This window comes from Petrotoga sp. 9PW.55.5.1 (assembly GCF_003265365.1).
In the GTDB taxonomy this organism is placed as follows: Bacteria; Thermotogota; Thermotogae; order Petrotogales; family Petrotogaceae; genus Petrotoga.
On record NZ_AUPM01000043.1, the window covers coordinates 1 to 57,671 of the forward strand.

The 57,671-nt window shown below is 32.7% G+C and carries 54 protein-coding genes and 1 tRNA gene (1 of these 55 running past the window's edge); 36 read left to right on the top strand and 19 right to left on the bottom strand.

Going from position 1 to position 57,671, the window contains the following annotated elements:
• Positions 1 to 205 precede the first annotated feature (205 nt).
• The 8 genes from PW5551_RS06395 to PW5551_RS06430 all read left to right on the top strand — a co-directional run bounded on the left by PW5551_RS06395 (position 206) and on the right by PW5551_RS06430 (position 5,964).
• A tRNA-Ala gene (locus PW5551_RS06395) sits at positions 206 to 281 on the top strand.
• A 69-nt stretch (positions 282 to 350) separates the two neighbouring features.
• Positions 351 to 1,802 carry an IMP dehydrogenase gene (gene guaB, locus PW5551_RS06400; RefSeq protein ID WP_113074960.1) on the top strand — a complete coding sequence of 484 codons (1,452 nt, stop codon included), beginning with the start codon at positions 351 to 353 and terminating at the stop codon, positions 1,800 to 1,802.
• A gap of 52 nt (positions 1,803 to 1,854) precedes the next feature.
• On the top strand, positions 1,855 to 2,892 hold the full coding sequence (rlmN, locus tag PW5551_RS06405; RefSeq protein ID WP_370445927.1) for a 23S rRNA (adenine(2503)-C(2))-methyltransferase RlmN: 1,038 nt from the start codon (positions 1,855 to 1,857) through the stop codon (positions 2,890 to 2,892).
• Between the two features lie 5 nt (positions 2,893 to 2,897).
• Complete coding sequence (locus tag PW5551_RS06410; protein WP_113074962.1) at positions 2,898 to 3,401, top strand: PASTA domain-containing protein; 504 nt, start codon at positions 2,898 to 2,900, stop codon at positions 3,399 to 3,401.
• Positions 3,398 to 4,288, top strand: coding sequence for a ribosome small subunit-dependent GTPase A (rsgA, locus tag PW5551_RS06415; RefSeq protein WP_113074963.1), 891 nt, complete (start codon positions 3,398 to 3,400; stop codon positions 4,286 to 4,288). Before PW5551_RS06410 ends, rsgA begins: the two co-directional genes overlap by 4 nt.
• A 7-nt stretch (positions 4,289 to 4,295) precedes the next feature.
• Positions 4,296 to 4,961: a ribulose-phosphate 3-epimerase gene (rpe, locus tag PW5551_RS06420; RefSeq protein WP_370445923.1), complete on the top strand. Its 666-nt coding sequence runs from the start codon at positions 4,296 to 4,298 to the stop codon at positions 4,959 to 4,961.
• Positions 4,945 to 5,565: an RdgB/HAM1 family non-canonical purine NTP pyrophosphatase gene (rdgB, locus tag PW5551_RS06425; protein ID WP_370445928.1), complete on the top strand. Its 621-nt coding sequence runs from the start codon at positions 4,945 to 4,947 to the stop codon at positions 5,563 to 5,565. Before rpe ends, rdgB begins: the two co-directional genes overlap by 17 nt.
• 126 nt (positions 5,566 to 5,691) lie before the next feature.
• Positions 5,692 to 5,964, top strand: coding sequence for an HU family DNA-binding protein (locus tag PW5551_RS06430; protein WP_113074966.1), 273 nt, complete (start codon positions 5,692 to 5,694; stop codon positions 5,962 to 5,964).
• Positions 5,965 to 6,279: 315 nt separating this feature from the next.
• Here the strand turns inward: PW5551_RS06430 and PW5551_RS06435 are convergent, their stop codons facing one another.
• From PW5551_RS06435 to PW5551_RS06450, 4 genes are read right to left on the bottom strand one after another with little or no spacing between them, the layout of a single operon-like run.
• Positions 6,280 to 6,927, bottom strand: coding sequence for a protein-L-isoaspartate(D-aspartate) O-methyltransferase (locus PW5551_RS06435; protein WP_113074967.1), 648 nt, complete (start codon positions 6,925 to 6,927; stop codon positions 6,280 to 6,282).
• On the bottom strand, positions 6,927 to 9,170 hold the full coding sequence (locus PW5551_RS06440) for a bifunctional dihydroorotate dehydrogenase B NAD binding subunit/NADPH-dependent glutamate synthase (RefSeq protein ID WP_113074968.1): 2,244 nt from the start codon (positions 9,168 to 9,170) through the stop codon (positions 6,927 to 6,929). The genes PW5551_RS06435 and PW5551_RS06440 overlap by 1 nt, the downstream gene beginning before the upstream one ends.
• Before the next feature lie 46 nt (positions 9,171 to 9,216).
• Positions 9,217 to 9,792, bottom strand: coding sequence for a nitroreductase family protein (locus PW5551_RS06445; RefSeq protein ID WP_113074969.1), 576 nt, complete (start codon positions 9,790 to 9,792; stop codon positions 9,217 to 9,219).
• A gap of 47 nt (positions 9,793 to 9,839) precedes the next feature.
• Positions 9,840 to 10,373: a hypothetical protein gene (locus PW5551_RS06450; RefSeq protein WP_113074970.1), complete on the bottom strand. Its 534-nt coding sequence runs from the start codon at positions 10,371 to 10,373 to the stop codon at positions 9,840 to 9,842.
• Between the two features lie 230 nt (positions 10,374 to 10,603).
• Between PW5551_RS06450 and surE the strand changes: the two genes are divergently transcribed.
• Genes surE through fmt form a run of 3 tightly spaced genes read left to right on the top strand, consistent with a single transcriptional unit; the run spans position 10,604 to position 12,854 of the window.
• Complete coding sequence (gene surE, locus PW5551_RS06455; protein WP_113074971.1) at positions 10,604 to 11,362, top strand: 5'/3'-nucleotidase SurE; 759 nt, start codon at positions 10,604 to 10,606, stop codon at positions 11,360 to 11,362.
• A gap of 8 nt (positions 11,363 to 11,370) precedes the next feature.
• On the top strand, positions 11,371 to 11,901 hold the full coding sequence (gene def, locus PW5551_RS06460) for a peptide deformylase (RefSeq protein WP_113074972.1): 531 nt from the start codon (positions 11,371 to 11,373) through the stop codon (positions 11,899 to 11,901).
• Positions 11,898 to 12,854 (top strand): methionyl-tRNA formyltransferase, encoded by a 957-nt coding sequence (gene fmt, locus PW5551_RS06465; protein WP_113074973.1) that lies wholly within the window; start codon positions 11,898 to 11,900, stop codon positions 12,852 to 12,854. Before def ends, fmt begins: the two co-directional genes overlap by 4 nt.
• Here fmt and PW5551_RS06470 read toward each other — a convergent pair.
• Both PW5551_RS06470 and PW5551_RS06475 read right to left on the bottom strand, forming a co-directional pair.
• Entirely contained in the window at positions 12,844 to 13,611 is a 768-nt protein-coding gene (locus tag PW5551_RS06470) for a TatD family hydrolase (protein ID WP_113074974.1), read from the bottom strand. The two genes, fmt and PW5551_RS06470, sit on opposite strands and share 11 nt — an antisense overlap.
• A 27-nt stretch (positions 13,612 to 13,638) precedes the next feature.
• The gene (locus PW5551_RS06475) at positions 13,639 to 14,064 is read right to left on the bottom strand and encodes a PPC domain-containing DNA-binding protein (RefSeq protein WP_113074975.1); all 426 of its coding nucleotides are present in this window, start codon (positions 14,062 to 14,064) and stop codon (positions 13,639 to 13,641) included.
• A gap of 179 nt (positions 14,065 to 14,243) precedes the next feature.
• On the opposite strand from PW5551_RS06475, the gene PW5551_RS06480 reads away from it, so the two are divergent.
• Genes PW5551_RS06480 through murA form a run of 3 tightly spaced genes read left to right on the top strand, consistent with a single transcriptional unit; the run spans position 14,244 to position 17,166 of the window.
• A complete protein-coding gene (locus PW5551_RS06480; protein WP_113074976.1) occupies positions 14,244 to 15,077 on the top strand; it encodes a Cof-type HAD-IIB family hydrolase in 834 nt (277 codons plus the stop codon).
• Positions 15,028 to 15,840, top strand: coding sequence for a hypothetical protein (locus tag PW5551_RS06485; RefSeq protein ID WP_113074977.1), 813 nt, complete (start codon positions 15,028 to 15,030; stop codon positions 15,838 to 15,840). The genes PW5551_RS06480 and PW5551_RS06485 overlap by 50 nt, the downstream gene beginning before the upstream one ends.
• 33 nt (positions 15,841 to 15,873) lie before the next feature.
• Positions 15,874 to 17,166 carry a UDP-N-acetylglucosamine 1-carboxyvinyltransferase gene (gene murA, locus PW5551_RS06490; RefSeq protein WP_113074978.1) on the top strand — a complete coding sequence of 431 codons (1,293 nt, stop codon included), beginning with the start codon at positions 15,874 to 15,876 and terminating at the stop codon, positions 17,164 to 17,166.
• A 131-nt stretch (positions 17,167 to 17,297) separates the two neighbouring features.
• On the opposite strand, the gene PW5551_RS06495 is transcribed toward murA, so the two are convergent.
• The 4 genes from PW5551_RS06495 to secG all read right to left on the bottom strand — a co-directional run bounded on the left by PW5551_RS06495 (position 17,298) and on the right by secG (position 21,235).
• Positions 17,298 to 18,578, bottom strand: coding sequence for a hypothetical protein (locus tag PW5551_RS06495; RefSeq protein WP_113074979.1), 1,281 nt, complete (start codon positions 18,576 to 18,578; stop codon positions 17,298 to 17,300).
• A 118-nt stretch (positions 18,579 to 18,696) separates the two neighbouring features.
• A complete protein-coding gene (locus PW5551_RS06500; RefSeq protein WP_113074980.1) occupies positions 18,697 to 19,680 on the bottom strand; it encodes an S-layer homology domain-containing protein in 984 nt (327 codons plus the stop codon).
• A 112-nt stretch (positions 19,681 to 19,792) separates the two neighbouring features.
• Entirely contained in the window at positions 19,793 to 20,983 is a 1,191-nt protein-coding gene (gene tyrS / locus PW5551_RS06505) for a tyrosine--tRNA ligase (RefSeq protein ID WP_113074981.1), read from the bottom strand.
• Between the two features lie 15 nt (positions 20,984 to 20,998).
• On the bottom strand, positions 20,999 to 21,235 hold the full coding sequence (gene secG, locus PW5551_RS06510; RefSeq protein WP_113074982.1) for a preprotein translocase subunit SecG: 237 nt from the start codon (positions 21,233 to 21,235) through the stop codon (positions 20,999 to 21,001).
• 352 nt (positions 21,236 to 21,587) lie between these two features.
• Here secG and PW5551_RS06515 point away from each other — a divergent pair, with 352 nt between their 5' ends.
• The 10 genes from PW5551_RS06515 to arcC all read left to right on the top strand — a co-directional run bounded on the left by PW5551_RS06515 (position 21,588) and on the right by arcC (position 32,031).
• On the top strand, positions 21,588 to 22,592 hold the full coding sequence (locus tag PW5551_RS06515) for a LacI family DNA-binding transcriptional regulator (protein WP_113074983.1): 1,005 nt from the start codon (positions 21,588 to 21,590) through the stop codon (positions 22,590 to 22,592).
• A gap of 77 nt (positions 22,593 to 22,669) precedes the next feature.
• A complete protein-coding gene (gene pulA, locus PW5551_RS06520; RefSeq protein WP_113074984.1) occupies positions 22,670 to 25,369 on the top strand; it encodes a type I pullulanase in 2,700 nt (899 codons plus the stop codon).
• A gap of 396 nt (positions 25,370 to 25,765) precedes the next feature.
• A complete protein-coding gene (locus PW5551_RS06525; RefSeq protein WP_113075010.1) occupies positions 25,766 to 26,644 on the top strand; it encodes an RnfABCDGE type electron transport complex subunit D in 879 nt (292 codons plus the stop codon).
• On the top strand, positions 26,641 to 27,252 hold the full coding sequence (locus tag PW5551_RS06530; RefSeq protein WP_113074985.1) for an FMN-binding protein: 612 nt from the start codon (positions 26,641 to 26,643) through the stop codon (positions 27,250 to 27,252). Before PW5551_RS06525 ends, PW5551_RS06530 begins: the two co-directional genes overlap by 4 nt.
• On the top strand, positions 27,252 to 27,863 hold the full coding sequence (locus tag PW5551_RS06535; RefSeq protein ID WP_199562241.1) for an Rnf-Nqr domain containing protein: 612 nt from the start codon (positions 27,252 to 27,254) through the stop codon (positions 27,861 to 27,863). Before PW5551_RS06530 ends, PW5551_RS06535 begins: the two co-directional genes overlap by 1 nt.
• Positions 27,863 to 28,456 carry an electron transport complex protein RnfA gene (locus PW5551_RS06540; RefSeq protein WP_113074986.1) on the top strand — a complete coding sequence of 198 codons (594 nt, stop codon included), beginning with the start codon at positions 27,863 to 27,865 and terminating at the stop codon, positions 28,454 to 28,456. Before PW5551_RS06535 ends, PW5551_RS06540 begins: the two co-directional genes overlap by 1 nt.
• Positions 28,457 to 28,467: 11 nt before the next feature.
• Positions 28,468 to 29,586: an NADH:ubiquinone reductase (Na(+)-transporting) subunit F gene (locus tag PW5551_RS06545; RefSeq protein WP_113074987.1), complete on the top strand. Its 1,119-nt coding sequence runs from the start codon at positions 28,468 to 28,470 to the stop codon at positions 29,584 to 29,586.
• Between the two features lie 27 nt (positions 29,587 to 29,613).
• Positions 29,614 to 30,066: a hypothetical protein gene (locus PW5551_RS06550; RefSeq protein WP_113074988.1), complete on the top strand. Its 453-nt coding sequence runs from the start codon at positions 29,614 to 29,616 to the stop codon at positions 30,064 to 30,066.
• A gap of 28 nt (positions 30,067 to 30,094) precedes the next feature.
• Positions 30,095 to 31,084, top strand: coding sequence for an ornithine carbamoyltransferase (argF, locus tag PW5551_RS06555; RefSeq protein ID WP_113074989.1), 990 nt, complete (start codon positions 30,095 to 30,097; stop codon positions 31,082 to 31,084).
• Between the two features lie 5 nt (positions 31,085 to 31,089).
• Positions 31,090 to 32,031, top strand: coding sequence for a carbamate kinase (arcC, locus tag PW5551_RS06560; protein WP_113074990.1), 942 nt, complete (start codon positions 31,090 to 31,092; stop codon positions 32,029 to 32,031).
• Positions 32,032 to 32,130: 99 nt separating this feature from the next.
• On the opposite strand, the gene PW5551_RS10845 is transcribed toward arcC, so the two are convergent.
• The 9 genes from PW5551_RS10845 to hflK form a co-directional block, all read right to left on the bottom strand.
• On the bottom strand, positions 32,131 to 32,343 hold the full coding sequence (locus PW5551_RS10845) for an IS3 family transposase (RefSeq protein ID WP_370445924.1): 213 nt from the start codon (positions 32,341 to 32,343) through the stop codon (positions 32,131 to 32,133).
• A 188-nt stretch (positions 32,344 to 32,531) separates the two neighbouring features.
• Complete coding sequence (locus tag PW5551_RS06565; protein WP_113074991.1) at positions 32,532 to 32,960, bottom strand: hypothetical protein; 429 nt, start codon at positions 32,958 to 32,960, stop codon at positions 32,532 to 32,534.
• A 162-nt stretch (positions 32,961 to 33,122) separates the two neighbouring features.
• Complete coding sequence (locus PW5551_RS06570) at positions 33,123 to 34,133, bottom strand: mannose-1-phosphate guanylyltransferase (protein WP_113074992.1); 1,011 nt, start codon at positions 34,131 to 34,133, stop codon at positions 33,123 to 33,125.
• 23 nt (positions 34,134 to 34,156) lie between these two features.
• Positions 34,157 to 36,343 (bottom strand): 1,4-alpha-glucan branching protein GlgB, encoded by a 2,187-nt coding sequence (glgB, locus tag PW5551_RS06575; RefSeq protein ID WP_113074993.1) that lies wholly within the window; start codon positions 36,341 to 36,343, stop codon positions 34,157 to 34,159.
• A gap of 27 nt (positions 36,344 to 36,370) precedes the next feature.
• A complete protein-coding gene (dprA, locus tag PW5551_RS06580; protein WP_146738337.1) occupies positions 36,371 to 37,279 on the bottom strand; it encodes a DNA-processing protein DprA in 909 nt (302 codons plus the stop codon).
• Between the two features lie 134 nt (positions 37,280 to 37,413).
• Positions 37,414 to 38,097 carry a methyltransferase gene (locus PW5551_RS06585; RefSeq protein ID WP_233488461.1) on the bottom strand — a complete coding sequence of 228 codons (684 nt, stop codon included), beginning with the start codon at positions 38,095 to 38,097 and terminating at the stop codon, positions 37,414 to 37,416.
• The gene (locus PW5551_RS06590) at positions 38,087 to 39,883 is read right to left on the bottom strand and encodes a hypothetical protein (protein WP_113074996.1); all 1,797 of its coding nucleotides are present in this window, start codon (positions 39,881 to 39,883) and stop codon (positions 38,087 to 38,089) included. Before PW5551_RS06590 ends, PW5551_RS06585 begins: the two co-directional genes overlap by 11 nt.
• Positions 39,884 to 39,886: 3 nt before the next feature.
• A complete protein-coding gene (gene hflC / locus PW5551_RS06595) occupies positions 39,887 to 40,747 on the bottom strand; it encodes a protease modulator HflC (RefSeq protein ID WP_113074997.1) in 861 nt (286 codons plus the stop codon).
• The gene (hflK, locus tag PW5551_RS06600) at positions 40,744 to 41,742 is read right to left on the bottom strand and encodes an FtsH protease activity modulator HflK (RefSeq protein WP_113075012.1); all 999 of its coding nucleotides are present in this window, start codon (positions 41,740 to 41,742) and stop codon (positions 40,744 to 40,746) included. The genes hflC and hflK overlap by 4 nt, the downstream gene beginning before the upstream one ends.
• 510 nt (positions 41,743 to 42,252) lie before the next feature.
• Between hflK and PW5551_RS06605 the strand changes: the two genes are divergently transcribed.
• From PW5551_RS06605 to PW5551_RS06660, 12 genes are all read left to right on the top strand, one after another.
• Positions 42,253 to 44,757 (top strand): ABC transporter substrate-binding protein, encoded by a 2,505-nt coding sequence (locus PW5551_RS06605; RefSeq protein ID WP_113074998.1) that lies wholly within the window; start codon positions 42,253 to 42,255, stop codon positions 44,755 to 44,757.
• Positions 44,758 to 44,863: 106 nt separating this feature from the next.
• Positions 44,864 to 45,913 (top strand): ABC transporter permease, encoded by a 1,050-nt coding sequence (locus PW5551_RS06610; protein ID WP_113074999.1) that lies wholly within the window; start codon positions 44,864 to 44,866, stop codon positions 45,911 to 45,913.
• Positions 45,910 to 47,301: an ABC transporter permease gene (locus PW5551_RS06615; protein ID WP_113075000.1), complete on the top strand. Its 1,392-nt coding sequence runs from the start codon at positions 45,910 to 45,912 to the stop codon at positions 47,299 to 47,301. The genes PW5551_RS06610 and PW5551_RS06615 overlap by 4 nt, the downstream gene beginning before the upstream one ends.
• A 6-nt stretch (positions 47,302 to 47,307) precedes the next feature.
• Positions 47,308 to 48,282 (top strand): ABC transporter ATP-binding protein, encoded by a 975-nt coding sequence (locus PW5551_RS06620; protein ID WP_113075001.1) that lies wholly within the window; start codon positions 47,308 to 47,310, stop codon positions 48,280 to 48,282.
• Entirely contained in the window at positions 48,275 to 49,306 is a 1,032-nt protein-coding gene (locus PW5551_RS06625) for an ABC transporter ATP-binding protein (RefSeq protein WP_113075002.1), read from the top strand. The genes PW5551_RS06620 and PW5551_RS06625 overlap by 8 nt, the downstream gene beginning before the upstream one ends.
• 614 nt (positions 49,307 to 49,920) lie before the next feature.
• On the top strand, positions 49,921 to 50,862 hold the full coding sequence (locus PW5551_RS06630; RefSeq protein WP_113075003.1) for an NAD-dependent epimerase/dehydratase family protein: 942 nt from the start codon (positions 49,921 to 49,923) through the stop codon (positions 50,860 to 50,862).
• Positions 50,837 to 52,072 carry a replication-associated recombination protein A gene (locus PW5551_RS06635; protein WP_113075004.1) on the top strand — a complete coding sequence of 412 codons (1,236 nt, stop codon included), beginning with the start codon at positions 50,837 to 50,839 and terminating at the stop codon, positions 52,070 to 52,072. The genes PW5551_RS06630 and PW5551_RS06635 overlap by 26 nt, the downstream gene beginning before the upstream one ends.
• Positions 52,073 to 52,264: 192 nt before the next feature.
• Positions 52,265 to 53,323, top strand: a complete 1,059-nt coding sequence (locus tag PW5551_RS06640) for an ABC transporter ATP-binding protein (protein ID WP_370445929.1) — start codon at positions 52,265 to 52,267, stop codon at positions 53,321 to 53,323.
• On the top strand, positions 53,320 to 54,531 hold the full coding sequence (locus PW5551_RS06645; protein ID WP_370445926.1) for an ABC transporter ATP-binding protein: 1,212 nt from the start codon (positions 53,320 to 53,322) through the stop codon (positions 54,529 to 54,531). The genes PW5551_RS06640 and PW5551_RS06645 overlap by 4 nt, the downstream gene beginning before the upstream one ends.
• A gap of 22 nt (positions 54,532 to 54,553) precedes the next feature.
• Entirely contained in the window at positions 54,554 to 56,314 is a 1,761-nt protein-coding gene (locus PW5551_RS06650; RefSeq protein ID WP_113075007.1) for an ABC transporter substrate-binding protein, read from the top strand.
• A gap of 77 nt (positions 56,315 to 56,391) precedes the next feature.
• Entirely contained in the window at positions 56,392 to 57,366 is a 975-nt protein-coding gene (locus PW5551_RS06655; protein ID WP_113075008.1) for an ABC transporter permease, read from the top strand.
• A gap of 17 nt (positions 57,367 to 57,383) precedes the next feature.
• Positions 57,384 to 57,671, top strand: the start of a protein-coding gene (locus PW5551_RS06660; RefSeq protein ID WP_113075009.1) for an ABC transporter permease. The gene runs 1,389 nt beyond the window's last position; 288 of the gene's 1,677 nt are visible here — the first part of the coding sequence; the start codon lies at positions 57,384 to 57,386; its stop codon lies beyond the right edge, outside the window.

Consider the following 57,671-nt stretch of genomic DNA (forward strand, 5'->3'; position numbering starts at 1 on the left):
CCCGTCTGCAGCATAAAACGCTGCATCCACCCCTTCGTAGAAGGGGAATAGAACCGACTACCCCGTCTGCAGCACAAAACGCTGCATCCACCCCTTCACAGAAGGGGAATTAAACCGACATTTAATATGATCTAATGCAATTACTTGAAAAAAATAATCTATTATGTTATAATTTTATTGTCTTTCAAGAGTTCTTATACTTAATGGGGTCGTGGCGCAGCTGGGAGCGCGCTACCATGGCACGGTAGAGGTCGTGGGTTCAAGTCCCATCGACTCCACCAAGATGAGGGAAGTTTTCCCTCTTTTTTTATATATGGATGGATCAATGAAAACTTCGAGGAGGGGGAAAGATGGAAGAGTATCTCACGTTCGATGATGTTTTATTGTTACCTCAATATAGTGAAGTAACGCCTAGCAGAGTTGATACCACCTCTCGTTTATTGGAAGGTATAAGTTTAAGAATACCTTTTCTTTCAGCTGCCATGGATACAGTTACAGAATCCGAAATGGCAAAAGCCATGGCAAGAGAGGGAGCTGTAGGGGTTATTCATAAGAACATGTCTATAGAACAACAGGTTCATGAGGTTTCAAAGGTAAAAAAAACAGAAAATGGTATAATCTACGATCCCATAACAATATCTCCTAATACTACGATTAAAGAGGCAGAAGACCTGATGAAAGATTATAGAATAGGAGGATTACCGGTTGTTGATGAAGATAACCGTTTGGTAGGAATACTCACAAATAGAGATATTAGATTCGAAAAAAACATGAGCAAGAAAGCCAAAGAGCTTATGACTAGCTATAAAAATTTAATCGTGGCAGGAACAAATATAACTTTGGATGAAGCAAAAGAGATACTTCATCAAAATAAAATTGAAAAGTTACCAATAGTCGATAACGAAAGACGACTGAAAGGTTTAATTACTATAAAAGATATTACTTCCGTTATTGAAAATCCTAATGCAACAAGGGATGATAAAGGACGATTGGTGGTAGGAGCCGCAGTTGGAGTTTCTGATGCGATAACACGAACTGAAGAGTTAGTTAAGGCGGGAGTCGATTTTGTCGTTTTAGATTCTGCTCACGGTCATTCAAAAAATATTATAGAAAACTTGGCAAAGATAAAGGAGAAATTTCCATATCTACATGTAATAGCAGGAAATATAGCTACTGAAGAAGCGGCAAGAGTTTTAATAGAAAATGGCGCAGATGCTTTAAAAGTTGGTATTGGACCAGGTTCAATATGCACAACCAGAGTAATTTCTGGTGTCGGTGTCCCACAACTCACAGCTATTATGAAAGTTTGTAAGGAAGCTAATAAATATAATATTCCTGTAATAGCTGATGGCGGGATTAGATATTCAGGGGATATTGTTAAGGCTTTGGCAGCTGGTGCATCGTCTGTTATGATGGGAAGTATTTTTGCAGGAACTGAAGAAGCACCAGGAGAAACGATTATATATCAAGGTAGAAAGTTTAAAACTTACAGAGGTATGGGTTCTATTGCTGCTATGGAGAAAGGTAGTAAAGATAGATATTTTCAAGATGAGATCCCTAACGAGAAACTTGTTCCAGAGGGTGTGGAAGCAATGGTTGCTTACAAAGGTGAGGTAAAAGATGTTATAATACAATTAGTTGGTGGAGTTAAAGCAGGAATGGGATACTTGGGAGCAAAAGATATTAACTCTTTGCAGGAAAAGGCTAAGTTTATAAAAATCACCCAAGCAAGTATCACCGAAAGTCATCCACACGATGTTAAAATTACTAGAGAAGCACCGAATTATTTCTTTTCATCCTGAAATAATAGATTATATTTAGATTATTATATATAGAGAGGAATTAAACATGAAGTTGAAAAATATTTTAGATTTTGATTATTCGGGTTTACAAAGTTACTTAATTAATGAAATTGGTATAGAGAAATATCGAACCGATCAAATCTGTAATTGGATTTATAAAAAAAGGGTATTTGATTTTGAAGAAATGACTAATTTATCTAAGCAAGATAGGTCTTTTCTTAAAGATAATTTTGTAATATCCATCCCTCAAATAATTAAAAAACAAGTTTCAAAGATTGATGGTACAACGAAATATCTTTTTGGGTTGGATGATGGAAATACTATTGAATCTGTTATAATTTATTACCCTTCAAGAACGATAGCTTGCATTTCTACGCAAGTTGGGTGCCCTTTAAGGTGTGAGTTCTGCTCTACTGGTCAAAATGGTTTCGTTAGAAATTTAACCACAGGAGAGATTGCAGGTCAACTTTTAGCAATGGAAAAGGATATAAATATAGATGTTAAAAATATTGTTTACATGGGAATGGGAGAACCTCTTTTGAACTTTGAAAATGTTTTAAATAGTATCGAGATTTTGAATCATCCAAAGATGAAAAAAATTGGAGCAAGGCATATAACTATTTCTACTGCCGGAATTCCTCATAGAATTGAAGAATTGGGAGATGTGGATAAAGAGTTTAGACTTTCTGTTTCCCTTCACGCCCCTTCAAACGTTCAAAGAGATAAGATAATGCCTATTAATCATAAATACCCTGTAGAACAGGTTATGCAAGCTTGTCGTATTTACCAAGAAAAAACAAACAAGAGAGTTACTTTTGAATATATATTGATTAAAGGATTTAACGATACAAGAGAAGACGCCTTGAAATTGGTTGAGTTGTTTGGAGATATGAAAGTAATGGTGAATCTAATCCCAGTTAATTCTAACCCCGCTAATTTTGAAAAACCTTCAAAAAAATTCATCGATAGGTTTCTTGATACCTTGATTAACAAAGGAATAGATGCAGTTGTTAGAGCAGAAAAAGGAAGCGACATATTAGCCGCATGTGGTCAGTTGAAAGGAAAGGTTAAAGAAGAAAATCTAAGGTGAAATTGATGGAGAAGCTTAAAAAGACCATAAAAAATTTAATATTTTTTATTTTAGGTATAATTTCATCAGGAATATTTGCTTATTTTTTTATGACTGCCTTTGTTAACAGTTCTGATATAGTAGAGGTTCCTTATTTAATTGGAGAAGACAAAGAAGTCGCTATTTCTTCTTTAAAAGAGTTAAATTTGATTCCTACAGTAGTAGGAAATGGTGAAACGGTTTTGTATACTGATCCGCAACCGGGTATAAAAGTTAAAGAAGGTCATCACGTTATAGTTCAACTCAGAGATATGGATTCATTAAAGATACCAGATCTTTTAGGGGTTCCTTCTGGCGTTGCAGAACAATTCTTAAAGCAATATGGTATAAATTATGAAGTAAGAAATCAATTGACTAACAAACCAGAAGAAAACGATATTGTTTTAAGTATATCTCCAAAACCAGGAAGTACATACAGAGGTGAGAAAGTGTTAATTTTTATTGGAAAATACGAAGGAGTCAATAGATGAATTGGAAAAAGGCCATAGTACTTAGATTTCATTCGGATATGGTCACGGTACAAGATTTAAAGAGCAATCAAAAGATTAATTGTTATCTTCCTGGTAAATTTAAATTACAGAAAATAAGACCTATAGTGGGGGATTACGTAGAATATTCTGTAGATAAAAAGAGTGATTATGGAAGAATTGAAAATATTCTTAAAAGAAAGAACGAATTGTATAGGCCAAAAGTTGCTAATCTTGACCAATTAGTTTTGGTAACAACTATTAAAAATCCTCAAGTTGATTTGCTAATTGTCGATAAGATTCTTGCACTTGCTGAAAAAGAAAGGCTAGATGTTCTAATAGTTTTAAACAAGATAGATCTATTGAAAGACTATTTAGATAAAGAAAAAATGAAAAGATTTATAAACATATATAGTAAAATCTACCCAGTAGTAACAACATCTAAATTAACTAAAGAAAACATCGATACTTTAGAAAAGTACCTAAAAGATAAAGTTTCTACGTTTGCTGGACTTTCTGGAGTAGGGAAATCAAGTTTGTTGAACACCCTTGATCCTAATTTAAACCTTCGTGAGGGAGAAATTTCTGAAAAGTTAGGCAGAGGAAAACACACAACTACCTACGCTGAACTTTTATATTTTAATTTCGGTGGGTTTATAGTAGATACTCCAGGTTTTTCAAATTTAGAGTTAAAAGGAATTAAAAAAGATGAATTAAAGTTTTATTTTAAAGAGTTCCAAGAATATTATGGATTTTGTAACTATTCCAATTGTTCACATATAGTAGAACCCGGCTGTGCTGTTAAAGAAGCTTTAAAAAACAATTTAATTTCAGAAAGTCGATATGAGAATTATTGTAATATATACAGAGAGTTAGAAAAAGATAAATGATTGTGAGGTGGAACATTTGACAAAAATATATCCTTCGATATTAGCCGCAGATTTTTTAAACCTAGAAGAAGAGATAAATAAAGTTTCTAAAGAAGCCGATGGCATTCACCTTGATATTATGGATGGAATTTTTGTTCCAAACATAACGTTTGGAATTCCTATTATAGAATCAATTAGAAAAATATTTGATATCTATTTAGATGCTCACTTAATGATAGTTGAACCTGAAAAGTACTTAGAAATATTCTCTAAGTATGTAAATTCTATAACCGTTCATTATGAAACTGTTACTCATCTTCACAGAACTGTATCAAGGATTAAAGAATTGGGTTGTAAGGCAGGGGTCAGTTTGAATCCACACACGCCAGTTTTTTTGCTTGAAGAGATATTACCATATCTTGATAAGGTCTTAATAATGTCTGTTAATCCCGGATTTACTGGGCAGAAATTTATTGAAAGTACATATAGCAAAGTTGAAAAATTAAAGAAAATGGCCCAAGAAAAAGAGGTAGATATAGATATTATGGTTGATGGAGGAGTTAATATTAATAACATAAATCTTCTTCATAAAAGTGGAGTAAATACATTTGTAGTTGGTGCCAGTGTATTTTATTCAAATAACCCTTCCCAAGAAATCATAGATTTAAAAAAGATGGCTGAAAAAAATGGATGAGATTTATCTAGCTTCTTCCAATAAGAATAAAGTAAGAGAGATTAACGAAATTCTTGAAAATATTGAGATTAACGGAAGTATAAACCTTAAATATATATTTGATGAAATTGAAGTTGGAGATTTTGATGTAGATGAATGTGGAGAAACATTCGTTGAAAATTCTATAATTAAAGCTTTAGCTTATGGAAAATTAATAAATAAACCAGTAATTTCTGATGATTCTGGTTTGTCAATAGTTGCCTTAGATGGGTTCCCTGGAATTAATTCTGCTCGGTTTATGAAAGGAGAAAGTTATACAAAAAAGATGGAAAGCATACTCTCCTTGTTGAAGAATAAAGAAGATAGATCAGCATTTTTTGCATGTGCAGCTACATACTATGACCCAGAAAAAAACATTTTATTGAGTTGCCAAGCAGAAGTTTATGGTAAAATAGCATATGAAGTGAGAGGAAACAATGGATTTGGATATGATCCTTTTTTTATCCCTTCAGGATACAATAAAACATTTGGAGAACTACCTAAAGAATCAAAAAACTTAATAAGTCATCGCGCAAAAGCTATAAAAAAGTTGCTTATTTTATTAAAAAGTGCTAAAATACTATAAAATATGATATTATTCTAATAAACATTGCAGTTTGTGTAGATATATCTATTTTTTATGGTATAATAGCTTTGAAGTTTTAGAAAATATGGGAATACAGGATTTTCATCTTTGAAAGGGGGAATGTTTGTGAATAAGAAAGAGTTAGTTGATGCTTTCGCAAAAAAAGCTGGGGTAACAAAGAAAGATGCTGAAACCTACATTGATTCATTCGTTGATGTAGTGTCAGAGGCTTTAGGTCAAGGGGAAGAGGTTAAGTTAGTTGGATTTGGAACTTTCAAAGTTCAGAAGAGAGCTGCCAGAAAAGGAGTCAATCCACAAACTGGTAAACCTATAAAAATTCCTGAAAAGATGGTTCCAAAATTTGTTCCAGGTAAAGAATTAAAAGATATGGTAAAGTAATTTAGCAAAATGGGCAGATAATCTGCCCATTTTTTATTAACTCTCAGAAAAGACAATTTACTTGCTTTCTAATTCTCCTCTTTGAGGATGATGTTAGCTTCAATTCCGTTTGCAGGTGCAATCATGTATATTATGCTAAAGTATTGCCTGATCAAAAAGCTGAAAAAGTGAAAGAATAAATATAATACTATTGAAATGGTAGGTGACGGAATAAACGATGCTCCAACTTTAGTTACATCTGACATTGGTATAGCAATTGGGGCAAGAACGAATATAGCTATTGAAATCGCATATATAATTATAAGGATTTGATTTTTACATTTGCCAACCGTATTTTCCTAGTAATGGTACAAACATACATCCATCGGAATATTCAACTTTTATACTGCCATCCTTATTTTTTGTTATAATATTCAAATGTTGGAAAGTTCTAGATCCAATGGGTATTACCATCTTTCCTTCTTCTTTTAGCTGTTTTAATAATGGATCAGGTACAGATGGGGCACTTGCAGAAACAATTATTTTATCAAATTTAATTTCCTCATCTGGCCATCCCATAGTTCCATCCCCTACTACAATCTTAATATTTTTATATCCCAGCTTTTCTAACTTTTTCTTAGCATTTTTTGCCAAACTTTCATTTCTTTCTATAGAATAAACGTAGGGAGCAATTTCAGCTAACAACGCGGTTTGATACCCAGAGCCTGTACCTATTTCTAAAACGATATCGTCTTTATCTATTTCCAAAATTTGAAGCATAAAAGCAATAATATACGGTTGAGAAATAGTTTGCCCCTCACCAATCGGCAAAGGGCAATCATCATAGGCATACTTTTCGAGACTTTTTGGAACAAAAAGATGTCTTTTAACTTTTAAAAAGGCGTTTAAAACTTTTTCATCGTGTATTCCTCTATTTTTTAGCTGATATTTCACCATATTTCTGTTTTCTTCTTCAAGGTTCATTAAACTTTTCCTACCCTCGATGAAATATAGTCATCTATAGCCTTCGCAGCTTTTTTACCTGCTCCCATGGCTTCTATTACAGTAGCTGCACCTGTCACTATATCTCCTCCTGCATATACTCCTTCTATAGACGTAGCGAGTGTTTCTGGATCAGCTTCTATATAACCCCACTTATTTAATTTTAGTTCGGGAAAGGCATTTAACAAAACTTTGTTTGATTCTTGCCCAATAGCAACAATGAATAGGTCTGCAGGAATTTCTACCAAACTGTTTTCTATGGGAATAGGTCTTCTTCTTCCTGATGAGTCAGGCTCACCTAACTTCATTTTTTGACAAATTACACTTGTTAAATTCCCAACTTCATCTCCAGAACATTCTATTGGGTTAGTTAGCCACATGAAATTAATTCCTTCTTCTACAGCATTTTCGTATTCTTCCCTTCTTGCAGGCATTTCTTGTTCGCTTCTTCTATAGACTACTGTTACATTTTCTGCTCCAAGTCTAAGTGCGGATCTTGATGCATCCATAGCTACGTTTCCACCACCTACAACCACAACATTTTTACCCTTCTTAACAGGTGTATCTACAAAGGGAAATTCATAAGCCTTCATCAAATTTACCCTTGTTAGAAATTCACTGGATGAGTAAACACCATTTAAATTTTCTCCAGGGATATTTAAAAACTTCGGAGTTCCTGCCCCTGTACCAATGAAAATAGCGTCGTATTCTTCTCTTAGTTCATCTACTGTAATTGTTTTACCTACTACAACATCAGTTTCAATCTCTACTCCCAAAGATTTAACATACTCTACTTCCTCAAAAACAATATCTTTTGGAAGTCTGAATTCTGGAATTCCATACGTAAGTACCCCACCTGGTTTATTCAATGCTTCAAATATTTTAACGTAGTAACCCATTTTTGCTAAATCAGCTGCCGTAGTTAATCCTGCGGGTCCAGATCCCACTACCGCAATCTTTCCTTTAGTATTATTCAAATTAAATGTGTCTTTATTATCTTCATTTTTTCTTTGAACTCTTTCCCAGTCAGCTACAAATCGTTCTAATCTTCCTATAGCAACAGGTTCAAATGCTCCAGTTTTACCTAAGGTACATAAACCTTCACACTGATTCTCTTGAGGACAAACTCTACCACATATAGCCGGTAAATTATTATAGCTTTTTAAAATTTCAGCGGATTTTGAAAGATTTCCTTCCCTTATTTCTCTTATAAATCCTCTTATATCTATACCTACCGGACAGCCTTTTATACAGTTGTACGTTTGATCAGGACATTGCAAGCATCTTTCTGCTTCCATCATTGCTTCTTCTAAACAGTAACCGTATGCAACCTCTTGAAAATTATTCTTTCTGACTTCAGGTGGTTGTTTCTTTACAGGAACCTTATTTTTTAAAATCTTTTTAGGTTTTCTTCGCTTTTTTTCTTCCAAAGAGCTTTTTTCTTCAACCTTATACTGCCCTAATCTTTTTAAAAGTTCGTCCCATTCAACTAATTCACCATTGAACTCAGGTCCATCAACACAAGCAAACTTCACACTATCTCCTACTGTAACTCTGCATCCACCGCACATGCCAGTTCCGTCTACCATTATAGGATTCAAAGAAACTATTATAGGAAAACCTAATTCTTGAGCTGTTTTTGTTGCAAATTTCATCATAATTACTGGTCCTATCGCCCAAGCTTTATCTATCTTTTCTCCCTCTGCTACTATTTTTTTCATACCATTAGTAACAAGTCCTTTCATCCCCTTAGAACCATCATCTGTTGTGATAATTACTTTATCCGCTATTTGCCTGAACTCTTTTTCCATTATAACAAGATCAGCGTTTCTTGCTCCTAAAATGGATATAACTCTATTTCCTTTCTCTTTTAAGGCTTTCATAATAGGATAAATGGGAGCTACTCCTATCCCTCCACCAATTAACAAAACATTTCCGTAATAATCTATCTCTGAAGGCATCCCCAAAGGGCCAACGACATGTGCAAATGAATCTCCGTTTTCAATCTCTGACATCTTTTGAGTACTTTTCCCAACGACCTGAAAAATAAGTCTTATCTTGTCTTCTTTCTGATCTACAATCGTTAATGGGATTCTTTCGCCATCTTCTTCAGCTATTACTATGACAAATTGCCCAGGTTGTGCATGTTTGGCAATTTTTGGTGCTTCCACCCAGAGACTGAAAACTCCTTTTGTCAATTCTACTTTTTCAGAAATTACAAACATCCTCTCACTCCTTCAGTGTACATTTTCGAATAATAAACACTCTTTTTTAAAACCTATCAAAATGAATTACTTTTTCAAGAGGTCTTTTAGGAACGTGAAAGTCACCCTTCTCATCCATGTAATATTTCACAGTCTCATCGTTATCTACTACAGTAGAATCATGCCCTTTATACCCTAAAGCGACAATGGTATCTACCTCATAATCATCTGGGACATTTAAAATCTTTTTTACGTTATCTTTTTTAACTGAACCTATTATGCAACTTCCTATTCCTAATTCCCAACCAGCTAAAACAATATTTTCAAATGCTGCCCCAACATCGTGGCCTATCCATTTTGTGGCTCTTGACTTATTAACTAATATAACGATATAAGCTGTAGGCCTTTCTCCTTCTTTAGGTGTTCCCTTTGGGGCAATGTATCCTGCCCATCCGGTATTTTCAAAAATTTTATCGCATATTTCCTTTTCATCAACTACAATAAACTCTAATGGTTGCTTGTTTGAAGCACAAGGAGCTAACCTTGCACAGTCAACTAATTCTTTTAAAATTTCTTTGTCAATAGGCGTTTGTTTAAACTTTCTAATGGTTCTTCTTTGCTTGATAATATCACGAAAATTCATTATATTTTTACCCCTTTTCATTATGGAATTTAAATATTATAAACTTTCTAAAACAAGTTTAATCGAAGAAATTTTATATTTTCATCATCCTTTTCAAACACACCCGATCTTTCTTCTATTTCGTTCATATCCCAATCAAGTACCGATAAGTAACAAGCACCGTCTTTTTCTTCTGTAAAGACACATGGATTACCTTCGAAATCATCATCTATATCCTCTTGGTTACTTTCTTCTTCTAAGGATACTTCGTTAATAAAAGAATATGCAACTATATCTACAACATTTTTTAAACTTATCAAAAACTCAAAAAAAGGATCAACTTCTTCTATATCATTAAAAACTAATACAAAACTCAAAGGAACTATATCGTCCGTTTCTTTAAACTCTTTTAAACCATCTTTGTATTCTTGATACATCTCTTCATCAAACTTTTTTATTTCATTTAAAAGTTTTTGTTTTGAGTCCTCTGTAAATTTCACCCAATAAATTACTTGTGGTATAATTTTTCCGTCACTGGTAACCTCTTCTTCTTGCATAAAACCCAATACTGTATCGTGATAAATAGAAAAATCGATTTTCATCAACCCCTTTTATAATTAATAATATTTAGTTCTATTATATTTTAATATTATCACATTTTTCCTTCTACTATGGAAATGAATTTATTAACAATTTATAATTTTTCTATTTACCCCATATGGAAGTATGGAGCTTAATTAAATATGATTAATTTAATCATATATTTATTCTTTCATAAAAAAAATGTGTTAAAATTATTTAGAAAAAAATATAAAGAGGTGCGAATTTACATATGAATATACTACTTTCTAATGATGATGGAATTATGTCTCCAGGCATCATTACATTAAAAAAGTACTTAGAAGAAAAACACAAGGTTTATGTATCTGCTCCAGATATAGAAAGAAGTGCCACCGGACACGGGATTACTGTTAGAAATCCCCTTTGGGCAAAGAAAGTAAAATTTGGAGACACCTTTTTTGGACATGCAGTAAATGGTACTCCTGCTGATTGCGTTAAAATTGGATTGGAGGCAATATATAAAGATATAAAATTCGATATAGTGATTTCAGGCATTAATCGAGGCGCTAACTTAGGAACGGATATATTATATTCAGGCACTGTTTCAGCAGCACTTGAAGGAGCTGTCAACGGTTATCCTTCAATAGCTGTTTCTTGTGTGGATTTTTCTGAACCAAACTTTGAGGACGCAGCCAAGGTAGTTTTAGATATTTTAGAAAAGATGGAAATTAAATTTTGGCCTGAATTTACTACCTTGAATGTAAACGTGCCAAAGATACCGTATGATGAAATTAAAGGAATAAAGGTTACAAGGCAAAGTAAAAGAAGGTACGAAGACTATTTTGAAGAGAGAAAGGATCCTTTTGGAAATTCATATTACTGGATGTTAGGTAATATTATAGAAGACGATAAGGATCCAAATTCTGATTATCATGTAATACAAGAGGGATATGTATCCGTAACTCCATTGAGTGTTTTCCTTACCAAATACGATTTTATAAATGATTTAAAGTCAATATTGGAGGTGTAATTAAAATAATGGAATTGAGGCTCATAGGTGACCCTATACTCAGAAAAAGGGCAAAGAAAGTAAACAATTTCGATAATATTATAAAAGAGCTCACAGAAGAAATGTTCTCCACAATGTATTTATATGAAGGTGTTGGATTAGCCGCACCACAGATAGGAGTATCTTTGAGACTCTTTATAATGGATTCAAGAGAAGAAAACGGTAAAAAAGTTGTAATTAATCCTGAAATAATTGAGTTTTTAGGAGAAGAAGTTTCTGAAGAAGAAGGATGTCTAAGTATACCCGAAATATTTGAGGATGTTGTAAGGCCTGAAGGTGTAAAAGTAAAGTATCAAGATTTAGAAGGAAAATTAATTGAAGAGGAGTTGCACGGTTATCAAGCAAGAATCTTTCAACATGAAAATGACCATCTAGATGGCATCTTATTCACAGACAAGCTTTCATTGTTGAAAAAAACTAGAATTAAAAAAGAATTGAACAATTTGACACAAAAAGGTAAGAAAAGATCACAAGAATTGGGTAGTCAAGTAAGATCATGATGAAAAAAAATAATTTTAGGATTGTTTTCATGGGCACTCCGGAATTTGGAGCTGAAATATTAGAAGAACTTCTAAAAAATAAATATAACGTAGTTGGTGTTTTTTCTCAACCAGATAAGCCTAGGGGAAGAGGAAAAAAGTTACAACCAACTCCTGTTAAACATATAGCTGAAAAATATGATATTCCCGTATATCAACCAAAATCTGTCAGTAAAGGTGAAGGTTTTCAAATATTATCAGAGCTTAACCCTAACCTAATAATAACTGCTGCATTTGGAAAGATTTTAAGAAAGAATGTTTTAGAACTTCCAGAAAAAGGGTGTTGGAACGTTCATGCTTCCCTTTTACCAAAATATAGAGGAGCGGCTCCCATCCAAAGGGCGATAGAAAATGGCGAAAGAGAAAGCGGAATTACTGTATTTAAAATGGTTGAAGCTTTAGATGCAGGAGATATGGCCATTCAAAGGAAAGTTGCTATTGATATAAACGATAATTTTGAAACTGTCTATAATAAGTTGTTATCTGTTGCAAAAATAACGGTTATAGAATTTTTAGAAAGATTTGATGAACTTAAATTAACCCCTCAAAATGATCAAGAAGCTTGTTATGCCGAAAAACTAACAAAAGGTGACTTAATAATAGATTTTAATAAGTCGGCATTCGAAGTTCATAACAAAATTAGGGCTTACGATCCATATCCTGGTGCTAAAGCTCGATATGAAGGAGAAGAAGTTAAATTGTTCTCATCAGTGTGGTTTGATGAATTATCCTTCGAAAACGGTAATGAAGCTCCTGGAAGTATAATCAAAAAAAAAGAAACTGGAATATTAATAAAATGCAAACAAGGTGCTATAAAAATAAAAGAGATTCAATTCCCAGGTAGAAAAAGAATTTGTGTAATAGACGCTATAAACGGAAATAAATTGAAAATACCTGGTCATTTTAACAGTTGATAGAAAAAAGATCGCCTGCATTTTTCTTTAATATATCTTTCAGTTCTTCTTCTTCAATCCCTTTTATTTCTGAAATCTTTTCATAAACATATTTCACTAAGCTGGGATTGTTTCGTTTGCCTCTAAAAGGAACAGGAGGCAAAAAAGGAGAATCAGTTTCAGGTAGTATTCTATCTATGGGAGAGTTCTCAACAACTTTCCTTAATTCATTGTTTTTCGGATAGGTTATAGGACCATCAAATCCTAAATATAATCCTAAATCTAAAAACTTTTTAGCAATTTCCCAATCCCCTGAAAAACAGTGAATAACCCCCATTTTTTCGGGTAAGTTCTTTGATTTTAAAAAGTTATAAGCTTCTTCGTATGCTTCTCTAATGTGTAAAACAACAGGTAAATCTAATTCTACAGCGAGATTTATCTGTTCATCGAAACTTTTAAACTGATCTTTTCTATTGGTATCCCAATGAAAGTCTAAACCAATCTCGCCAATTGCTACAATTTTCTTGTTGTTTGTTAAATTTGCTAAATAATCTATATCTTCTTTCTTTATACCTTCACTTTCTGTTGGATGTATACCCACAACACCATATGCCTTTTCTTCTTTTTGAACAAAATTCAATACTTTTATTGATGACTCAATATTTATTCCTATTTCTATATAATAATCTAAATTCTCGTTAATTTGATCGATTACTGTATCTCTATCATCGTCGAATTGTTTCATCAGTAAATGACAATGAGTATCTATATAACTCAAAATCGTATCTCCCTTCTAATCCATAAATTATTTTTTAAAATCAAATAGATTCAGACCAATATTTGGATTATACGTTCTTTCAATAGAACCTTCAATCGTTTCTATGATGATTTCTGCTGTTCCACTAACTATCGCAGAATTCAAATGCCCCCCATAAGAATGTAGTTCTGAATCAGAAATGGTAACGTGAACATGAAGATAAATTTCTCCATCCATAGTAGAAATATTGCCGGTTAGATTTAATATTTCAAAATCACCTGTAAATTCTTTTGAAAAATACTCTTTTTTTGTCGTATCGAATAAACCAATTTTTATTGAATTTGTAGATCCTAAACCACTTATATTTCCTAATCTAATAGAATTATTTATACAAAAATCTTTTAATGAACTTATTATCTCTTCTCCCTTGTCCAGTCTTAATATATATTTATTTTCAAATTTTGAATATTCCATTTATTATTCCCTCCTATTCATTTGATTTCAATCATACCATTTTATTGTTATGTCATGTTTAAGCGTATGAAAATCATTTGAGGAACGCAATTAATTTCAAATTCATACAATTTATGATACAATAATAAAGTAAAGGTTATTAAAGTAAAGCCAAGAAAGTTTTTTTCGGGGAGGTAAATATGAAAAAAGCATTTATCTTTGATTTGGATGGAACTCTATTAAAATCAGATTTAACAATTTCTTGTAGAACTAAATCTGCTCTCCGTGAAATCAAAGAAAGAAATCATATTATTATCATATCAACTGGAAGAATGTACGCTTCAACGATGTATATAATTGAAAACTTTTTACCATTTCTAAAAGAATACGTTATAGTATCTGCATACAACGGGGGATATGTTGTTTCCCCAGAAGGTAGAATAATTTTTGAAAAAGGAATAGAAAAGGACTTAGCTATTAAATGCGTCGAATTTTTAAGAAAATTAGATATCCATCGACATATATACATAAACGATAAATTAATTTCAGAGCAAGATGATAAAGAAATCAAAGATTATGCCGTCCACTCATTCGTTGATTATTTTTTAGTCGATGACCTAATAAAAGAAATCAGAAATTCAAAACATCCTCCATTAAAATTGTTGGCTATTGGCGAACCACATAAAATTAACGAAGTGAAATTTCTCTCCGAGAAAGAATTTGATGGCAAATTTAATATTATGAAATCATGGGATATTTATTTGGATTTTATACCTTCTGACGTTTCTAAAGGAACAAGTTTAAAAATAATCTCTGATTTATATAACTTTGAGATTGAACATTGTTATGTCTTTGGAGATTCCGAAAATGATATAGAAATGCTAAAGCTAACCAAAAATAGTTATGCCATGGGAAACTCTACGGATGAAGTAAAAAATACGTCTAATAATATTTTACCTACCAACGATGAGGATGGTGTAGCTTATGCCATTGAAAAGATTTTGGCTGACGATTTTAATAACGTTAATAATTAGCTTTACTTTTAGCAGTATATACGATATAATAGCAAAAGATGGAAAAATATTAGGAAAATTTTTTCATTCCTTAGATCATTTAAAAAATGCGGAACTAGAAAAAAATCAATTAATAGGATATATGCTCAATTTAAGTGAAATAGATCCTGAGCTTTGTTATTTAGCTTTGGGAAGCGTCAGAAATTTTTCAATGATTCAACAATTCTCTAGAGAATTAGGGTACTATCTAAAAAGTTTAGGAATTGATTTTGTAGTTTTTGGGAACCTTAGAACTTTAGATCAGAATGTTGAAAATCCTTTAGATTTCATAGGAAATTCTCCTTATTTAGTTTCCGAATTACTTTATAGAATGATTCGAGGTTTTGAAACAAGTGGTGTTACACCCGTTATAGTTGTTGCATCAAACGACGATAGAATAACCACTCAATCCTTACTTCAAAAAGGTGGTTCGTTTTATTCATATTCGAATCATTTAAAAAATGTAGATATTTTTTTTGATGGAGATAAAGTATTCTTAAACAGTGAAAGTTTTTATACCCTTCCATGGATATACGGTGAGGGAAATATGGAATCTTTAATCCAAGAAATATATAATAACAGTATTATATTAACAGGTTGGCGAGTTGAAGGAGAAAATCTATTATACCGTGAAATAAATTATACGGATAAAAAATCTGTTACTTATTTTTCCAAATCAGTTGAAGAAAAAGCAAAAAAGGTTTACAGCGGTGAATTATTACCCACTGGTAATAAAAATTGGTGAACTTTCTTTTATAATTACTTAGGGGGGCTTAAATTGAAAAGTATTGGCTTAGATACATCAGGTAAAATGATCGTAAAAGGACCTCAGAAAGCAAGCGGGGTTTTAACTGTTTCCGGCTCAAAAAACGCAGTACTTCCAATTATGGGAGCTTCTTTATTGACTGATGAAGATGTAGAGTTAAAGAACGTTCCTGATTTAGCTGATGTTAGAACAATGATAGAAATCTTAGAAAGTTCTGGCAAAAAAATAGACAGAATAGAAGATAGACTGATTATAAAGAGTTCCGGTTACATTAATTCTGAAATACCTTATGAACCAGTAAGAAAAATGAGAGCTTCATTCAATGTCTACGGCCCTTTAACTTTAAGAAAAGGATTTGCAAAAGTTGCTCTACCAGGAGGTTGTTCTATTGGGGCTCGACCCGTAGATTTTCATTTAGATGGACTAAGAAGATTAGGAATAGAAAGCACAATAGAACATGGTTTTGTTACTAGTAAACTAACAGATATTATGGGTTCAATAAATATATCATTACCTTTCCCAAGTGTGGGTGCAACAGAGCATGTTTTAACAACTGCTTGTTTACTTGAAGGAGTTAAAACTACCATAACTAACTGTGCTATAGAACCAGAAGTTACTGATTTAGTCAACTTTTTAAATAGAATGGGTGCAAAGATATTTGGAGCGGGTTCTTCTATTTTAAAAATAGAAGGCGTTAAAAAGTTATCTGGAATAAGTTATAATATTATCCCTGATAGAATTGAAGCCGGTACATATATAATATTAGGCAAATTAGCAGGTGAAAATCTAACCATAAAAAATGTATCCGCAGATCATTTAAACAGTTTATTTTCCATTTTTGAAAATATTGGTAGCCCTATCTTATACGATGATATAAAAAGAGAAGTAACAGTTACTAAAGCTAACTTTGATATTTTAAAGAACATAAGCATGGAAACTTCACCTTTTCCTGGATTTCCAACTGACTTACAACCCCAAATAACAACCTTTTTATCTTTAGTTCCAGGAAGATCGACTATAACCGAAACAGTTTTCAAAAGTAGATTTTATCATATTGACGAACTAAATAGAATGGGTGCAAAAATAAGGGTGGAAGATAACACAGCTATAATAGAAGGTGTTAATAAACTTTCTGGAGCCCCAGTTGAAGCAACGGATCTAAGAGCTGCAGCAGCACTACTAATCGCAGGGCTTGTAGCAGAAGGCGAAACTGTAATAACTAATGTGGACCATATATTCCGAGGTTATGAGAATATACATGAAAAATTAGAAAATGTTGGTATAGACTTAGTCTACTTAAAATAAAAAATCAGGGAATTATTTCCCTGATTTTTTTATCGCTTCATAAACATAAATTAAAAATACTTTTTATCAAATATTATTAAAAAAAGCTGGCTTTTATAAGCCAGCTCATAATTTCATTTATCTTATCCTTCTTAGAATTCAAATTCTGTCTTAAAGAATAAGTACCAGTGCAAATCAGCTAACGTATCTGCACCAACTACGTTTCCATCAGCATCTAATTTTTCATTACCTGCATGGAAACCTGCTTTCATATAATCATTAACTGCATATGATAATGTTGTTAAGTATGCAATAGAATTTTCAGCTACTTCTCCATCTTCAAAGAAATAGTAGACGTCTCCATCAATAGTAACTGAATAATCTTCAAGTACATAAGTTATATATCCATGAGGTGTTATGGATAAAGTAGTTGCGGCATCTGTTAAATCTTTTATAGAAACAGGGACTGATACACCAACCAAGCTTGAATCAGCCAGAGCATATTCAACAGTTGGAGTTAAGCTTAAGGAATAAAGAATAGGATCTTCTAATAAATCAATTGTTAATGTATCTGTTAATTCAACGCTCAAAGGACCGGCAGCATATTCCACATCTGCACCAGCTGTAACTGACCGTGTATCAGCTACAGAAAAACCTGCAGCAACTTCAGCTGCGAAAACAACATCCAAGTTATCTTGCCATGTAAATCCTACGTGAGGAGTTACAGTTACAGGATCCATCTCCAAAGGATATTTATAAGATGCGTTTATTCTGTAAGCTGTGGTAGCATCAGGAGAAACACTCTCATCATTCAACATTCCGAATACCATACCAGCTGTTAATTCACCAGGAACAGGAACTTCAGTTAATTTTCCTTCAACGGAAAGCCTTGTATTGTTAGTTGCTTCAAACTTATATGCTCCTGCCACTAAACCTTTTACTCCACTTACATCAAGATCATAACTAGCACCTAAAATCCATCCTTCCGGGATAGCAAAATCACCAGTAGCATGAGGAGTAACATCACCTGCAACTAAATCTGCTAGAACTAAATTCACTCCAAAATCTTTTAATGATAACTTTAAGGCGCTAACCGCTGCAGTATAATCCGCATTTATTGTGTATGTACTTAAACCAATAACATCGGGTACAAATCTTACTAACCAAGCTTCTTCTTCGTATTCAATATTATTCAAAGTAACACCTGGTACTAACGGATTAAAGGTGAAGCTTGCTGTCAAACCTTCAAAAGGTTTTACTAAAAAATCAATAGTTATATAACTGTCATCAACTAATACCGATGATATATCCAATCCTTGTTCATCAATCATTAGTTCGAATCCAGCCGTCCCACTTACGTTATAAACTGGTTCAAGAGCAAAAATAGCCAGTGTTGCAAAAACTACTAAAAAAGATAATAAAGCTTTTTTCATACTAATAAACCCCCTCCTACTTTTAATTTGTTTTTTTGATAAATCCTTTTAATTATAACAAAATTTCTATAAACTGTCAATAAAAATTCTATTTTCACATATCTTTTTTTACTGATTACTATGGTAAGAAAATGCCTACTACTCCCAAAACTACTCCTAAACCTGCTACTAACCATAGCATAGTATTATCTTGTGCCTTAGCTATTTCTTCATTCTGGGCTTCTACTTGTTGACTCAGTTCTAATATTTTTGCTTCGTTTAAGTCTACCTGATTATTTAAAACATCAATTTTGTCGTATGTGTCATATTTTAAATTTAGATGTTGTTGAGCCATAGTAGTTCGAAACTTCTCTAATTCTGCAACTTTATTCTCAGTAGCGTTAACCTTTTTTTCTAAATTTGCAACTTTAGTTGACAAAGCAGGCAGAGCTTTTATGAACATGTTGTTTTCTTCAGCTAATTGTTTTGTTTGATTTAATGTGCTTTCCATTTTTTCTAAATCTGAAACTTTTCTTTCTATAGCTACAACTTTAGTTGACAAAGCAGGAAGAGCTTTTACGAACATGTTGTTTTCTTGTGCTAATTGTTTTGTTTGATTCAATGTGCTTTCCATGCTTGAAACCTTTGCATTCAAGCCAGAAACTTCTTGACTAAGAGCTAAAAGATCTTTTTCAAGTGAATCTCCTATGTTTTTTGCTCTATAAGCGGTCTTTTTAACATCGGAATATGTCGCTTGTAAGTCAGCAAGTAGATCGTTTTGATTTAACTCTTCGCTTAAAGCATTCAAATTGCTTTCAACGGTGTTGACCTTTTTTGAAGCGTTGTTAACTTTCTCTTCTAAATAATTAAGATCTCTCGTTTTAGCAATCTCAGGTGAATTTTCCAAGTAAGTTACCAACCTTGACATCCAAACTGCTGCATCTGATCTTGTTAATGGTTCATAACCTCTAAATGTGGGTTCATCAACCGGTATAACTCCTTTTTCTACTAATTTCATAACGTAGTCATAAGCCCAGTGATCTTCTCCGACATCGGTAAATCCTAATGAAAACGCTGATACTACTAAAACCATTATAGCGACAAACGCTAAAGTTTTTTTCATTCTTCCTTACCCCCTTTTTATGATTTTGTTTTATTAATAAACCTTCTGTAGAAAACTTATTTTTTAACTATAATAATATTATACTATATTTACAAAAACAATGCAAAGCTTATTAAACTTTTTTTATTTTAAAAAAATTCTTTTTTCCTACTTTCAATATAGATCCGTTCTCAAAATCAAATAAACCTTTAAAATCATTTATTTTTTCTTCATTGATTCTAATGGCTCCTTGATTTATGGCTCTTTTAATTTCACTGTTACTAGAAAAAACACCAGTTTTTGTAATTACATCCAAAATTGTTTCGCCATCTTTTACTTCTATCTCAGGAAGATCTTCAGGCATTTCTTTTTTTTGAAATATTTTTATAAAATTTTCTTTAGCTTTTTTTGATTCTTCTTTATTATACAACATTGAAACAATTTCTTCTGCCAAGATCATTTTTACATCCCTAGGATTGATTTTTGAGTTTTTGATTTTTTCTTCATACGATTTTATTTCTTCTTTGGGAATATCCGTAAGATACTTCATATATTTAATGATAAGATCATCTGGTATCGACATCATTTTACCATAAACATCTTTTGGTGAATCGTTGAAAGCGATATAATTATCATAACTTTTGCTCATTTTTAAATGTCCATCTGTTCCTTCAATTAAAGGCATGGTAATAACAACTTGCGGGGATTGATCAAACTCTTCTTGTAACTTTCTTCCAACCAAAAGATTAAAAAGTTGATCAGTTCCTCCTATTTCTACATCAGCTTCAATCATTACAGAATCATAAGCTTGGGCTAGTGGATACAAAAATTCGGAAATGCTTATAGGTTGGTTATCTTTCAATCTTTTATTAAAATCGTCTCTTTCCAACATTCTAGCAACTGTATATCTTGAAGTTAAATTAATTATATCAGCAAAAGATAATTTTGAAAGCCATTCACTATTATATTTTACAATTGTTTTCTTGGGATCAAGTATTTTAAAAGCTTGTTCTACATATGATTTTGAATTTTCTTTGACTTCATCTTCCGAAAGCAAAGGACGTGTTTTAGATCTTCCAGAAGGATCGCCAATTCTAGCGGTAAAATCCCCTATTATTAAATATACCATATGACCTAACTTTTGAAACTGTTTTAATTTTTTTAATACTACTGCATGCCCTAGATGCAGATCTGGCCTGGATGGATCGACACCTAATTTAACTTTTAATTCTTTTTTATTATTTATTTTTTCTATAAAATCTTTATTTGTAATAAAATCGACGGTATTGCTTTCTATTATTTTGAGTTGATCTATGGGATTCAAGTATTATGTCCTCCTCTAGACTATTATCCACGTCACCAAAAAACAGTTTATCATAAAAAGGATGCCAAATGTTAGAGCAATTTTTGATGTTTTATCTAATCCTTTCTCTCTTCCGAAATTAGTAGCAGATGCACCTGCACCGAATGCACCACCTATTTCACTATTTTTTTGCATTCTTTGTAAAGCAAAATATATAACTCCAAAAGCTAAGATAATGTGAATAATTATCAATAAAATAGATAAAAAACCCATACTGTTCCTCCTTTTGCTTATTCTACTTATTTTTTAAAGAAAATTATAACAACTTCTTTGTTATTATATCACACGAAATATCGTTATGCAAACCTTTTATGATTTCTTTTCTATTCAAAAATCCAAGAATTCGCTCTCTAATCGAAAATAATCCTTGTTAATCCTTCATAATTGGAAATAATAAGATTAGTATTTTTTTATGAAAAGAAGTAAAATATAAATTAGGGAAACGTTTTCTATCTATTAGAAAGGGATTCCTAACGATAGTATTTTTATATTTTTGTTAATTTAATCTTTTTTATGATATAATAACAAAAATTATCAGATAAGATTTTTTAAGAGGTGCTAACTAATGAAAGAGAAAAAAAGAAATCCAAATCCAACAATAAAAGACGTAGCCAGGCTTGCTAATGTCGGTATAGCTACTGTGTCAAGGGTTTTAAACAATTCTGATAAAGTTAGCGAAAAAACTAAAGAAAAAGTCATAGAAATTATCGAAGAATTGGGGTACACTCCAAATATTAGCGCTAGAACTCTTTCTTCAAAAAATATCAATTCACTCTCTTTTCTTACTCCAGATATAGGAAATGAATTCTATGGTATTATGTATTCTTTATTAGAAAAAAGAATATCGAACCATAATTATCGTTTAATTGTTTTCCCACTCATAGATCAAATTTCCTTAGAAAAAATAAAACAAAATACAGATCTTGTTTATCAGACTGATGGTGTTTTTATCTCTTCTTTTTCAGTATCAAGTATATTTCAAAATAGAATTCCTCCAAATAAAATAATATTAATAGACTCTTTTGATGAAAGGTTTGATTCTGTTTATGTTGATAACTATGATATTGGAAGAAAAGCTGCTGAGTATTTATTGAAGAATTCTCCCTATAAAAGTACTTTTTATTTGGTAACTTTTAAAGAATTATATAATGAATTTACCTCTTTTGTTTTTAAAAAAAGAGACGAGGGATTTTTAGAAGTTATGGATAAAAATAATAAGGAAGTAAAAATAATATACAGCGATTTAATGTGGGATGGTGGATACAAATCTTTCGAAAAAATAATTAAAAAGAAACCGAGAAACTATCTTTCAATTTTTGCTACTTGTGATATGTTAGGAGTCGGTATTAAAAAATTTTTAGAAGAAAAACGTATGATTCCAAAAAAACACTACTCTTTAATAGGTGTAGATAATCTTCCAATTAGCAGACTTTTCAAACTAACAACTATAAGGCAACCTATCAGCGAAATGGTTGAAATAGCTTATGAAATGTTCATATCTTATTTAAATGGAAGAAATAAGGTTGAACATTTTAAACTTGATGGGAAATTAATAGAAAGAGAAACCTAATCATATTTTTTTTATTTAAAGTGGAAACCTTTCCATTATATAATTTTTTCACAACATTTCTAAGGAGGTAGAAAAGTATGAAAAGAGTAGGATATCTTTTGATTTTGTTAATTCTTGTTTTTTCGTTGTTGGGTTGTTCTGCCGAAGCATCTCAAGATGATAAAACTCCTGTTTTACCGCAAGGTTTAGAACAATCAGTTGATAATGAATTTGAAAGTCTTGCGGAAGGAAAGACAGCTCAAGATTTTGAAGCTGAAACTGTTTTAATAGTACATTATCACAGGCCAGACGGAAATTATGATCCTTGGAACCTATGGATTTGGCCGAGTAAACCCACTTCAAAAGAAGGAGATAGATACTTATTTGAAGGAGAAGATAGCTTTGGTAAATATGCTATTATAGAATTTGATGAGAAACATTCAGAACTAGGTTTTATTGTAAGAACAGATAGTTGGGAAAAGGACGTTTCCGCTGATAGATTTGTGACTATTCCTGAGACTGCAGTTGCTGAGATATGGGTATTATCTGGGGTTGAAAATTTCTATACCGATCCAAAAACACTCGATTTAAGTCCAAGGGTGATTGCTGCTATTATGGATAAATTTGATGAAATTAAAATTGATCTTACAGTACCCTTTGACACTAAAGAATGGGAAGGCAAAGTTGATTTTTATACTTTAGATGGACAAGAGAAAACAAGTTATGAAATTGAAGATGTATATAAAACGGATCCAACAGATCTTTCTATAACCAATAAAATAACTATAAAACTCTCCACACCAATATCTCCAGAGGATATAGATAAGTTATATAAAGTGGAGATTGATGGTTACGTATCTGAAAATTATGTTATTATGAGAAATATATTAGACCAAGAAATTTTTCATTATTATGGAGATGATTTAGGAGTAAGTTATACTCCAAATAAAGCTACTTTTAAGGTTTGGTCTCCTGTTTCTTCAACTGCTTCTTTACTTCTTTTCAATGAATATAATGATGATGAACCTTATAAAACTATCCCTATGAGCAAAAACATAAATGGCGTTTGGGAAGTAACAGTCGATGAAGATCTTAAAGGAAAATATTATTTATATGAGTTTGAATCATATGGAGAGAAAAGAAGAACTATCGATATTTATTCTACTGCGGTTTCAGTAAACTCAAAAAAATCAGCAATAATAGATTTAAAAGACACTGATCCTTTTGGTTGGGAAAATGATGAGAGACCACCTTTAGAAAATATAGAAGATTCAATTATATATGAAATTCATGTCAAAGACTTCACTATTGATGAAAGTTCCGGAGTTCCAGAACAATATAGAGGAAAGTATTTAGGTTTGACAGTTGATAATACAACTGCTCCATCAGGAGTAAAAACTGGTCTTGCCCATTTAAAGGAATTAGGTGTAACGCACGTTCATATAATGCCTATTCAAGACGCAGGATCCTTAGATGAAACTAAATTCGAAGAACAATATGGGTGGGGATATGATCCTTTGGTATATAACGTTCCTGAAGGGATTTACTCTAGTGACCCTTACGATCCTTTAGTTAGAATCAATGAAGTAAAAAAAGTTGTTCAAACTTTTCATGATAACAATATCCGTGTGATTTTAGATGTTGTATATAACCACACCTATCAAGTTGGTAGAAATTCTCCATTTGATCAAACGGTACCTTATTTTTATTACAGGACTGATGATTCACTTAAATATACCAATGGTTCAGGAGTAGGTAATGAAATTGCTACAGAAAGATTTATGGTAAGAAAATACATAGTAGATAGCTTAAAATACTGGGTGGAAGAATATCATGTAGATGGTTTCAGGTTTGATTTGTTGGGATTATTTGACAAAGAAACTGTAGAGACAATTTCTGAAGAGTTACACATAATTCTTCCTGATATCCTTTTGTACGGTGAGCCATGGACAGGGGGAGGACCAATAACTTTTGGAAAAGGAGATCAAAAAGGTTTAGAAGTTGCAGTATTCAATGACGATGTTAGAAATGCCATTAGGGGAAGTGTTTTTGATGCACAAGTTAAAGGTTTTGGATTAGGAGCAGTAGGTCAGCAGTTGAAAATCCAAAGAGGAGTTGTTGGTTCTATAGAGTACAACAGCAGGATTAGATCTTGGGCTGATGACCCTCAAGAAACAATAAACTATGTTTCAAATCATGACAATCATACATTATGGGATAAAAACGCTTTGGCTCTTGGAGTAAGACCATGGGAAGAAGAAATTGATTCTGAAACTTTAGAAACATTAAAGCGTTCTCAAAAATTTTCAAACTCAATGATTTTAACTATGCAAGGAGTTCCTTTTTTGCATGGTGGAGTTGATTTTGCACGAACAAAGAATGGACATGACAATCCTTACAACGTTCTAGAACCAAATATCTATGACTGGAATAGAAAAAGTGAATTTTATGATGTATTTGAATATTATAAAGGAATGATAGAATTAAGAAAAACCCACCCTGCTTTTAGAATGACTAATAGTGAAGATATTATAGAAAAATTACAATTTTTGGAACTTCCAAAAGAATATAGAAAAACCGTTGCATATGTTCTAAAAGATCATGCCAATGGAGATTCTTGGCGAAATATATTAGTTATATACAATGGAGAACCCGAAGATTTTGTTAATATATCTCTACCTGCTGGTAGCTGGAATATAGTTGTAAATGAGAATAATGCCGGAACAACAATTTTAGATTCTGTTTCAGGTGAAGTCAGTGTTCCTCCATTATCGACTTACGTTTTATTTCAAAAATAAATTAAAAATTTTCAAAAATAGGGCAGATTGAACTGCCCCATATCAAGTAGAAACAAAAATTAATAAAAAACTATATACATTTGGATGCTTGGTTTCTGAACTCAGCAGGAGTCAAGCATCCAAGTTTTTTCTGGTGGTTTAATTCCCCTTCCTCGAAGGGGTAAATATAATAGAAATTCCCCTCTTGAGAGGGGAATTAAAGCTAATTCTGCTTCTATGAAGGTAAATCAAAAGCAACTACCCCGTCTGTGACAATAATCGTCACAAAAAATCGACCCATAGTTATTGATATATAAGTTCGATTATGTTAAAATATTAATGTGTTTATTAATATTAATTTTCAAATTTTAATGAGGGGGTGTTTCTGTGGCATCGGGTTTTTTTCAAAAACAAGTTATGATGAGAAAAGTTTTGTACTCGCTGATTCCTATTTACATATTTGCTTTTTACATGTACGGAGTTAGACTTTTATTTCTTTCAATTTTCGTCTATGGTTTTGGTATTTTAACTGAATATATTATGGAAAAATCTAAAAAAAGAAAAGTCAGCGAAGCAGTTTTAGTCACATGTACTTTATTTGTTCTATCTTTACCTCCTGCAACTCCTTGGTGGATTGCAAGTATAGGAATTGTATTTGGCGTTTTGTTTGCTAAAGAAGTATACGGAGGATTTGGTCGAAATATATTCAATCCCGCCATTGCTGGAAGGCTTTTTATTTACATTACCTTTCCAAATATAATGACTCAAGCTTGGCGTCAACCAGGTAATTTTGGAAGAATGATGTCTGATACTATGACTTCTGCTACACCTCTTCAAACGTTAGCTAATGGTGAAAGTATAGGTTTATTCAACGCTTTTTTTGGTCTTCATCCAGGTTCTATGGGAGAAGGGCCAATATTTCTAATTATTATTGCAGCGATATATTTAATATTTACAAAAACTGCAAGCTGGAAGATTATGTTATCAACTTTTTTAAGTGCTGGAATATTAACCGGATTTTTTTCTATTATAGGTATTCAGCAAACTATGCATCCTTTAGAATTTTTGATGTCAGGTAGTTTGATTTTTGTGACTGTATTTATGGCAACTGATCCTGTTACAGCACCAAAAAATGAAACTTCTAAATGGTTCTATGGAATAATTATAGGAGTTACTGCCGTATTAGTCAGATCTTTTTCTCTCTTTCCAGAAGGTACAAGTTTTGGTGTTTTAATGGGAAATACATTTGCTGCTTTACTTGACACTGCATTTGCTAAAAAGAAGGTGAAAGCATGAAAAGAGAAGGAAGAGTTTACACTATTATATTCACCTTTATAATTTCTTTTGTATTTGTTTTTGTTTTGGCGGTAGCCAATGAATTAACCAAAGATACCGTTGCTAAAAATCAAGAGTTATTTCAAATCAAAGCTATACTTTCTGCTATGGGAATAGACTATCAAAACGACGATGATGCCTTCCAAAAATACAATTCTTTGGTAGAAACAGAAACAATAGAAGATAAAATTATTTATAAAGCAAATATAAACGGAGAAGAAGTATATGCAACTATCTTTTCAGGAAGTGGATTATGGGGAACAATAACTGGAGTTTTAGCGGTGAATGATGATGCATCTAGAATAGTTGGAATCGATTTTATCTCTCAAAACGAAACGCCAGGTTTAGGTGGAAGAATTGAAGAAGAATGGTTCAAAGAACAATTTTCCGGATTAAAATTAGTCGATAATAAGATACAAGTTGTCAGAGGAGAAGGTAGCGGAGATTATAATTATGAAAACGGGAAAGTGGATGCCATAACTGGAGCAACAAGAACGTCAGAATCGATAGAAAAGATAGTAAACGATACTATTTCCGAATTAAAAGAAATATTGGGGGTGAATAGTTGATGGCCCAAAAAGATATGATTTCCATAGCTAAAGAAAATTTGTGGTACAATAACCCTGTTTTCATCCAAATTTTAGGAATTTGTTCAACTTTAGCTGTTACTAATACTCTTATAAACACTTCAATTATGACAATAGGGGTAGTTTTTGTTACCGGGTTATCTGCTTTAACTGTTTCACTTTTAAAATCTTTTATACCAAGAAAAGTTAGAATGATAGCACAAACTTTGATAATCTCTTTTTATGTTATAATAGTTGATATCGTATTAAGAGCTTATGTACCTGAAGTAAGTAGGGCGTTGGGTCCTTATGTTGGTCTTATAATTACTAACTGTATAATAATGGGAAGAACTGAGGCATTTGCTCAGTCAAATCCTCCTTTATTGTCTTTATGGGATGGAATAACTACAGGTGTTGGCTATATGTATATTCTTATGATGGTTGCATTTGTTAGAGAATTATTAGGCTTTGGCACACTCTTCGGTTTTCAAGTTTTACCTGATACATTTATAAATTGGACAATTATGGTTATGCCTCCAAGTGCATTTTTCATGTTAGCTATTTTCATATGGATATTGAAAGGTTATATGTTCAGAAAGGAGGTTAAAAAATAATGGCTCCTGATGTTGGACTAATCTCATTGTTCTTTGCTTCTATATTTACAAGTAATATACTTCTTTCAAATTTTTTGGGAATGTGTTCTTTTATTTCTGTATCGAAAGATTTTACCTCTTCAAATGGTTTGGGATTAGCCGTTACTTTTGTTATGACTATAACAACTGCTATTAACTGGCTGGTTTATAATTATTTATTACTTCCTTTTGGATTAGAATATTTAAGGTATATAGTTTTTATAATAGTTATTGCAGCTATCGTTCAAATTTCAGAAATGATTATAGAAAGAATGTCTACAAATTTATACATGAGTTTGGGAATCTTTCTTCCTTTAATAACAGTTAATTGTGCGATATTAGGTGTTGCTTTATTCATGCAAATAAGAAATTATAACTTCTTGCAATCAATTATATTTGGATTAGGTTCAGGTTTAGGTTGGTGGCTTGCGATAGTGTCATTAGCTTCTATCAGAAAGAAAGTTGATAACTCTCCTGTACCAGCTCCATTGAAAGGGCCAGGAATAACTTTAATAACTATAGGACTTATGGCAATGGCTTTTATGGGATTTTCCGGAATGCTAAACGTACAGTGAGGTGAAAATTCATGAATTCAATTTTAACTGCATCACTTTTAATAGGTGGACTTAGTGCTGTTTTATCAGCTTTAATAGTAATAGTTGATAGTATAGTAAATAATTATGGAGAAGTAACTATTGATATAAATAGTGGAAAGAAAAATTTGAAGGTTAATGGAGGGGCTTCACTTCTAACTACATTATCTGAACAAGGGATTTTTATCCCTTCTGCCTGCGGCGGGAGAGGAAGTTGCGGTGCTTGTAAAGTTAAAGTTTTATCGGATATTGGACCAATTTTACCAACAGAGGCACCTCTTTTAGAAAAAGAAGAGATGGAGAATAACGTTCGACTTTCCTGCCAAATAAAAGTTAAATCTGATATTTCTATCGAAATACCAGAAGAGCTTTTTTCTGCAAAAAGGTATAAAGCTAAGGTAACAAAAATTCAAGATATGACATACGACATTAAAGAAGCAAAAATAGATTTAATTGATCCTAATGAGATAGATTTCAAGGCTGGGCAATACATGCAGTTGGTTGTACCTCCTTATGAAAAGATTAAAGAATACACACAAAGAGCTTATTCCATATCTTCATCTCCTAGTCAGAAAAATTCTGTGGAGTTTTTTATAAGGCTTGTCCCAGGCGGTATCGCTACAACTTATGTTCATCAGTATTTAAAAGAAAACGATGAAATAGAATTGGTAGGGCCTTTTGGAGATTTTTATATGAGAGATACTGATGCAGATATGATTTGTGTGGCTGGTGGTTCAGGTCTTGCTCCTATTAAATCTATAGTATCTGATATGTTTGAAAGAGGTATAACCAACAGAAACGTTTGGTTATTCTTTGGAGCAAGAAGTTTAAGAGACCTTTATTATCTTGACTTTTTCCAAGAAAAGGAGAAAAAGTGGGAAAAGTTTCACTTTGTACCAGCTTTATCAGAACCACAACCTGATGATAATTGGAAAGGAGAAGTGGGACTAATAACGGATGTATTAGCAAAGTATTTCAAAGAAAAGATGGACCAAGATACTCAAAAAGAAGGATATTTATGTGGAAGTCCAGGTATGATAAATGCTTGCGTTAAAGTAATGACAGATAACGGCATCGAAGAAGAAAAAATTTATTACGATAAATTTGCATAAAAAGCGCCCATAGGAGGTGTTTTAAATATGAAGATGACTGAAGATTTAAAAAAAGCCGCGGAAAATATGAAACCAGGAATAATAACAGCGGAAGGATTTTTAGGCGATGATGATAGATCTCTTGTTGATATTATAGAAAGTGACGAAGAAAATATTCAGTCTTTAAAAATCAATCTATATGACGATATAAAAAGGATAAAATATCTATTTGAAAAGGGGAAAGAAGCTTTTGATGAACCAATTACCGTTGATAATAAATGGTTGGTAAAAACGGATGAAGCAAGAGGACATTTGCCTTGCCCATTTGAAGATGGAATCTTTAGAAAAGTTAATCTAAGGGTTAAGAATCTTAGAAACAATGAAGAACTTTTTATAACAGATTTATCTCTTCATTTAATAGAAAAACATCATTTCTTTCAGGGGAAAGGTTCGAAGTTCAGGGTAGAACCAGAACAATTAAAAAAAGTTATAGAGGGTTAAATATTTGTATGAGGAGGAGATTTAAGATATGCCAGTAAATTTAAGAGGAAGAAGTTTTTTAACACTGAAAGATTTTTCGCCAGAAGAAATAAAGTACCTTTTAAACCTTTCTCAAAATCTTAAAACAAAAAAAAGGATGGGTATAAAAGGAGATTTATTAAATGGTAAAAACATTGTACTTCTATTTGAAAAAACCTCAACTAGAACTAGATGTGCTTTTGAAGTCGCCGCTTTTGATGAAGGAGCACACGTTACTTTTTTAACCAACAGTCAAATGGGGAAAAAAGAATCTATTGAAGATACAGCAAGGGTTTTAGGGAGATTCTACGATGGAATAGAATTCAGGGGTTTCAAACAAGAAACCGTAGAAACATTGGCAAAATATTCAGGTGTCCCTGTATGGAACGGATTAACAGACGAAGATCATCCAACACAGGTTTTAGCTGACTTTTTAACGATTATGGAAAACTTTGAAAAACCATTATCAAAGATAAAATTTGTATATATAGGTGATGGAAGAAACAACATGGCCAATGCTTTAATGATAGGTGGTTCAAAAATGGGCATGGACTTTGTAATAATCTCTCCAAAAGAGCTCTTCCCTAACAAATCATTAGTTGATGAAATGGAAATAGTTGCAAAAGAAAACGGTGGAAAAATCACGATATCTGATAAACTTGATTCTGTTGTAAATGCAGATGTTATATACACAGACGTGTGGTTCTCCATGGGAGAAGAGGATAAGATACAGGAACGTTTAAACTTATTAACACCTTATCAAGTCAATATGGACTTAATTAAAAGAACAAACAATCCTGATGTAATATTTTTGCATTGTTTACCATCTTTTCACGATACAAAAACAGAGATGGGGAAGATGGTATATGAAAAATACGGTATTGAAGAGATGGAAGTTACCAATGAAGTATTCGAAAGTAGATATTCTAAAGTATTTGATGAAGCAGAAAACAGAATGCACACCATAAAAGCAGTCATGGTTGCTACACTGGTAGGTTGATATGAATGAGTGAAAAATTGGCAATAGTTGCTATTGGAGGGAACGCTCTAATTCAGCATAAAGAACCCCCCACAGCAGATAATATATTCAAAAATTTAGAATTTACATCCAAATGTTTATTAGGTCTTATAAAAAAAAGTTATAAAATTGTAGTTACACATGGCAATGGTCCCCAAGTAGGTAATATATTACTTCAGCAAGATATAGCTAAAGAGGTAATTCCTCCTTTTCCATTAGATGTAAATGGTGCAATGACACAAGGTTATATTGGTTACATGATATCTCAATCATTGAAGAATGTTCTTGAAAAAGAAAATATTGAAAAAGACGTTTCCTGTGTCGTAACTCAAGTTTTAGTTGATAAAAATGACTCCTCTTTTCAAAATCCTTCAAAACCCGTAGGGCCATTCTACACTAAAGAAGAAGCTGAAACTTTAATTAAAGAGAAAGGTTGGAGTATGGTTGAAGATGCGGGAAGAGGTTGGAGAAGAGTTGTTCCTTCACCTTATCCTCTTGATATAGTAGAAATCAAAGCTATAAAAAAACTTGTTAAAGATAATCATATTACTATTGCAGCTGGTGGTGGTGGAATACCGGTAATAAAAGAAGATGGCAGCCTAAAAGGTGTCGAAGGAGTTATAGACAAAGACAGAGCATCGGCTTTATTAGCAGTAGAACTTGATGCAGATGAATTTATTATCTTAACTGCTGTAGAAAAAGCATACATAAACTTCAAAAAACCAAACCAAGAAGCTTTATCAAAAATATCTGTTACAGAGGCAAAAAAATACATAATGGAAGGCCATTTTTCTAAAGGCAGTATGTTACCTAAAATTGAAGCATGCATTGACTTTGTAGAAAAGACTGGAAGAAGTGCGTTAATAACTGATTTAAAAAAGTTAGAAGAAGCTATGGATGGTAAAACAGGTACAATAATCACAAAATAACAATATCAGCTTAAATTCCCATTTTTGAAGGGTTAATATAATAGAATTCCCCTCTTGCTGAACTGCCCCATGTCAAGTAGACACAAAAATTAATAAAAACTATATACATTTGGATGCTTGGTTTCTGAACTCAACAGGAGCCAAGCATCCGAGTTTTTTCTGAAATCTATTTTCGTTATAAAAACAGTGAAATTCCCTTTTCTCGAAGGGGTGGATGCAGCGTTTTGTACTGCAGACGAGGTAGTCACTCTTTAATTTGCTTTTAGCAAATTGAAAATCCAATTCAAAAGCAACTACCCCGTCTGTGACCACACCCTGTCAGACTTTCAGTCTGACACCCCTCTCAAGAGGGGAATTCTATTATATTAACCCTTCAAAAAGGGGAATTAAACCTCAACAGCAGTTTTGTAATTTTTATTAATTACGTGTCTACTTTGGAGGTATCATATCAGTACAAGGGGAATTTAATTATCTTTTATTTAAGTATCTTTTTTAAAAAACTAAAATTTAAATATCATTCCTGCGCCCCCGCTAAGATTAAATTTAGGCTCAGGGATTACATTAAAACTTGGGGCAAATTCTAAAAAGAATTCAAGCGGAGATTGGGGTATAGCATAGTTAAGAGAAACAGGAAATCTTACTCCAAAATTCAATCCATCCCCAATACCTATATGAACTCCCCCTCCATATCCAAGGTCAATAGCACCAAATGTTCCTTTTGATATAGAGTTATAATCAAAGCCCAACCATAAGTAATCTTCTGTAAAAGACCAAGCAGCAGTTATCCCTATGAAAGTTGTTGAACTTGTGTAACTTCTAATATATAGCCCGGTTGGATCTCCAACTTTTGCTCCTAAACCTAATGGGGCAGTGAAAATCACCGACGATAATACCACTAATATTCCTAAAATGATTAATGCTTTTTTCATTCTTTTTCTCCTCCTAAAATTATTTTTAAGAACAAAATACAACCAAAACATAAATTATTTCTAAATACTTTTCTTAGTTAAAAACTATTATATAATAATTAACTAAAATTTTCATTAAATTTCCTAAAATGTTTCATTTATCAATAATTCAACGTATTTTTTCTAATATTCTCCTTTTTCTTTTAATTTTTGCGATATCTTTCTTACTTCTTGAGATTTCTCTTCTGTAGTTATTAGAATTCCGTCTTCTCCTTCAACTACGATTATGTTTGATAATCCTATTATTCCAACATGCTTGTTTGATTTTACATAAACATTTTCCCCATCTATGATTTCTACATTTTCGTTTTTATCAGAATATCCCAATAGTTCCCTCACGGATACCCAGCTTCCAACATCCGACCACTTAAAATCCGCTTTTACTACATAAACATTTTCTGATTTTTCTAAGAGAGCATAATCTATACTTATTTTTTTGACTTCGGGCATGATTTTTCGCAAAGTATCGGTGTCTTTTGGTGAGATACTTACTAATTTAGTATATATGTCAGTTGTATGTTTTTTCATTTCCTTTAAAAAAGTATTTTTATTCCATACAAACATTCCACTGTTCCAAAAGAAGTTTTCTTTTGATAAAAAATCTTTAGCAGTTTGGAGATTCGGTTTTTCTTTGAAAGATTTAACGTCATAAATATTTTTACTAATATATTTTCCTGCTTCTATATATCCGTATCCTGTTTCAGGTCTGTTTGGATTTATTCCTAAAGTAAATAGACCGTTATATTTTTTTGCTCCTTCAATTGCTAAATTTAATGTTTCCCAAAATTTTTCTTTTTCAGGGATATAATGATCTGCGGGAAGTATTGTGACTATTTCATCTTCTTCAGCTAGCAATGTCCCTAGCATACAAGCAGGGGCAGTGTTTCTTGGAATAGGTTCCAAGATTATATTTCCTTCGGGAATCTCTGGTATTTCTTTTGTTGTTAAATCTAAATACTTCTCTGAAGTTATTATGAAAATATCGTTTTTATTTAATTTATAATTCATTCTTTCAAATGTTTCTCTGATTAAAGATTTATCTGAAAAGAGTTTTAAAAACTGTTTTGGTTTTTTTGAAGTTGATAATGGCCAAAACCTTTCTCCTGATCCACCTGCTAATATTATTGCTTTCATATTTACCTCCTTTTTTGCTGAATTTATTTTTGAATATATTGGAAGTAAAGTCCAGCTAAAGGTGGTAAAGTAATTATAATTGACTGCTCTCTTCCGTGCATAGCAATATCTTGTGAGAAAACCTCTTTAGGATTATCTACGTTACTTCCGTAATAATCTGACCAATCTGTGTTTAGTATTTCTTGGTAGGCTCCTTTTTTTGGAACTCCTATTCGATAATTTTCTCGTGGTACAGGTGTAAAATTGAATATACATACCAACAATTCATCTTTATTCTTTGATTTTCTACAGAAAGATATTACACTATTATCTGAATCACTGAAATCGATCCATTCAAAGCCTTCATAGTTAAAATCTATTTCAAATAAAGAGTTATGTTGTTTGTATAATATATTTAAGTCTTTTAGGAATTTTTGTAATTTATTATGTGGTTCGTATTGTAATAAATGCCAATCTAAACTAAAATTACAGTCCCATTCTTTTCTTTGAGCTATATCTGATCCCATAAACAATAATTTTTTACCCGGATGAGCAAACATATATGAGTAAAAGAGTCTTAGGTTTGCAAATTTCTGCCAATCGTCTCCAGGCATTTTTTCAAGAAGTGACCTTTTACCATGGACCACTTCGTCGTGAGAAATAGATAAGATAAAGTTTTCAGAAAAAGCGTAAACCAGTGAAAATGTAAGATCATTTTGATGATACTTTCTGAATATAGGTTCTTTGCTAAAATACCTTAGGGTATCATTCATCCATCCCATGTTCCATTTGAATAGAAATCCTAATCCACCCTCATGTACAGGAGTTGTTACTCCTGGAAAAGCAGTTGACTCTTCTGCTATGGTCATTATACCAGGAAATTGCTGATAAGAAACCGTATTTAGATGTTTAATAAAATCTATTGCTTCTAAGTTTTCTCTACCACCGTATTTGTTTGGTATCCATTCTCCATCTTTTCTACTGTAATCTAAGTAAAGCATAGATGCAACAGCATCGAATCTTAATCCATCAATATGGTATTTATCTAGCCAAAATAAAGCATTTGCTAATAAGAAGTTTTTTACTTCATGCCTTCCATAGTTAAATATATAGGTTCCCCAGTCTTTGTGCTCACCTAATCTAGCATCATAATGTTCGTAAAGGGCTGTCCCATCGAACCTTCCTAAAGAATGTTCGTCTTTCGGGAAGTGTCCAGGTACCCAATCAACAATTACCCCTATATCGTTTTGATGCATTGTATCAACAAAGTACATAAAATCTTCAGGTTTACCAAATCTACTAGTTGGGGCGTAATACCCTGTTACCTGATATCCCCAGGATATATCTAAAGGATGTTCGCTAACTGGCAGTAATTCTATATGAGTAAAATTATGTTCTGTAACATATTTTGCAAGTTTATCGGCTAATTCGCGATAATTTAAGAATTCGCTCCCATCTTTTTTTGCCCAAGACCCAAGGTGTACCTCATAAACTGAGATAGGTTCTTCTAACCAATTCTTGCTTCTTCTTTCATTCATCCATTTGTCATCGTTCCATTTGTGTTTGTTGTTAATATCATAGACAATAGCAGCTGTTTTCGGTCTAACTTCGAAATATTTCCCATATGGATCTGTTTTTAATACCAGATTTCCGCTTTGTGTTTTAATTTCAAATTTGTATAGATCGCCTTCAACAACCCCAGGTATAAATATCTCCCATATGCCTGATTGTCCTAAAACTCTCATTTGATGAACCCTTCCATCCCAATTGTTAAAGTCCCCTACAACGCTTACTCTCCTAGCATTTGGAGCCCATGTAGAAAATAAAACACCTTTTGTTCCATTTAATTCCATTAAATGAGAACCTAGTTTTTCGTATACCTTATAATGATTTCCTTCATTAAACAAATACCTATCGTATTCTGAAATTACAGGTAGAAATGAATATGGGTCTTTATATGACCACTTTTGACCATCGTATGAAAGACATTCCACTATATACTCAAAAATTTCACTTCGCGATATTTTTTTCTCAAATAGTCCTGCTTCGTGTATTTTTTCAAGTTTAATCTTTTGATTATCAAAGATTATATAAGCTTCCTTAGCAAAAGGTTGTAATACTCTCATAACTAAATTTGAGTCGTCTAATTTTCTCAGCCCTAAAAATATGAAAGGATCATGGCAATCTCCATTGACAAGCATCTTAATCTCTTCATTTGTTAATATAGCCATCACTTCCACCTCCTGAAGAACTTATATTTAATTCATATAGAAATAAGTTCCATTTTCTTGTCCTATTTTTCCATCAATTTCAAGTTGCATTAAAAGAGATAATATCGAGGAAACATCTTCTTTTAGAAAATCACAAATTAAATCTAGCGTATTTTTTCCTTCTGATATTAACTTTAGAATTTTATTTTCTAAGTTGGTATTTTCTTCCTTGCCAGAAAAATATTGCCCTTCTAAATTAGTATATCCGAACATTTCTCTAAGTTGCTCCATAGAAATCACTGGAGTTGCTCCAGAATATATCAAATAATTTGTTCCGTATGAGTTTACTCTTGTTATATCACCAGGTATTGCTAATACTTCTCTTCCATAGTCTAAAGCATATCTTGCGGTTATTAGTGAACCACTTTTCTTAGCTGCTTCTACTACGATGGATCTTTCAGATAGTCCTGCTATTATACGATTTCTGTATGGAAAAGTGTATCTTGTTGCTCTTGTCCCTGGAAAATATTCTGAGATTATCAAGCCTTCTTTTTTAATTTTATTATATAACGATTCGTTTGATTTTGGGTAAATAATATCTATTCCGTTTCCTAAAACAGCTATGGTTTTCTTTGATCGCTTTTGAGCTATAGAATCTATACCATATGCCATCCCACTTACTATTGTATAACCATTAAGGTTTTTGACAATTTCTTCACATATTGATTTTCCATATTCCGTAGGTTTCCTAGTACCAACAATTGATACAGTTTTACTTTTTAAAAGGGATATGTCTCCAAAATAATAAAGAATTACAGGAGGATCGTTAATGTTTTTTAAAAGATCTGGATACTCGTCATCCCAATAAGTTATTATTCCCAAATCTCGAATTTTATTTAATTTTTTGACGATAGATTTTTTGTTTTCTTCAAAATCTTCTTTGAATAAAGTAGGCATTTTACCATCCTTGGAATAAATCAAGAGCTCCGTATTTGATTTTTTATAGCATTCTTTTAGGGTAATAATATCCAGAACATTCAAATAATTTAAACCCCTTTCAAAATGTATTTGATAATATTCTTAATGATTGTTTAATTTTTTCCAATCCGAAAAAAAATAGGAGAGTGAATAATTAAGTTTCTACCCCCGTTTTTTCTAAATACTATGGAAACAAGTTGAGCATCATTTTTTTTATCCCCATATGCTACATATATATGCTGTGCTTTTAAGTGATTTTTTTCTAAAAGAACTACTGTATCGGATAAAATATACGGATGAATTACCAAAGAACCTAAACTTTTATTTTTCAGAAGATACTTCGAAGCATATAAAAAGTTATCAAGAATTTCTAAATTTTCTGATGAACGGGCAGTTCTTCTATCTTCTAATTTATTTTTTATACCATCAAAATAATGCGGAGGATTAAAAATTAAGTAATCAGCAACTTCGGTATTGAATTGTTCTTTAATGTTTTTAACAGATAGATTGTAAAATTCTACATTTGTTGATTGGTTGGCATTTTTATTTTTTAATGAACACTCATATAACTTTTTTTGTATCTCAATCCCTATTATTTGACTTTTCGGATAAATTTTCCCTAAAACCAAACTTACATGACCTATACCGCTTCCCAACTCAAATATCTTAAAATTTTCCTTTGCAAAACAAGTTAATAACAGTAATACACTAGCGTGTGTTGGCAAATGACTTTCGTTAGGAGTTTCAAGTTTTAAATTTCTATAAATATGGTCAATTTGTCTTATTTTATCTTCCATCATCATTAGTTATAACAGTACCTCTTTCTTGAAGTATTATATTTGGTATCTTCCCATTATTAACAAATACAGAGAATTCTCTAATACTTGCCTGCGCGATTTGAGAATTTATGGAGTTCAAATAAGAAAAAGATGAAATATTTAATAGCCTTATACCCGTGTTTTCTAATACTGTTCTGGTATTAATAGAAGTGGTTAATAAATCTATGTTAGAATCAGCAATAAAAGCTTCTTTGGTGTTTTCTAAAGAAATTTCTTTTAGACTGGAATCTAGGATGTAAACCCCAGATGAGTTTATTACTTGAATGTAATTACTACTTTTACCATCATATATGCATACTCTTTCAGTGTTTTCTATTTCGATAAAACCATAATCATCTATAGAAACATTTTTTAAAAAAAGCAAACTTCCATTTCCCGTTATTTTTATTCCTTCAAGATCCGTGTCATAAAAAATTACTGTTCCTCCATTTAGTCTTATTTCTCCATCCCCAAAAATGTTAGTTTTCTCTGCTCCAGGCATCACATACAAAGTACCTTCAACTAGTATAACCGATCCATTATAAAATCTAATAGAGCTTCCTGATTCAATAATCATTTTTCTGTTTTCAGAAAGTAAAATATTTGAAGCTACTACATATGGAGAATTCATATGAGACAAAAAAATATTTTCATCTACTCTTCTGATAGTTTCAGATGTATAAAGTCGAAAATTATCCGCAACTGAAATTATAGGTTCAGAAGGGAATCCGTGAGTATTATTACTTGTTACACCTCTAATAAACAAAATGTTTTCATGTGGATTTTTTAAAAAATTATTTTGTATATTGTATACTTCTTTCCAACCAAATATTTTCTCATAATTTTCAATAGAATATTTTTGAAAATCCTGGTCATACTTCCAGGATATATAATCTACTTCATTTGAAATTAGCGTAGTCGCAACTTTAGGATACCTTGGTATAGATTGATCTACTTCTACTTTCATAAATTTTTGAGCCATGTTCTTTTTAGAATCAAAAACCATAACGGTGGCTTCTTTAGAATGGTACAATAGTGATTCTGAAATGTATTCGACTTGATTTCCATCATCAATAAAAATTAGAAAGGTATCATCCCAGTCATCGATTATATCTAAATAACTTTCGGAAAAGACATTAACTTTTAGTGTATCAGAATTTATAATCGGAGGCTTGTCTACATTGGTATCTATTTCAAAAACATTAGTAAAGAAATTATTCACATCATCTTTAAAAATAATTTTGAAAGTCTCGATACCTTTATTTTTCTCTAAATCAATAAAAAAAGTTTCTTTATTAGATGAGGAGGTTGCTATAAGTGTTTCATTTTGAAACAATTTGGCCACTGAAAAATCATTATCTTCCAAAAAATACTCGACGATCAATGTACCCTTATCCAAATTATAGTTAAAATAGGAAGGCGAAGGAGGAGTGTTATCATAAACTATAGTTGTTGAATAATCCGTAATTAATCGTTTCCTGTTATCCAAAAAATTAATAGTTAATTTATGTTCTCCTTCTTCTAAACCTTCTAAATATATATCTTGTGTTATTTCAAAAGTATCGTAATAAGAATCATTTGTAGTTATTTCTACAAATTCTGTGTAAAAGTTGGTTTGCAATCTCAAGGGGTAGTTGCCAGAAACTTTATTGTTGAGTTCTATCCCTAAATTAGATTTATTCTGGTTCAAAGGAAAAATGGATTCACAACCCACTAATATGATTATTAAAGTTATGGGAATTAAAACCTTAACCAAGAGTTTCAAATATTATTCCACCTCATAAAAATATTTCAACAAAGGTGAATCGTTTGGAAACACCAGTATACTATCCTTGAAAGAATCTTTATAAATATCTGTTATTTTTTGTAATTCATAAAAGTCTGTATCAAGAGAATATGCCTCTGAATAGATATTGATAGCACTAGCTTCACCTGTACCTCTAATTATATTGGCTTCTTTTTCTGCTTCAGAAACTATTATGCTTGCTTGTTTATCTGCCTCAGCTTTCATTCTTTGAGATTCCTTTTCACCCTCGGCTCTTAATTGTGCAGCCATCGCGTATCTTTCGCTTTTCATTCTTTCATACACTGCTTCGGTGTTTTCTTTAGGAAGATCGGTTCTTTTAAGTCTTACTTCTACAACTTCAATTCCGAAACTTTTTAAGGAATTAGAGCTTCTTTTTTTAATTTCCTCCAAAATAGCTGGTCTTTCAGTGGATAAAACTTCCAAGAAATTGTAATTTCCGATAACATCTCTAGCATGTGAATATACAATGTCATCAATCCTTGTTAGAGCAACTTCAACAGTTCTTAGAGTCTCTATGAATTTTTGAGGATCTTCTATTCTCCATATTGCATAAGTATCTGCTAGTATAGTTCTTCTATCAGAAGTAATTACCCTTTCAACTGGAATGTCGTAAATCATTAACCTTTTTTCAAACTTCTCAACATTATCTACAAATGGAACTTTAGTATATATACCCGGTTCTGTTCTTATACTTTTAATATTTCCAAATCTAAGAACGATTGCTTGTTGAGTTTGATCTACAATATAGAAGGAAGTAAGAGCAAAAAATATTCCTAAAAAAACCACTATTATAACTACGGCCCAAAGTGTCATATTTTTCATTGTTGTTCACCACCAATTATCTCACTTAAATTCAAGAAGTTTAAAGTATCACCCTTTTCAGAAATAACTTGCATTTTTGAATTCTCTATCATCTGCTGAACAGAATCCAAAATCAACCTTTTTTTCGTTACTTCTTCGGAATTTTGATATTCTTCCAGTAAGGCTTTGAATCTTTCAGCCTCTCCAGTTGCTTTAGCAACTTGTTGATATGCATAAGCTTCAGCATCGTTTATGATTCTTTGAGCTTGTCCTTCAGCTCTTGGAATAACATCGTTGGTATATCTTTGAGCTTCGTTTATAAACGTTTGTTGATCCTGTCTTGCATTATTTACATCATCAAAAGCAGGAACTACAGGAGCTGGAGGGGTAACTGCTTGTAAATATACATTTTCTATCTGAACTCCCGAGTTGTAACTATCCATTATTTCTTGTATTGTTTGTGAGGTTTCCATTGCAATTTTATCTCTTTCTATTGTCAAAACCTTTTCCAACTCTGATGAGGCAACTTTCTCTCTTAGAACGCTTTCAGCGGTTGATTTTACAAGATCATAACCTTGAATAACATTGAAAGCGTATGCTACAGGGTCATTTACCTTATACTGTACTACCGCTTCAATACTAATAATATTTTGATCCCCAGTAATCATCTCAGCCTCTTCATTAACACTTCTATAGGAAGGAGTCCTTCCATCGCTCGTTGTTCGAAATCCTATTTCAATTTTGTTTATAGTTCTTACATCAACTATAACATGAGATTGAAAAGGAACAGGAAGATGAAAATGTATTCCGGGTCCTGTTGTTGAAGTATATTCTCCAAATGTCTTAACCAACGCTACTTCTGAAGGCCCTACCTGATAAACACCTGTTAGCATATAAATACCTATAGCAACAATAATAGCAACTATTATTATATTTTTCCACCATCCAGAGCCTCTGCCTTTTTTAGTTTCATTTTTAAACTCATCATTAGGATCAAATATTTCGTACTCAGCCAACATAAACACCTCCATAAAAACAAAATAAAAGACTTAATTAAGATTATAACACAAAAGTTGCCTTCAATGATATATTTTTTTACAAGAAAAAAATTTAGTTTGTGACCGTGTTTTTCAATTAAAATCAAGATGTGGGTATGAAAATATTTTCTTGCTTGCAAGATGTTTTTAGTATTATTGAAATTTTTTTCATTATTTGGGAATAAACAGTAATATTTTTATATAAATGCTTTTAATCAAATCTTATCTTACTTGACAATTATAGGTAATATCTATTATAATAGATATATAGTTTTGACTTGTTGAAATTATTGTTCTAAGTTTGAAAAATGTTTGATTTTTTAAGTACTTATTATTTAGCAAAAGTAATAGGAGTTAATAAATATGTTGCACAAATTCAGAGACTTTAAAAATCAGAATTTTCTAAAAATAAGTCTAAGAATTTGAAATGGATCTAAGGCGTTTTAAAATTTTTAACGACAGTAACACAAATTGTAAAGGAGGGGTATTATGAAAAAAGCAACTGTTCTTTGCGTGATGTTGGTAGTATTACTTTCTGCGTTTGTTTTTGCAGAAAAAGGTCCTATGCCTGACAAGGTGTATTTTGATGTTAGGATGCAACAAGAAGTTGCGGTTCAAGATGTTGCTGCGGGAAATCTTGATATATATATGAATTCTGTTCCAGCAGCTATTATGAACGCTTTACCCCAGTCCATCTTGAATAATTTGGAGGTTTATTCTGTTCCATCTGGTTCGTGGTCCTTACTTTTTAACCCTGTTCCGAACGAACCCCCTTATACTGTGAAAGTTGGAGATAAAGAATATTTTAATCCATTGGCTATACAAGAAGTAAGATTTGCTATGAACTTTTTGATAAATAGACAGTATATTGTAGACGAGATTCAACAAGGTGCAGGTGGTCCAATGTTTACCATGGCAACTCCTGGTCAACCAGGTACCCAGCCTTACGTAGATATCGGTGCTAAGATGGGGTTCACACCTGAAGGAAACCAGGAATTGGCTCTTGAAATGATTGAAAATGCGATGAGAGAAGCGGCCAATCTTCCTGAAAACCAAGGAAGGTTAATAAAACAAGGACAATGGTGGACGTTTGACGGAGAACCTGTAACGTTGAAATTCTTGATTCGTGTTGATGATCCTGAAGGAAGATTAAGATCGGGAAGATACATTGCTGATCAGATAGAAAAAGCTGGGATAAAAGTAGAAAGATTGGAAAGGGATAGAAGTGCTATCACAACAGCGTACTACTCAAATCCAGCTGATCTTGAATGGCATATTTATACTGAAGGTTGGGGTGCAGGAGCGACAAGAAAGTATTGGCATCATATCGTAAGTCAAATGTATGCTCCATGGTATGCCAATATGCCAGGTGGCGGAGACCCCGCTAATTGGAATTATGTTCAAGAAGAAATTGATTATTTAACTCAAAAGGTTTATACTGGTAACTTTTCTACTGAAGAAGAATATTGGGATTCTATTTTAAGAGCAACAGAATTAGGAATTGAAGATTCTGTAAGATTGTATATTTCATATCAGGATGATTATTATGTAGCGAACAAAAATAATTACAATAGAAGAGTGGCCTATGGATTAGGTGATGGCTTAAATCAATGGTCTATTATAACCTCAGATACTAAAAATAGAGAAGTAAGGGCAACTCAATATTCTGCACAAGGTGTTTTATTTATGAGTGCATGGAATCCGGTAGGAACAGCTGGATTCAATGATGTTTTCTCCATAAATGTCGCTTCTACCATGTACGACTATGGTATGTTCGAAAGTCCTGCTTCTGCTGATATCACACCCTCAAAGATTATTCCAAGATTAGATACTTTGGATACTAAATTTGAGATGGATGAAGATGGAGAACTTGTCGGATTAATTCAGGTTCCTGAAGATGCCATTAAGTTTGATCCACACACCAAACAATGGGTTAATGTTGGCTCTGGATTAACTTCTATAAGTGTTTGTACGTATGATATTGTATACGGTGTTTGGAATAATGGTGTTTCAGAAAGCTTGGCAGATTATATGTTTGCACCCGCTTATGCATGGGATCTTTCAGTTGACTCTGGAAGTGGTGATACAAGGTATGATGTAACTTATTCGACAAATACGTTGCCAGGATTAGAAGTTGAAGTTGCAAGAAAGCTTAACCCAGATGGTTCTATAACGGTATGGTTTAATTATAACTTCCCTGTTGATCTTATGTATCTTGCTTCATGGGGAGCACCGAGTTGGAATGTATCTGCTTCTGGTCACCCTGTGGGAGTTTCATGGGAAATAGTCGAAGCCTTAACAAGATTAGTCGAGAATGGAGGAGCTTCTGGCAGACAGTATACTTTCTCTGCAACAGCAGCTGGTGGTAATGTTTATGAAGTAGATGTTATAGAACCGGTATGTGTTGGTGATATAAAAGTTGAATTGCAAAAAATGATAAATGAAAATTATGTCCCAGTTTATATAAAAGATTATGTGACCCCTAAAGAAGCTGTTGAAAGATATCAAAAAACACTTGATTTTGTTAACAAACACAACCATGCTTATATAGGAAATGGGCCATTTTTCATGGAAAGATACGATCCTGTTGGAAGATTTGTTGAATTAACAGCAGTAAGAGATGAAAGATATCCTTTTGAACGTGGTTATTGGAATGAATATTTTGAGACCACAAGATTGAATGTTGATGGAATAGATTTAGCTTTTGCAGCTCTTGCAGTTCTTGATTTACCAGTGTATATAAATGTATCTGAAGTTCTTTATCCTTACGATACAGCTACACCTGCAGAAGGAGGAAACGTTGAAGTTACATTGATAGCTCCCGATAATCAATGGACTTTTAAAGCAGAACCTGAAGCACCTGGTTTGTTCTTGGCAACAATTCCATCGAGTGTTCTTTCGACTTTGGAACCAGGTACTTATTCAATAGTTGTTACAGCAAGAGCTGAAGGAGCTATTCCTTCAACATATTCCACTTCAATAATTGTTTATTAAAACCAATATTTTTTAGAAACATATTTTATGGGCATCCCCTTTTATGGGGACGCCCATATTTATCGAACTTTTACGAAGTTCATACACAAAGAGGTGGTTGAATTATATGTATTGGAGATACGCTATAAAAAGAATTCTTATGGGAATACTGATTTATGTAATCATTATTTTTATATATTCTATCCTTTTCAATACAGTAATGGAAGAAACTCTGAATGGTCAGATAATAGAGATAGTTAATGGAGAAATGCTTAAAATGTCACAAGTTGGGACGGATCCAGAATATTTGTTACAATATAGACAAACAAGGATCCAAGAGTTACGAACTTTGTATCATTTAGATGAGCCTCTTCCCACCAGAATTTTTTGGCGAGCTGTAAATACATTAACTTTTAATTACGGTAACTCGACAATAATGAGGTCTTTCAAAGGAGAAACAGACGTTCTTGCCATAGTTTTAGAAAGAATTCCTTATACTTTGCTTCTTTTTACCTTCGCTATATTAATTGATATAGTTGTAGGAGTATCTCTCGGTATAAAAAAAGCACAAAGAGCGGGAAAATTAATGGATCAAAGCACTTCGATTATAACAATGGTAGTGTATGGTTTGCCAAGTTGGTGGTTTGGAATGGTGATGATAATGTTGTTTGCTTTTACCATTCCTATTTTCCCTTCTGGTGGATTCAACAGTGTTCCGCCTCCTGATACCTTTTTGGCAAGGGTTGTTGATACTTTGTACCATCTGGCTCTTCCTGTATTAACTTTGGTTTTCATAGGATTTTGGGGAAGGGCATATTTAACAAGAAACATTGTTTTGGGGAATTTACAAGAAGATTTTATAATGTCTGCAAGAGCAAGAGGTATACCTGAAAGGTCTGTTTTGTATGGTCATGCTATGAGAACTTCTGCGCCTCCTATTCTCACTATGTCTTTATTGTCTTTGTTGGCTTCCTTTAATGGAGCCCTTGTATTTGAAGGTATATTCAGTTGGCCAGGCATGGGTAGTTTATATTGGGCTGCTGTTCAACAAAACGATATTCCTGTTTTATTGGGTAACCTTTCAATAACAACAGCTATTTATATAGCGGGTATTGTAGTTTTGGACTTAATCTATGGATTTCTTGATCCAAGAATAAAAGTAGGTGGAAAGGCGTGAGAAATAATAAATCAACTAAAGGACCAATTCAAGATTTTTGGAATGAATTTAAGCAATATAAGTATGGTATTGTAGGACTTATTTTTCTCATAATTTTTATCATTTTGGTAATTTTTGAAAGCTTTTTGATTCCTTTTCCAGAAGCATCAAGTAGATGGAGAGACATCACTTACTGGGAAGATAACCCAAGAAGTGTTCCTCCTGTTTGGATTAATTTTTTCAGTTCAAAGGACTATGCACCTACTATTTACTTTGAAGATTTGGAATTTACAGAAAATCAACTTTCACCAACCATTACAACTATGAATTATATTTTAGAATATGATTATGATTACGATGTTCCTCCTGTTGATATTATTTTGAGAGGTAGATTTGAAGGGAACTTTACTGCTAACATCGTTGTCGAAAGACCTGATGGGGCTACTATAAATTTAGTTAATAAAAATTTTTCTGCACCTACTATGAGAGATTTTCGTATTCCTTTGGTAAATGAATCACAAAACAATGTAAGAAATTTTGTGAGAAGATATCAACCCAATGTTCCACAAAATATTAATACTTTTAGGATTTTATTTTCGCAAGCCGACGAAAATATCATATCAAACCCACAGCCTTTAAAGGGGACATATAAATTTAATATAAACTTGATTAAAACTTCTCCCAATACTGTTATCGAAGAACCAAGGTTTGTTGTTTCCGGTAGTGTTTCTGGTTTATTAGGAACAGATAACTCTAAAAGAGATATTTGGAGCGGTTTAGTTGCTGGATTAAAATGGGCTTTGTTTATAGGTCTTCTTACTTCTGCTATTTCTGTGGGAGTGGGAGTGATTTATGGTACTATATCTGCCTATTATGGGGGTATAGTCGATTCGATTATGCAAAGAATATGGGAAGTATTTATAAATATCCCGCTGTTACCTGTTTTAATTGTATTGTCCGCTATATTTCAACCAAGCATTTGGACATTGATAACTATGATGTGCCTATTTTTTTGGGTTGGGCCTGTTAAGACTGTTAGAAGCATGGCTTTACAAATAAAAGAAGAAACTTTTGTAGAATCGGCAAAGGCTTTAGGTGCCTCTAATTTCAGAATAATTTTCAAACATATAGTTCCAATGCTCATACCTTATGCCTTTGCAAGCATGGCGTTAAATGTACCGAGCGCTATAGTATACGAAGCTACTGTTAGTTTATTAGGATTAGGAGATGCTTCAGTAGTAACATGGGGACAGATTCTACACGATGCTTTTAGTGGTGGTGCTGTTATAAGTGGTTATTGGTGGTGGATAATCCCACCAGGAATAGCAATTGCCCTTGTTGGAATGACATTCGCATTTTTAGGTTTTGCTATGGATACTATCCTAAATCCAAAATTAAGAACGAGGTAGATAATAATGAGCGAAGTTTTAAATGTAAAAAATTTAAAAGTTTACTATTATACACGTAAAGGAGTAGTTAAGGGATTAGATGATGTAAGTTTTTCTCTTAAGCAAGGAGAAACATTAGGTTTGGTTGGAGAATCCGGTTGTGGTAAAACTACTTTGGGAATGGGTTTATTAAGAATGCCTAATCCTCCTGGAAAGATTGTAGGAGGAGAAATTATTATAGATAATGAAAACATTGTTCCTTTAAAGGAAAATGAAATAAGGAAAAGAATTAGATGGAATAAGATTTCTATGGTTTTTCAAGGGGCAATGAACAGTTTAACCCCTGTTTATACTATAAAAAAACAGATGGTGGAAACACTCCAGAATCATAAGGAAATTGAAGAGAAAGAAGCGATTAATATTATAAAAAAATATCTTAATCATGTGGGCTTGTCTGAAGATATTTTAAGAAGATATCCTCACGAACTTTCTGGTGGAATGAAACAACGTGTTGTAATTGCTATGGCTTTGTTTTTGGAACCCAAAATAATCATTGCTGATGAGCCTACAACAGCCTTAGATGTTGTTGTTCAAGCACAAATAATAAATTTATTGAAAAGTTTAAAAAAAGAACTTAATCTTTCTTTTATTTTTATAACACATGATTTAGCTACAGAAGCCGAGGTTTCTGATAGAATAATGGTTATGTATGCCGGGAAAACTGCTGAAATAGGAACAAATTACCAAATTTATGGCCCTCAAGGTCCTGCACATCCATATACCAAAGGTTTGTTATCTTCTACTCCCAGATTGCATCAAAAAGTAGATGTGTTAGATTTTATACCGGGTGTGCCACCTGATCTTCTAAATCCTCCAACCGGATGCAGATTCCACCTCCGTTGTCCTGTTGCTTTTGACAAATGTAAAATGAAAGAACCACCTTTAAAAGAAATAGAACCTGAGCATTTTGTTGCTTGTTGGAGGTGTTACGAAGATGAATGATGAAATAATATTGAGTGTAAAGAATTTAAAAAAATGGTTTCCTCTTCGTAGAACTATTGAAGAATTTTTTTCTGGCAATAGAAGATGGGTGAAAGCAGTCGATGGAATAAGTTTTGATGTAAAAAGGGGAGAGATATTTTCTCTTATAGGAGAGTCTGGATGTGGTAAAACAACGACAGGAAGATTAATAATGAAGTTGGAAGAAGCAACAGATGGAGAAATAATTTTCAAAAATGAAGATATAACTTCTTTTACGAGTGCGGAAAAAGTTAAAACATATAAAGAGCATGTTCAAATGGTTTTCCAGGATCCGTATGCCTCAATGAATCCAAGGTTTAGGGTAAGGGATGTTTTATCCGAACCTTTGATAATTCATAAAAAGGTCCACACATTACAAGAAAGAGAAGATTTGGTAAGAAGAGCACTTGAAGAAGTAAAGCTCACCCCTGTGGAAGAGTTTATGGATAGATATCCTCACATGTTAAGTGGAGGACAAAGGCAGAGAGTTGCAACTGCAAGGACTTTAATATTATCACCTGAATTAATAGTGGCAGATGAACCGGTTTCTATGATAGATTTATCAACACGTGCTGAGATTTTACATATGATGAAAGAAGTCCAAAAAGATTTACAATTAACATATATTTATATAACTCATGATTTATCTACGGCAAGATACTTTTGTGATAGAATAGCCGTAATGTATCTTGGAAGAATAGTCGAACTGGGTAATGCAGATGAAATAATTGAAAATCCATTACATCCTTACACTAAAGCTCTTATAGAAGCGGTACCAGAACCTTTACCTGGAAAAGAAAATAAGATTAAAGAGATTCCAATAAAAGGTGAAGTACCATCTGCTGCAAATATACCTAAAGGTTGTAGATTTCATCCGAGATGTATTTATGCCGAGCCAAAATGCTATGAAGGTGTAGAAGATCCTGATCTTGTAGAAGATTCAAATGAACATTTTGTTGCTTGTTATAGGTATAAAGAAATTAATAATGTAGCTGAAAATGCTTAGGTATTTAATAGGTAGATAAAAATAAAGACACCTCACAATTATTTATTGTGGGGTGTTTTTTAGATGTTTTCTAAAGCAATTTTAGTCCAAAATTCCCCTCTTGAGAGGGGTGTATGCGACGTTCTTTGTCGCAGCCGGGGTGTGGTAAATATTAATTTGCTTTTAGCAAATTAAAGAGTGACTACCCCGTCTGCAGCATAAAACGCTGCATCCACCCCTTCAAGGAAGGGGAATAGAACCGACTACCCCGTCTAGCAGCATAAAACGCTGCATCCACCCCTTCGAGGAAGGGGAATTTTACTTCAAAATCAAAACCATAGACGAATTAAAAGAAATTTTGAAATAAAAGTATAAGACATCTTAAATTGACCGTTGATTCCCCTTTTTGAAGTGGAATGGCGGAGACCTCTTGCTCTCTTTTGGTACAAGTGCCGAGAAGGATATGATATCATTTCAAAGACATCTAATTATGATCCAACCAATTATTTTCACGGACATTTAATATGATCTAATGCGTAACTGTTTTTTTCAAGTAAAATAATGTTATAATCAAAATATAAAAATAATAACAAAAAAGTCACAAATCATCTTTTTCTAAAATGAAGGAGGCAATCATGAAACAAACAAATAAAAAAAGGATTCTTGTAACTGGGGGAGCTGGGTTCATAGGTTCCAATTTAGTTGATAGATTGATAAACGATGAACGTAGTGTCGTAGTTATAGATAACCTTTCAACAGGAAACGTAAATTTTGTTTCTCCCATAGCTCTATTCTATCAGCAAGATATCTGTGATTATGAAGTTTTAGAAAAAATATTTGAAACTCACAGTTTTGATTATGTATTCCATCTTGCCGCTCAAATATCCGTTCCTGATTCAGTTAAAAATCCTAACTATGATGCAGAGATTAATATAATGGGGACGTTGAATTTATTAAAATTGTCAGTAAAATATGGGATAAAAAAGTTTATTTTTTCTTCTACGGGAGGAGCTATTTATGGTGATAATGCACCTATACCAACTGCAGAAGATTATTGCCCACACCCAATAAGCCCGTATGCTATTTCAAAGTTGGCTTGTGAAAAGTATATAGAATTTTATTCACAATATCATTCTTTAGATTATACCATATTAAGATATGCAAATGTATACGGTCCAAGGCAAACCCCCAAAGGAGAGGCTGGGGTTGTTGCTATATTTACAGAAAATATGGTCAATAAAAAAAATATCATTATATACGGAGATGGGCTTCAAGTTAGAGATTTTGTTCATGTTTATGATGTTGTAGATGCCAACATATTAGCTATGAATAAAGGAAGTAGAGAAATTATAAATATTTCCACAAACAAAAAGACTGATATAAATACTCTTTATGAACTTATGAAAAGAAAAACTAATTATGAAAGAGCACCCATATATAATGAAAAAAGAGATGGAGATGTCAAGGTAAGTCTTTTATCAAACGAAAAGGCTAAAAAAGTTTTAGAGTGGCAACCTAAATTCGATTTGGAAGAGGGAGTGAAAAACACTATTGAGTGGTACAGAACCTCTGTATGAAATAATTAGACCAAAAAAGGTCGATGAAATTTTAGGTAATGAAAAATTGAAAGAAATACTTATCACCTGGGTTAAAAACAAAAAAATAAGATCTTTTATTATTTTTGGTGAACCAGGTAGCGGTAAATCTACCGTTGTAAGAGCATTGATTAACGAATTAAAAGATGTGTATGAAGTTTTTAGCTTTTCGGGAGCTTTGGAAGGAAAGAAAACTATAAAAAGTATAATAGAGAAACAGAGTAATTTATTTTCTAAACCAAAACTTTTGTTTGTAGACGAAATTCATAGACTAAACAAAGCCGAACAAGATACCTTACTTTTAAGTGTTGAAACTGGTGAGTTAACTTTGATAGGAGCAACTACAGAAAACCCTGCAATTAGTATAAACCCGGCATTACTTTCTAGAGTTATTGTACTCAAAACAAAAGAGTTATCTCCAAAAGATTTTGAAAAATTATTTGATAATATTGAAAATTATTACCGTGATTTGACTATTAAAAAAGAAGCTAGAAAAGCCTTGATAGATTATGCGGGTAAAGATTTAAGAAGAATAATGAATCTTATTGAAATTGCAAAAGAAGCGGGAAATAAGATTATCGATTTGGAATTTTTAAAAGATTTTACTGGTTATAGGCTAAGTTATGATAAAAACGCCAAGTATAGCTTTATCTCCGCTTACATAAAAAGTGTCAGAGGTAGTGACCCAGACGCAGCACTTTTGTATCTTTCTTATATGCTCGAAAGCGGAGAAGATCCCATGTATATAGCCAGAAGAATGGTTATACTGTCTGCTGAAGATGTAGGTTTAGCTGATCCAAATGCGATAAACATAGCAGTTTCCGCCATGATTGCAACAGAACATATAGGTTATCCCGAATGTTATCTTCCCTTATCTGAAGTTACTTTGTATCTTTGTGCCTGTCCAAAATCTAATTCTGCATATGTGTCTTACGCAAAAGCCAAAGAATTTATAAGCCAAAATAATTTCGAAATCCCATCAAAAATCATAAATCCTTTGAACAAAAGGATGGAAAAACAAGGGTATGGTAAAGGCTATAAGTATCCCCATGATTATGGAGGATTTGTGAGAGAAAGTTATATGCCTGAAGGCTATGAAGACACTCAGTTTTTTGTTCCTAAAGATATAGGAGTTGAAAAAAGAATAAAAGAACGGTTGAAAGAACTTTGGAAAAATAAAAAGAAATATTGATTTAAAACTATGAAAATATTTTCTTGCTTGCATGATATTTTTAGTATTATTGAAATTTTTTTCATTATTTGGGAATAATTCTCAATAATTTGCTTAGATTCCTGTTAATTATATTTTTCTCACTTGACAATTATAGGTAATATCTATTATAATATAATTTAGGAATTAAGGATATTTGATTATGAGGTGACTATATTGGATAATATAATCTTAGATGTCAGACATTTAGGAACCCGTTTTCCTGTTGCTGAAGGTGAAATCAAAGCTGTTAATGATATTTCATTCACTCTGAGTAACAACGAAACTTTAGGAATTGTTGGAGAAACTGGGTCTGGTAAGAGTGTATCAATGAAATCAGTGATGGGGATGATAAAAAGCCCAGGTTACCTTACAAAAGAAACACAGATTTTATTCAAAACTGACGAGTTTAGTAAAAATGGGCAAAAAGAGTTCGTTGATCTAGCAAAATTAAAACCTAAAGATTTCACCAGAATTCGAGGGAAACACATAGGTATGGTTTTTCAAGATCCTATGTCTTCACTAAATCCAATGTTCACCATAGCTGATCAAATGATAGAAACTATAGTTTTCCATCAAAATGTGTCATTAGTAGAAGCACGAGAAAGAGCTATCAAGCTTTTAGAAGATGTTGGAATTCCAAATCCCGAAGAAAGAATAAACGATTACCCATTTCAACTTTCAGGTGGGCAAAGACAAAGAGTTATAATTGCAATAGGGTTATCTTGTAATCCTGAGATATTAATTGCAGATGAACCAACTACTGCTTTAGACGTAACGATTCAAGCGCAGATATTAGAATTAATGAAAGATTTGCAAGAAAAATACGACATGGGTATGATATACATTACGCATGATCTTTCTGTTATTGCAGAAGTTGCTGACAAAGTAATAGTAATGTACGGTGGTAATCAAATGGAAATGACGGATATTTATAGATTGTTTGAGAAACCGTTTCACCCATATACTCATGCTTTACTTTCTTGTATTCCAAGACACGACATAAAAAAGGATCAGTTGAATCCTATAAAAGGGCAACCCCCTGTAATGTTAGATCCTCCACCACTTTGTCCTTTCTTACCAAGATGTCCTAAGGCTACTGATAAGTGTAAGAAAGATTGGCCAGAGTGGAGAGAGATTGAAGAAAATCACTATGTAAGATGTTTTAACCCTGTAAATGAACCATCTCCTGCAAATCTAGCAGACATAGTTGATAAAAAGGAGGCTATTTGATGCTTTTAAAGGTTCGCAATATTAAAAAATACTTTCCTATTAAACAGGGGTTCCTAATTAATAGAACCGTAGGATACATTAAAGCAGTTGATGGGGTTGATTTTGAACTTGACATAAACGAAACCTACGGTTTGGTGGGTGAATCAGGTTGTGGAAAAACTACAATTGGTAAAACTATTTTAAGATTAGAAGATCCCACTGCTGGAAATATTTTTTTAGATGGAGAGGAAACCTCTCACTATTTTATGAGTAAAAGAGAAGGGGCAAAACATTTAGAAAGAGAATATCTAGAAAAAGCTGAAAAACTTGAGAAAGAACTGGGTAGTAAAGAAAAAGTTCTTGAAAGTTTAGAAGAAGAAGAAAGAAGATATATTAAATATTATTTTGATAATGGAAAAGATAAATTCTTTGATTATATGTTTAAAGATATTGATAAAAAAAGAGCAGAGTTCAGAAGAAACGTACAAATAGTATTTCAAGATCCCACTTCTTCTTTAAATCCTAGAATGACGGTGGGACAAACATTAATTGAGCCCCTACTATTTCATAAAATTGCTAAGAACAAAATAGAAGCTAAAAAAATAGCCCTTGATATATTGCAAAAAGTTGGATTAAAACCTTATCACGCCGACAGATATCCTCATCAATTTTCTGGAGGTCAAAGACAAAGAGTAGCTGTAGCTAGAGCAATAATCTTAAATCCAAAATTAATTATTTTGGACGAACCTACCTCTGCTTTAGACGTATCTGTTCAAGCACAAATAATTAACTTATTAAAAAATTTGCAAGAAGAGTTTAACGTAGGATATATTTTTATTTCTCATGATTTGGGTGTTGTAAGGTTTATCTCCAATCATGTTGGAGTAATGTACTTAGGAAGAGTTGTTGAATTTGGAGAAGGATCACAAATATTTGACAGCACTCTTCATCCGTATTCACAAGCTTTATTGAATTCAGCTCCACTTCCAGATCCTAGAAAAAAAAGAGATAGAAAAAAATTTCTAGTAAAGGGACAAGTTCCAAGCCCTGTTAACAGACCAAAAGGATGTTTCTTTAACCCTCGATGTCCATTTGTAATGGATATTTGCAAAGAAGAGTATCCAGGATATTACAAAACAAATGAAAATCATTCTGTTGCTTGTTTTTTATACGAAGAAGGAATAAATAAAGGGTTATCTAGGGAAAAAGAGAGTAAATTAGTTAAATAACTTAAAAAAAGGAGGGATTTACATGAAAAAGTTGTTGGTTTTACTGGTTGTATTATCAAGCACTTTAGCACTTTTCGCTCAGGCTGCATACAATCCTGAGTGGTTAATTGCTGATGTAGAAGGTGGACAAAGAGGTGGAACACTATATCTTGGAACCACTGCTGGTCCTAAAACATTAAACACATATTGGGCCCAAGAAACTTCTTCTTCAGTTATTATAAACCAAGGAGATGTATCGCTTTTAAGTAGTGATTTTTATGGTCAACCTACTCAACCTGGTTTGGCTAAAGAATGGGGAGTAGAGGCAACTGAAGATGGAGGTACATTGTATTGGTTTGTTATGAGAGAAGGAGTGAGATGGTCCGATGGTCATCCATTAACCGTAGAAGATGTTATTTTCACATGGGAAAAGATTATAGTTCCCGATCTTACTGCAGATGGTAACGATGTGTATATGGATGCTGAGGATAACCTTCCAGAACTAACCGTAGAAGGCAATAAGATAATGTTCAAATATCCAACAAGATTCCGCTTTGGATTCGAAACGGTTGGTGGATTTGCCATAATGCCTAAACATGTTCTAGAAGATAAAGTAACAGATGCTGAAACCTTCCAATCCACTTGGACCGTTGAACAGGTTGATCAACTAGTTGTAGCAGGTCCGTTCAAAGTTACAGAATATACTGAAGGTGTAAGAGTTGTATTGGAAAGAAATCCTTACTACTTTGAAAAATCCAAAGATGGAGTACAACTACCATATTTAGATAAAATTGTATTCGAGATAGTTTCTGATAGTAACGTTGAAAGGTTGAGATTTGAAGCTGGAGAAATAGACATGATGGGTGTTCAGGCTAAAGATTTCCCATCTTTAAGAGCACAAGCTGATCAAAAAGGATGGAACGTTATAATTGGTCCTGCAACTGCAGGTTCTAACTTTGTTGCCTTTAACTTTAACACCGCAGATCCTGTGAAGAGAGAATGGTTTAGGAATGATAACTTTAGAAAAGCAATTGCTTACGCTTTTGATAAACAAACTATCATCGATACACTATACAACGGTTTAGGAGAACCTACTTATGGTCCAAGAACAAGTTCTTCTGCTTTTTACAATCCTGAAATTGAGACCTTAGGTTACAGATATTCATTGGTAACTGCTCAAAGATTACTAAGAGAAGCAGGTTTTACATGGAATGATAAAGGCCAGTTAGTAGATTGGTACGGAAACGTAGTAGAATTTGAATTGAATACCAACGGCGAAAATGTTATGAGAAATGAAATTTCAATCATATTAGTTGATGCATTAGGAAAATTAGGAATCAAAGTAAATTACAGACCCGTTCAATTCAACGCGTTGGTTCAAAGAATGTATTCAGAAAACTGGGATGCAATCATCATAGGTTTAGTTGGTGGAGATGATCCTGGATGGGGTACCAATGTTTGGTTGTTAGATGGTGGACTTCATTTCTGGAATTGGTCACCTGAAGTCATGGATTGGGTAGATCCTGATGAGTATTGGGTACATCCAGCTGAAAAGAGAATAGATGAAATCATGAGGATACAGAGATCTATTTTAGACCAAGACGAACTTCAAAAACTTTGGGATGAATGGCAGATGTTGGTTGCAGAAAATCAAATCCTTGTTTACACAATATCTCAAAACTATTTGAACATGCATAAAAATACTTTACACCTTTATCCAGTAGAAAAATATGGAACTATTAATCCTTACGGATACTCTTACTCTCCTGGTTTATGGAAGATTGAGTACGCCTGGAAAGAATAATAATTCTCCTTTTACTTAGGAAAAGGGCGGAAGGGAAACCTTCTGCCTTTTTAAAATTAAATTGAGGAGGTTTAGTTGTGCTCAAATATATTATTAGAAGAATTATTCTGGCTATTCCTGTTTTGTTAGGTGTATCGGTTATTTCTTTTTTTGTTATGCAACTAGCTCCAGGTGATTTTCTGGATACTTACCGTATAAATCCCAATATTTCTCGTGAAAAGATTCAAGAATTAGAAACCTTATACGGTCTAGATAAAGATCCAGTAACTCAATATTTTCTGTGGTTGGGAAACGTATTAAAAGGAAACTGGGGATATTCATTTGTATATAAAATAGATGTATGGCAAGTTATGTTGAGAAGATTAGAAGCGACACTTCTTTTAGGAGTCACTACTTTTATTTTTACCTGGGGAATAGGAATTCCATTAGGTATTACTGCTGCTTTACATCAGTACAAATTCACTGATCAAACTCTTTCAACTATTGGACTTATTGGTATTTCAATTCCAAATTTCTTTTTTGCACTTCTTTGGTTAATGTTTGCTGCAAACACTGGAATCTTTCCAATTGGAGGGATGCTATCCCGGGAGTTTGCCAACATGCCATGGTATGCACAAATAGGTGACTTTTTTTGGCATGTTGCAGGTCCCGTAATAACATTAGGAACAGCATCGCTTGCAGGTACTATGCGTATAATGAGGGGACAGATGTTGGATGAAATGAACCAAGACTACGCAGAGTTTGCCAGAGCAAAAGGAATGCCTTCAGATGTTGTTATTTACAAACATACCCTTAGGAATGCTATTAACCCTGTAATAACTTCTCTTGGATTCAGCTTATCGGCCATTTTAGGAGGAGCTTTAATAACTGAGTATGTTTTTTCTTGGCCAGGTCTTGGAACATTGATGAGAGATGCAATCTTTCAACAAGATATTTATTTAGTAATGGCTAATTTACTTCTTCAAGGTATATTATTGATTATTGGTAACTTGTTGGCAGACATAATGTTAGCAGCTTCTGATCCTCGAGTTAGACTGAGAATGAGCGCCTGAATTGGAGGGATTTTTAAGTGAAAGGCAAAGATAAAAATAACACCAAAAATAACACACAAAAAATCATGAATGAAGAAGATCTTTTTGAGAGAGAATTTATGTCCACACCTGCACTAATATGGAGAGCTCTAAGAAGGCATAAATTAGGTATGATATCTTTGTGGGTATTGATCATTCTTTATTTATTATCGATATTTGCAGATTTTGTTTCTCCAATGAATCCTTTTAACAATCATATTCAATACCGATTTGCTCCGCCTTCCAATATCTATAGAGTTGATCCAATAACAGGTAACAGAATAGGT

Coding starts and splice junctions, on each gene's coding strand:
- guaB (WP_113074960.1), top strand. CDS start 351: ATGGAAGAGTATCTCACGTTCGATGATGTTTTATTGTTACCTCAATAT.
- PW5551_RS06410 (WP_113074962.1), top strand. CDS start 2,898: ATGGAGAAGCTTAAAAAGACCATAAAAAATTTAATATTTTTTATTTTA.
- rsgA (WP_113074963.1), top strand. CDS start 3,398: ATGAATTGGAAAAAGGCCATAGTACTTAGATTTCATTCGGATATGGTC.
- PW5551_RS06435 (WP_113074967.1), bottom strand. CDS start 6,927: ATGAACCTTGAAGAAGAAAACAGAAATATGGTGAAATATCAGCTAAAA.
- PW5551_RS06440 (WP_113074968.1), bottom strand. CDS start 9,170: ATGTTTGTAATTTCTGAAAAAGTAGAATTGACAAAAGGAGTTTTCAGT.
- PW5551_RS06445 (WP_113074969.1), bottom strand. CDS start 9,792: ATGAATTTTCGTGATATTATCAAGCAAAGAAGAACCATTAGAAAGTTT.
- PW5551_RS06450 (WP_113074970.1), bottom strand. CDS start 10,373: ATGAAAATCGATTTTTCTATTTATCACGATACAGTATTGGGTTTTATG.
- surE (WP_113074971.1), top strand. CDS start 10,604: ATGAATATACTACTTTCTAATGATGATGGAATTATGTCTCCAGGCATC.
- def (WP_113074972.1), top strand. CDS start 11,371: ATGGAATTGAGGCTCATAGGTGACCCTATACTCAGAAAAAGGGCAAAG.
- fmt (WP_113074973.1), top strand. CDS start 11,898: ATGATGAAAAAAAATAATTTTAGGATTGTTTTCATGGGCACTCCGGAA.
- PW5551_RS06475 (WP_113074975.1), bottom strand. CDS start 14,064: ATGGAATATTCAAAATTTGAAAATAAATATATATTAAGACTGGACAAG.
- PW5551_RS06480 (WP_113074976.1), top strand. CDS start 14,244: ATGAAAAAAGCATTTATCTTTGATTTGGATGGAACTCTATTAAAATCA.
- PW5551_RS06485 (WP_113074977.1), top strand. CDS start 15,028: ATGCCATTGAAAAGATTTTGGCTGACGATTTTAATAACGTTAATAATT.
- PW5551_RS06495 (WP_113074979.1), bottom strand. CDS start 18,578: ATGAAAAAAGCTTTATTATCTTTTTTAGTAGTTTTTGCAACACTGGCT.
- PW5551_RS06500 (WP_113074980.1), bottom strand. CDS start 19,680: ATGAAAAAAACTTTAGCGTTTGTCGCTATAATGGTTTTAGTAGTATCA.
- secG (WP_113074982.1), bottom strand. CDS start 21,235: ATGGGTTTTTTATCTATTTTATTGATAATTATTCACATTATCTTAGCT.
- PW5551_RS06515 (WP_113074983.1), top strand. CDS start 21,588: ATGAAAGAGAAAAAAAGAAATCCAAATCCAACAATAAAAGACGTAGCC.
- pulA (WP_113074984.1), top strand. CDS start 22,670: ATGAAAAGAGTAGGATATCTTTTGATTTTGTTAATTCTTGTTTTTTCG.
- PW5551_RS06525 (WP_113075010.1), top strand. CDS start 25,766: ATGATGAGAAAAGTTTTGTACTCGCTGATTCCTATTTACATATTTGCT.
- PW5551_RS06530 (WP_113074985.1), top strand. CDS start 26,641: ATGAAAAGAGAAGGAAGAGTTTACACTATTATATTCACCTTTATAATT.
- PW5551_RS06535 (WP_199562241.1), top strand. CDS start 27,252: ATGGCCCAAAAAGATATGATTTCCATAGCTAAAGAAAATTTGTGGTAC.
- PW5551_RS06540 (WP_113074986.1), top strand. CDS start 27,863: ATGGCTCCTGATGTTGGACTAATCTCATTGTTCTTTGCTTCTATATTT.
- PW5551_RS06545 (WP_113074987.1), top strand. CDS start 28,468: ATGAATTCAATTTTAACTGCATCACTTTTAATAGGTGGACTTAGTGCT.
- PW5551_RS06550 (WP_113074988.1), top strand. CDS start 29,614: ATGAAGATGACTGAAGATTTAAAAAAAGCCGCGGAAAATATGAAACCA.
- argF (WP_113074989.1), top strand. CDS start 30,095: ATGCCAGTAAATTTAAGAGGAAGAAGTTTTTTAACACTGAAAGATTTT.
- arcC (WP_113074990.1), top strand. CDS start 31,090: ATGAGTGAAAAATTGGCAATAGTTGCTATTGGAGGGAACGCTCTAATT.
- PW5551_RS06565 (WP_113074991.1), bottom strand. CDS start 32,960: ATGAAAAAAGCATTAATCATTTTAGGAATATTAGTGGTATTATCGTCG.
- PW5551_RS06570 (WP_113074992.1), bottom strand. CDS start 34,133: ATGAAAGCAATAATATTAGCAGGTGGATCAGGAGAAAGGTTTTGGCCA.
- glgB (WP_113074993.1), bottom strand. CDS start 36,343: ATGGCTATATTAACAAATGAAGAGATTAAGATGCTTGTCAATGGAGAT.
- dprA (WP_146738337.1), bottom strand. CDS start 37,279: ATGCCTACTTTATTCAAAGAAGATTTTGAAGAAAACAAAAAATCTATC.
- PW5551_RS06585 (WP_233488461.1), bottom strand. CDS start 38,097: ATGGAAGATAAAATAAGACAAATTGACCATATTTATAGAAATTTAAAA.
- hflC (WP_113074997.1), bottom strand. CDS start 40,747: ATGAAAAATATGACACTTTGGGCCGTAGTTATAATAGTGGTTTTTTTA.
- PW5551_RS06605 (WP_113074998.1), top strand. CDS start 42,253: ATGAAAAAAGCAACTGTTCTTTGCGTGATGTTGGTAGTATTACTTTCT.
- PW5551_RS06610 (WP_113074999.1), top strand. CDS start 44,864: ATGTATTGGAGATACGCTATAAAAAGAATTCTTATGGGAATACTGATT.
- PW5551_RS06620 (WP_113075001.1), top strand. CDS start 47,308: ATGAGCGAAGTTTTAAATGTAAAAAATTTAAAAGTTTACTATTATACA.
- PW5551_RS06625 (WP_113075002.1), top strand. CDS start 48,275: ATGAATGATGAAATAATATTGAGTGTAAAGAATTTAAAAAAATGGTTT.
- PW5551_RS06630 (WP_113075003.1), top strand. CDS start 49,921: ATGAAACAAACAAATAAAAAAAGGATTCTTGTAACTGGGGGAGCTGGG.
- PW5551_RS06650 (WP_113075007.1), top strand. CDS start 54,554: ATGAAAAAGTTGTTGGTTTTACTGGTTGTATTATCAAGCACTTTAGCA.